Source organism: Desulfonatronum thiosulfatophilum (assembly GCF_900104215.1).
Taxonomy (GTDB): domain Bacteria; phylum Desulfobacterota; class Desulfovibrionia; order Desulfovibrionales; family Desulfonatronaceae; genus Desulfonatronum; species Desulfonatronum thiosulfatophilum.
The window spans coordinates 115,344-171,525 of the sequence record NZ_FMXO01000010.1; the positions used below are offsets into that span (position 1 = coordinate 115,344).

General features: G+C 55.7%; 57 protein-coding genes (1 of these 57 running past the window's edge). 32 read left to right on the plus strand and 25 right to left on the minus strand.

Annotated elements, in window-relative coordinates:
• The 6 genes from BLP93_RS09835 to BLP93_RS09860 all read right to left on the minus strand — a co-directional run.
• Positions 1–1,412 carry the 5' portion of an SLC13 family permease gene (locus tag BLP93_RS09835; protein WP_092120743.1) on the minus strand. It extends 55 nt beyond the left edge of the window, so the window shows 1,412 of its 1,467 coding nt (coding positions 1–1,412); the start codon lies at positions 1,410–1,412; its stop codon lies off the left edge, out of view.
• A gap of 77 nt (positions 1,413–1,489) precedes the next feature.
• Positions 1,490–2,053: a hypothetical protein gene (locus tag BLP93_RS09840; RefSeq protein WP_092120746.1), complete on the minus strand. Its 564-nt coding sequence runs from the start codon at positions 2,051–2,053 to the stop codon at positions 1,490–1,492.
• 53 nt (positions 2,054–2,106) lie between these two features.
• Complete coding sequence (locus BLP93_RS09845) at positions 2,107–2,466, minus strand: response regulator (RefSeq protein ID WP_161946278.1); 360 nt, start codon at positions 2,464–2,466, stop codon at positions 2,107–2,109.
• Between the two features lie 215 nt (positions 2,467–2,681).
• Positions 2,682–3,053: a NifB/NifX family molybdenum-iron cluster-binding protein gene (locus tag BLP93_RS09850; RefSeq protein ID WP_092120751.1), complete on the minus strand. Its 372-nt coding sequence runs from the start codon at positions 3,051–3,053 to the stop codon at positions 2,682–2,684.
• 168 nt (positions 3,054–3,221) lie between these two features.
• On the minus strand, positions 3,222–3,653 hold the full coding sequence (locus tag BLP93_RS09855; RefSeq protein WP_092120754.1) for a response regulator: 432 nt from the start codon (positions 3,651–3,653) through the stop codon (positions 3,222–3,224).
• 132 nt (positions 3,654–3,785) lie between these two features.
• Positions 3,786–4,799, minus strand: a complete 1,014-nt coding sequence (locus BLP93_RS09860) for a sensor histidine kinase (protein ID WP_244148707.1) — start codon at positions 4,797–4,799, stop codon at positions 3,786–3,788.
• Positions 4,800–4,907: 108 nt separating this feature from the next.
• Between BLP93_RS09860 and BLP93_RS09865 the strand changes: the two genes are divergently transcribed.
• Together BLP93_RS09865 and BLP93_RS09870 are read left to right on the plus strand one after the other, a co-directional pair.
• Positions 4,908–6,344: a sigma-54 interaction domain-containing protein gene (locus BLP93_RS09865; RefSeq protein ID WP_244148708.1), complete on the plus strand. Its 1,437-nt coding sequence runs from the start codon at positions 4,908–4,910 to the stop codon at positions 6,342–6,344.
• 68 nt (positions 6,345–6,412) lie between these two features.
• Entirely contained in the window at positions 6,413–6,802 is a 390-nt protein-coding gene (locus tag BLP93_RS09870) for a response regulator (protein ID WP_092120759.1), read from the plus strand.
• Positions 6,803–6,959: 157 nt separating this feature from the next.
• On the opposite strand, the gene BLP93_RS09875 is transcribed toward BLP93_RS09870, so the two are convergent.
• The 7 genes from BLP93_RS09875 to BLP93_RS09905 all read right to left on the minus strand — a co-directional run bounded on the left by BLP93_RS09875 (position 6,960) and on the right by BLP93_RS09905 (position 18,723).
• Entirely contained in the window at positions 6,960–7,322 is a 363-nt protein-coding gene (locus BLP93_RS09875) for a TusE/DsrC/DsvC family sulfur relay protein (protein ID WP_092120761.1), read from the minus strand.
• Positions 7,323–7,597: 275 nt separating this feature from the next.
• Positions 7,598–9,124, minus strand: coding sequence for a DEAD/DEAH box helicase (locus BLP93_RS09880; protein WP_244148709.1), 1,527 nt, complete (start codon positions 9,122–9,124; stop codon positions 7,598–7,600).
• A gap of 151 nt (positions 9,125–9,275) precedes the next feature.
• Entirely contained in the window at positions 9,276–12,272 is a 2,997-nt protein-coding gene (locus tag BLP93_RS09885) for an AIR synthase-related protein (protein WP_092120763.1), read from the minus strand.
• A gap of 366 nt (positions 12,273–12,638) precedes the next feature.
• Complete coding sequence (locus BLP93_RS09890; protein ID WP_092120765.1) at positions 12,639–15,077, minus strand: sensor domain-containing diguanylate cyclase; 2,439 nt, start codon at positions 15,075–15,077, stop codon at positions 12,639–12,641.
• A gap of 27 nt (positions 15,078–15,104) precedes the next feature.
• Positions 15,105–16,148: a polyprenyl synthetase family protein gene (locus BLP93_RS09895; protein WP_244148710.1), complete on the minus strand. Its 1,044-nt coding sequence runs from the start codon at positions 16,146–16,148 to the stop codon at positions 15,105–15,107.
• Positions 16,149–16,223: 75 nt separating this feature from the next.
• Positions 16,224–17,342, minus strand: coding sequence for a nicotinate-nucleotide--dimethylbenzimidazole phosphoribosyltransferase (cobT, locus tag BLP93_RS09900; protein WP_092120768.1), 1,119 nt, complete (start codon positions 17,340–17,342; stop codon positions 16,224–16,226).
• 19 nt (positions 17,343–17,361) lie between these two features.
• Positions 17,362–18,723 carry an ATP-dependent 6-phosphofructokinase gene (locus tag BLP93_RS09905; RefSeq protein ID WP_092120770.1) on the minus strand — a complete coding sequence of 454 codons (1,362 nt, stop codon included), beginning with the start codon at positions 18,721–18,723 and terminating at the stop codon, positions 17,362–17,364.
• A 427-nt stretch (positions 18,724–19,150) separates the two neighbouring features.
• Here BLP93_RS09905 and BLP93_RS09910 point away from each other — a divergent pair, with 427 nt between their 5' ends.
• The 7 genes from BLP93_RS09910 to BLP93_RS09940 all read left to right on the plus strand — a co-directional run bounded on the left by BLP93_RS09910 (position 19,151) and on the right by BLP93_RS09940 (position 25,578).
• On the plus strand, positions 19,151–19,795 hold the full coding sequence (locus BLP93_RS09910; RefSeq protein ID WP_092120772.1) for an RsbRD N-terminal domain-containing protein: 645 nt from the start codon (positions 19,151–19,153) through the stop codon (positions 19,793–19,795).
• A gap of 59 nt (positions 19,796–19,854) precedes the next feature.
• Positions 19,855–20,847, plus strand: a complete 993-nt coding sequence (dsrM, locus tag BLP93_RS09915) for a sulfate reduction electron transfer complex DsrMKJOP subunit DsrM (RefSeq protein ID WP_092120774.1) — start codon at positions 19,855–19,857, stop codon at positions 20,845–20,847.
• Positions 20,848–20,900: 53 nt separating this feature from the next.
• Complete coding sequence (dsrK, locus tag BLP93_RS09920) at positions 20,901–22,511, plus strand: sulfate reduction electron transfer complex DsrMKJOP subunit DsrK (RefSeq protein ID WP_092120777.1); 1,611 nt, start codon at positions 20,901–20,903, stop codon at positions 22,509–22,511.
• Positions 22,511–22,900 (plus strand): sulfate reduction electron transfer complex DsrMKJOP subunit DsrJ, encoded by a 390-nt coding sequence (dsrJ, locus tag BLP93_RS09925; protein WP_092120780.1) that lies wholly within the window; start codon positions 22,511–22,513, stop codon positions 22,898–22,900. The genes dsrK and dsrJ overlap by 1 nt, the downstream gene beginning before the upstream one ends.
• 2 nt (positions 22,901–22,902) lie before the next feature.
• Positions 22,903–23,688 carry a sulfate reduction electron transfer complex DsrMKJOP subunit DsrO gene (gene dsrO, locus BLP93_RS09930; RefSeq protein ID WP_092120783.1) on the plus strand — a complete coding sequence of 262 codons (786 nt, stop codon included), beginning with the start codon at positions 22,903–22,905 and terminating at the stop codon, positions 23,686–23,688.
• Positions 23,689–23,699: 11 nt separating this feature from the next.
• Positions 23,700–24,854, plus strand: coding sequence for a sulfate reduction electron transfer complex DsrMKJOP subunit DsrP (dsrP, locus tag BLP93_RS09935; RefSeq protein ID WP_092120786.1), 1,155 nt, complete (start codon positions 23,700–23,702; stop codon positions 24,852–24,854).
• A 535-nt stretch (positions 24,855–25,389) separates the two neighbouring features.
• Positions 25,390–25,578: a ferredoxin gene (locus tag BLP93_RS09940; protein WP_092120790.1), complete on the plus strand. Its 189-nt coding sequence runs from the start codon at positions 25,390–25,392 to the stop codon at positions 25,576–25,578.
• Positions 25,579–25,580: 2 nt separating this feature from the next.
• On the opposite strand, the gene BLP93_RS17390 is transcribed toward BLP93_RS09940, so the two are convergent.
• The gene (locus tag BLP93_RS17390) at positions 25,581–25,832 is read right to left on the minus strand and encodes a hypothetical protein (protein ID WP_244148715.1); all 252 of its coding nucleotides are present in this window, start codon (positions 25,830–25,832) and stop codon (positions 25,581–25,583) included.
• On the opposite strand from BLP93_RS17390, the gene BLP93_RS09945 reads away from it, so the two are divergent.
• From BLP93_RS09945 to BLP93_RS09960, 4 genes are read left to right on the plus strand one after another with little or no spacing between them, the layout of a single operon-like run.
• The gene (locus BLP93_RS09945) at positions 25,782–26,408 is read left to right on the plus strand and encodes a YkgJ family cysteine cluster protein (RefSeq protein ID WP_244148714.1); all 627 of its coding nucleotides are present in this window, start codon (positions 25,782–25,784) and stop codon (positions 26,406–26,408) included. The genes BLP93_RS17390 and BLP93_RS09945 overlap by 51 nt on opposite strands.
• A complete protein-coding gene (locus BLP93_RS09950) occupies positions 26,396–26,764 on the plus strand; it encodes a hypothetical protein (protein ID WP_092120795.1) in 369 nt (122 codons plus the stop codon). The genes BLP93_RS09945 and BLP93_RS09950 overlap by 13 nt, the downstream gene beginning before the upstream one ends.
• A gap of 28 nt (positions 26,765–26,792) precedes the next feature.
• Positions 26,793–27,413 (plus strand): tetratricopeptide repeat protein, encoded by a 621-nt coding sequence (locus BLP93_RS09955; RefSeq protein ID WP_092120798.1) that lies wholly within the window; start codon positions 26,793–26,795, stop codon positions 27,411–27,413.
• Between the two features lie 26 nt (positions 27,414–27,439).
• Complete coding sequence (locus BLP93_RS09960) at positions 27,440–28,141, plus strand: DVU0298 family protein (RefSeq protein ID WP_092120800.1); 702 nt, start codon at positions 27,440–27,442, stop codon at positions 28,139–28,141.
• A 149-nt stretch (positions 28,142–28,290) separates the two neighbouring features.
• Here the strand turns inward: BLP93_RS09960 and BLP93_RS09965 are convergent, their stop codons facing one another.
• The 6 genes from BLP93_RS09965 to BLP93_RS09990 all read right to left on the minus strand — a co-directional run bounded on the left by BLP93_RS09965 (position 28,291) and on the right by BLP93_RS09990 (position 34,675).
• Positions 28,291–29,760 (minus strand): cobyrinic acid a,c-diamide synthase CobB, encoded by a 1,470-nt coding sequence (locus tag BLP93_RS09965; RefSeq protein ID WP_092120803.1) that lies wholly within the window; start codon positions 29,758–29,760, stop codon positions 28,291–28,293.
• A gap of 217 nt (positions 29,761–29,977) precedes the next feature.
• A complete protein-coding gene (locus BLP93_RS17395) occupies positions 29,978–30,214 on the minus strand; it encodes a dissimilatory sulfite reductase D family protein (protein ID WP_092120806.1) in 237 nt (78 codons plus the stop codon).
• Between the two features lie 54 nt (positions 30,215–30,268).
• Positions 30,269–31,420 (minus strand): dissimilatory-type sulfite reductase subunit beta, encoded by a 1,152-nt coding sequence (gene dsrB / locus BLP93_RS09975; protein WP_092120809.1) that lies wholly within the window; start codon positions 31,418–31,420, stop codon positions 30,269–30,271.
• 21 nt (positions 31,421–31,441) lie between these two features.
• Entirely contained in the window at positions 31,442–32,755 is a 1,314-nt protein-coding gene (gene dsrA, locus BLP93_RS09980; protein ID WP_092120812.1) for a dissimilatory-type sulfite reductase subunit alpha, read from the minus strand.
• 304 nt (positions 32,756–33,059) lie between these two features.
• Positions 33,060–33,623 (minus strand): hypothetical protein, encoded by a 564-nt coding sequence (locus BLP93_RS09985; protein ID WP_092120815.1) that lies wholly within the window; start codon positions 33,621–33,623, stop codon positions 33,060–33,062.
• On the minus strand, positions 33,620–34,675 hold the full coding sequence (locus BLP93_RS09990; protein WP_092120818.1) for an AAA family ATPase: 1,056 nt from the start codon (positions 34,673–34,675) through the stop codon (positions 33,620–33,622). The genes BLP93_RS09985 and BLP93_RS09990 overlap by 4 nt, the downstream gene beginning before the upstream one ends.
• A gap of 205 nt (positions 34,676–34,880) precedes the next feature.
• Here BLP93_RS09990 and asnS point away from each other — a divergent pair, with 205 nt between their 5' ends.
• Positions 34,881–36,260 carry an asparagine--tRNA ligase gene (asnS, locus tag BLP93_RS09995; protein WP_092120821.1) on the plus strand — a complete coding sequence of 460 codons (1,380 nt, stop codon included), beginning with the start codon at positions 34,881–34,883 and terminating at the stop codon, positions 36,258–36,260.
• A gap of 33 nt (positions 36,261–36,293) precedes the next feature.
• Here the strand turns inward: asnS and BLP93_RS10000 are convergent, their stop codons facing one another.
• Positions 36,294–38,237: a molybdopterin biosynthesis protein gene (locus BLP93_RS10000; RefSeq protein WP_092120824.1), complete on the minus strand. Its 1,944-nt coding sequence runs from the start codon at positions 38,235–38,237 to the stop codon at positions 36,294–36,296.
• Between the two features lie 230 nt (positions 38,238–38,467).
• Here BLP93_RS10000 and BLP93_RS10005 point away from each other — a divergent pair, with 230 nt between their 5' ends.
• The 9 genes from BLP93_RS10005 to BLP93_RS10045 all read left to right on the plus strand — a co-directional run bounded on the left by BLP93_RS10005 (position 38,468) and on the right by BLP93_RS10045 (position 46,621).
• Entirely contained in the window at positions 38,468–39,394 is a 927-nt protein-coding gene (locus BLP93_RS10005) for a helix-turn-helix transcriptional regulator (RefSeq protein WP_092120827.1), read from the plus strand.
• A 217-nt stretch (positions 39,395–39,611) separates the two neighbouring features.
• Positions 39,612–40,457: an ABC transporter substrate-binding protein gene (locus BLP93_RS10010; protein WP_092120830.1), complete on the plus strand. Its 846-nt coding sequence runs from the start codon at positions 39,612–39,614 to the stop codon at positions 40,455–40,457.
• Between the two features lie 237 nt (positions 40,458–40,694).
• Positions 40,695–41,396 (plus strand): ABC transporter permease, encoded by a 702-nt coding sequence (locus BLP93_RS10015; RefSeq protein WP_092120833.1) that lies wholly within the window; start codon positions 40,695–40,697, stop codon positions 41,394–41,396.
• Positions 41,393–42,418, plus strand: coding sequence for an ABC transporter ATP-binding protein (locus tag BLP93_RS10020; protein ID WP_092120836.1), 1,026 nt, complete (start codon positions 41,393–41,395; stop codon positions 42,416–42,418). The genes BLP93_RS10015 and BLP93_RS10020 overlap by 4 nt, the downstream gene beginning before the upstream one ends.
• 127 nt (positions 42,419–42,545) lie before the next feature.
• Positions 42,546–43,373: a lysophospholipid acyltransferase family protein gene (locus tag BLP93_RS10025; RefSeq protein ID WP_092120839.1), complete on the plus strand. Its 828-nt coding sequence runs from the start codon at positions 42,546–42,548 to the stop codon at positions 43,371–43,373.
• A gap of 66 nt (positions 43,374–43,439) precedes the next feature.
• Positions 43,440–43,679: a CopG family transcriptional regulator gene (locus BLP93_RS10030; protein WP_092120842.1), complete on the plus strand. Its 240-nt coding sequence runs from the start codon at positions 43,440–43,442 to the stop codon at positions 43,677–43,679.
• Positions 43,648–43,947 carry a type II toxin-antitoxin system RelE family toxin gene (locus BLP93_RS10035; protein WP_092120845.1) on the plus strand — a complete coding sequence of 100 codons (300 nt, stop codon included), beginning with the start codon at positions 43,648–43,650 and terminating at the stop codon, positions 43,945–43,947. Before BLP93_RS10030 ends, BLP93_RS10035 begins: the two co-directional genes overlap by 32 nt.
• Before the next feature lie 279 nt (positions 43,948–44,226).
• The gene (locus BLP93_RS10040; RefSeq protein WP_161946279.1) at positions 44,227–46,002 is read left to right on the plus strand and encodes an ABC transporter substrate-binding protein; all 1,776 of its coding nucleotides are present in this window, start codon (positions 44,227–44,229) and stop codon (positions 46,000–46,002) included.
• A gap of 202 nt (positions 46,003–46,204) precedes the next feature.
• Positions 46,205–46,621 (plus strand): VOC family protein, encoded by a 417-nt coding sequence (locus BLP93_RS10045; RefSeq protein ID WP_092120851.1) that lies wholly within the window; start codon positions 46,205–46,207, stop codon positions 46,619–46,621.
• A gap of 206 nt (positions 46,622–46,827) precedes the next feature.
• Here BLP93_RS10045 and BLP93_RS10050 read toward each other — a convergent pair whose 3' ends face one another.
• Positions 46,828–47,199 (minus strand): hypothetical protein, encoded by a 372-nt coding sequence (locus tag BLP93_RS10050; protein ID WP_092120854.1) that lies wholly within the window; start codon positions 47,197–47,199, stop codon positions 46,828–46,830.
• Positions 47,200–47,661: 462 nt separating this feature from the next.
• On the opposite strand from BLP93_RS10050, the gene BLP93_RS10055 reads away from it, so the two are divergent.
• The gene (locus tag BLP93_RS10055) at positions 47,662–47,934 is read left to right on the plus strand and encodes a hypothetical protein (RefSeq protein ID WP_092120857.1); all 273 of its coding nucleotides are present in this window, start codon (positions 47,662–47,664) and stop codon (positions 47,932–47,934) included.
• Positions 47,935–47,951: 17 nt separating this feature from the next.
• Positions 47,952–48,104 (plus strand): hypothetical protein, encoded by a 153-nt coding sequence (locus BLP93_RS17600; protein ID WP_208596613.1) that lies wholly within the window; start codon positions 47,952–47,954, stop codon positions 48,102–48,104.
• Positions 48,105–48,192: 88 nt separating this feature from the next.
• On the opposite strand, the gene BLP93_RS17605 is transcribed toward BLP93_RS17600, so the two are convergent.
• A complete protein-coding gene (locus BLP93_RS17605; protein ID WP_208596614.1) occupies positions 48,193–48,360 on the minus strand; it encodes a hypothetical protein in 168 nt (55 codons plus the stop codon).
• A 129-nt stretch (positions 48,361–48,489) separates the two neighbouring features.
• On the opposite strand from BLP93_RS17605, the gene BLP93_RS10065 reads away from it, so the two are divergent.
• Entirely contained in the window at positions 48,490–49,518 is a 1,029-nt protein-coding gene (locus tag BLP93_RS10065; RefSeq protein WP_244148711.1) for an aminotransferase class I/II-fold pyridoxal phosphate-dependent enzyme, read from the plus strand.
• Here BLP93_RS10065 and BLP93_RS10070 read toward each other — a convergent pair.
• The gene (locus BLP93_RS10070; RefSeq protein ID WP_092120863.1) at positions 49,515–49,853 is read right to left on the minus strand and encodes a P-II family nitrogen regulator; all 339 of its coding nucleotides are present in this window, start codon (positions 49,851–49,853) and stop codon (positions 49,515–49,517) included. The two genes, BLP93_RS10065 and BLP93_RS10070, sit on opposite strands and share 4 nt — an antisense overlap.
• Before the next feature lie 108 nt (positions 49,854–49,961).
• Positions 49,962–51,131: a D-alanyl-D-alanine carboxypeptidase family protein gene (locus tag BLP93_RS10075; RefSeq protein ID WP_092120866.1), complete on the minus strand. Its 1,170-nt coding sequence runs from the start codon at positions 51,129–51,131 to the stop codon at positions 49,962–49,964.
• A 41-nt stretch (positions 51,132–51,172) separates the two neighbouring features.
• On the opposite strand from BLP93_RS10075, the gene BLP93_RS10080 reads away from it, so the two are divergent.
• From BLP93_RS10080 to BLP93_RS10105, 6 genes are all read left to right on the plus strand, one after another.
• Positions 51,173–51,430: a hypothetical protein gene (locus BLP93_RS10080; RefSeq protein WP_139162973.1), complete on the plus strand. Its 258-nt coding sequence runs from the start codon at positions 51,173–51,175 to the stop codon at positions 51,428–51,430.
• Positions 51,431–51,444: 14 nt separating this feature from the next.
• Positions 51,445–51,759 (plus strand): FeoA family protein, encoded by a 315-nt coding sequence (locus BLP93_RS10085; RefSeq protein WP_092120872.1) that lies wholly within the window; start codon positions 51,445–51,447, stop codon positions 51,757–51,759.
• A gap of 117 nt (positions 51,760–51,876) precedes the next feature.
• Positions 51,877–54,414 carry a ferrous iron transport protein B gene (feoB, locus tag BLP93_RS10090; RefSeq protein WP_092120875.1) on the plus strand — a complete coding sequence of 846 codons (2,538 nt, stop codon included), beginning with the start codon at positions 51,877–51,879 and terminating at the stop codon, positions 54,412–54,414.
• A 2-nt stretch (positions 54,415–54,416) separates the two neighbouring features.
• Complete coding sequence (locus tag BLP93_RS10095) at positions 54,417–54,590, plus strand: FeoB-associated Cys-rich membrane protein (protein WP_092120878.1); 174 nt, start codon at positions 54,417–54,419, stop codon at positions 54,588–54,590.
• Between the two features lie 286 nt (positions 54,591–54,876).
• Positions 54,877–55,197 carry a hypothetical protein gene (locus BLP93_RS10100; protein WP_092120881.1) on the plus strand — a complete coding sequence of 107 codons (321 nt, stop codon included), beginning with the start codon at positions 54,877–54,879 and terminating at the stop codon, positions 55,195–55,197.
• Positions 55,198–55,298: 101 nt separating this feature from the next.
• On the plus strand, positions 55,299–56,123 hold the full coding sequence (locus tag BLP93_RS10105) for a DUF4198 domain-containing protein (RefSeq protein ID WP_092120905.1): 825 nt from the start codon (positions 55,299–55,301) through the stop codon (positions 56,121–56,123).
• Positions 56,124–56,182 lie beyond the last annotated feature (59 nt).

Genomic DNA, 56,182 nt, shown 5'->3' on the forward strand with positions numbered 1-56,182 from the left:
CCCACGACGGCCATGAGCAGGATGCTGGCCGGAATGCCGGCGGCGAAGAACTCGCCGCTGGTGAACTGCTTGGAGTTGTAGGCTATGGCGTTGGGCGCCGCGCCCACCAGAAGCAGGAATGGCATGCCAGCGGTAACTAGGCATGCGAATACTACGACTTCCGGGGCCATGCCCAGATAGGGCGCAACCACCAGGGCCACGGGCAAAGAAATGGCGATGGCGGCCACGTTCATGATGAAGTTGGTCATGACCATCACGAAGAAGGCCATGGCCAGGATAAAGACGAACCAGTGCGCGTTCTGGAAAAAGCTCAGCCAGTTGATGGCCAGCCATTCCGCGGCTCCGGTCTGCCAGAGGCAGAAGCCCATGCTCATGGCGCCGGAGAAGAGCAGGACGATGTTCCAGGGGATGTCCTCCAGGTCCTTGATGTCCAGGATCTTCAGGATAAAGAAGATGATTGTGGAAACCAGCAGCACAGCGGCCTTGTTGAACTGAGCCAGGGCCGGGATAAAGGACTGCAGGGAAAGGAAGACGATGACCGAGAGGATGATTCCGCCGGCAATGTATTCATTTCGCGAGATGGGGCCCATGTCCAGACTGAGTTGTCTGGCCTTCTCCCGCAGGCCGTCAATGTTCGCCTTTTCCGGCCTGAATAGGATCATCATCAAACCCCACAGTAGGAAGACCATCAACCAGCCCACGGGGGCCATGTAGTAGCTGAGTTCCAGGAAGGTGATTTCGTTGCCGGTGATCTCGTTGTAGAAACCAAGGGCCACGATGCCCCGGGCCGCGCCGAGCAAGGAGATGATACTGCCCGCGCCGGCGATGAAGGCCATGCCGATGAACAATCCCTTGCCGAACTTGGTTGGCTTGTCGCCTTCACCATACAGAGCATAAATGGACAACAGCAGGGGATACATTGTGGCGGCCACCGCGGTGTGCGCCATGACGTGGGTGAGCAGCGCCGTGACCACGAAACAACCCAGGTAGATCATGGAGGTGCGCTCACCGACAATGGAGAGCATCTTGTAGGCCATGCGCTTGGTGATGCCCACCTTGGTGAAGACCATGCCGATGACCAGGGAGCCGAAGATGAAGAGCACCGACGGGTCCATGAAATCCTTGAACGCGGCGCTGGCCGGACGGATGAAGAAGAGAGCCTGGACTACGCCGATGGTCAATCCCGTGATGCCGATGGGCAAGACCTCGAAGACCCACCAGGTGCCGGCCAGCAGGAACAGGGCTATTGCCGCCTTGCCTTCTCTGGACAGGACGAAGGCCTTTCCCATGGGGTCCAAGGCGTCTGGCCAGGGCGGGGCGTAGTAGACGATGGTGAACAAAAACAGGCCGAGGAAAAGAAAAAACAGCCTCTTGAAGTCTATTCTGGATGGGGTTGCTTGAATTGCGCTCACGCCATTTCTCCTTCAGTAGTGGTTGAGGTAGGTTTTTTGTTCATTTGGATCAAGTTTGGTCCAAGTCGCCATCATATCTAGCGTGACTTAAGATCACATGCCTGGACGACTTCAGTGAGGGCCGAATAGACATCGGAAAAACGCAGCAAGCCGACGATGGCCTCGCCGTCCATCACAAACAAGGAGTTGTGACAGGTAGCGACAAAAAGATGGAGCGCGTTATCCATGCGTTCATCTATGCCCACCGCCTGATTTGGTTCCGGAGTATTCATGAAGCTTTCCACCTTGACTTCAGCGGCCTTGCGGCACAAATCGTCCAGGGGCTCCTGCCAAAGCCGCAGATCTTCCTTCATGGACCGCACGACCTGTGGTACGCCGTAACGGAGATCGTCGGCTAAGCTGTCAATTTTGTCGTACTTGGGCTCCAACCCTCGCATCACGTCCATGGGCGTCACCTTGCCCAGAATGTTACTGGTCCTGTCCTCCACCAGAAGAATTCTTTGCCTGATCCGGCCGGCGGTAAATTCCTCGTTGGCTTTTTGCAGGGCAATCATGGCCTCATGAAAAAAAGCTTGTGAAGATATCCGTGGAAAATCAGCCACGGGTCGCATCAGTTTCCGAACAGTCAAATATGAATCCACAGATGCCTCCTGTTGCATTCCGGTTTTTGCATTCCGAAATGGTTAGATTGTTGTCACTTATGAGCTATTGCCTGTCTGATTTTCGAACAGAGCAGGTCAACGTCACAGGGGACGAGAACATCATCAAATGAGCCAATCTTCATCCCGTCGATGGAATATTGCAGGCAATCCGGGTTGGTCATCAGGATGACCTTGGTCTTCGGGCTGACATCGAGAATCAGTCGCAGCATCTCGAGGCCTTCCCTCCGCAACCCGTCCAGGCCCAGAAGAGCAACGTCGATTTGCTCCTCGTTAAGCAACTGAATCAGTTCCTGCCGATCTTCAGCAATACAGACATTGAAGCAGCGTTGCCGCAGGTGGTGGACCAGGTTGTCGCGAAAGAGATGATCAGGCTCAACGACCAATAGGCGCATGGATGCTCCACTCCAGGGACAAGAAGTTGCGCAAAAGTGCACTTGCCCGGATATATGAGCCATAGGCAATTCATGTGCCAAATGTAACGATTAATTAAAACAGATAGTTGTGGATTGTGGTAGGCGTGAAGAATTCATTTTGAAACAAAATGAATCAAATTTTGCGTTTCAATTTGAAACACAATGAGGCGGGTAGTTCACAGGTGAAGGGGATGCTAAACGGGGCGCTGGATGTCCCCGGAGGAGAGGCGCGAATCGGCGAAGCGCCGCAGCGCCCAATGATAATCGCCGATGACCGAATCGATGATTTTAATATGCTTCCAGGTCAGATAGTCGTAGTATTCTTGTTCTATGCCGCCGCAGATCATGACGGTGATTTTCTCCGTTAGAAGCAATCGGCATAGATTTTCAGCGGATGACTGCGGCAAAACGAGTGTTCTTTCATTGGAGATTGCGCCATCAGCGGATACCTCGGCGAGAAAAAGGCCTAATGCGAGGTCGAATCGGGGAGCGACGTCATCCTCGTGCAGGACGATCAGTATCTTTCCGCTGGAAGAAGGCGTTATTTGATGATCTGTTTTTTTCATTTACTGCCTGAGAAGCAACCTTAGTTGCTTTCTGGGGATTGGATTATCCGTGAGTAGCATGAAACAGAGATAATCCGTCTTATCGAGCAGAGCTTGGTCAGGTACGCCAACCTCGCTCTGCCCGTTGTCCCTAGAATGCTCTACACCGATAATGTCGGCGTACGTCAATCAACCTCGACGCGATGTGATTTCCCTGGCTTCGGCCTCGCGAATTTTTTCTTCACGGTCGCGTTTTATTTTTTCCGCTTGTTTGACTTTCTCCACCAGATCTTCGATTTCCGCGGGCTTCATCAGATAATCGAAGGCCCCAAGCTTCATGCCGTCGATGGCTGATTCGACGGTGGCATGGGCCGTGAGCATGATGACCTCGATCAGGGGGAAACGGTTCTTGATTTCCTTCAGTGTCGCGATTCCGTCCATGCCTGGCATTTTCACGTCCAGAACGACAATGTCAATGTCGTGATGCTGGTCAAGTTGGTCCAGAGCCTCTTGACCGCTGTTGGCCGTAAAAATTTCAAAATCGCGTTTGGAGAGACGTTTGACCATTGTCTCGATGAATGGGACTTCGTCGTCGACAAGAAGAACTTTTGCCAGTGACATATCAGCCTCCGGGTTGATGTTTGATATCATAAGATATTTGCATAGGGCCATAGTCAATTACCCCCTAAAGGGGTAAATAAATGGGTGAACCTGCATGTTCTTCGGGCAACGTCCTTTGCATGCGTCACCTGCTCAAGACAAATTCTGCTTTTGTTCGACATTGGTCAAGGGCAGGCGGACGACGAAGAGGGAGCCGGCGTCGACTTGGCTTATTACCTTAATTTCGCCGCCCATGTTGTTGATGATGGTGTAGCAGATGGACAATCCGAGGCCTGTTCCCTTGCCGACGGCCTTCGTCGTAAAAAAAGGGTCGAAAATGCGGGAGAGGTTGGCCTTGGGGATGCCCACGCCGGTATCCGCGAAATGTACCTCGGCGATGTTGTTAATCTGGCTGGAGGTTGAGGTTATGGTAAGGATTCCGCCTTTCTCCTCCATGGCGTCAAGAGCGTTGTTGATCAGGTTGAGGCAAACTTGTTGCATTTCCGAGGTTGAGGCGGGTATGGCCGGGAGGTTCTGGTCAAGGTTCAGTTCAATCCGGCAATTGGCGTAGAGAGCTCTTTTTTCGGACAACGCAGACACTTCTTCAATCAAGGAATTCAAATGAACGTCTTCCACCCGCAAATTCGATTTACGGGCAAAGCTGAGCATCTTGTGGGTAATGTCCCGGCAGCGGGAGCCCTGGTTGCGGATCTGGGCCAAGGCACGGAGCAATTCCTCGAAATTTGAGGATTTCGCCAGTTCTTTGTCTTCCTGGAGCAGATCCTCCATCCAGCCGGCTTCCTCGACCATGATGGCAACGGGGTTGTTGATCTCATGAGCGATGCCCGCGGCCATCTCGCCAATGGAAGCCATTTTTCCCGTCTCGATGACTTGCTCGTTGATGTTCTGCATGGCCAGGAGGTCGCGCAGGTGCTCCCCGGCCAGTGCTCTGTGCAGCAAGAATGCCGCTGTTCCAATTCCCGCGAACCCCAGAGTGACCAGTCCGGCCATGAGGATGTGCGGCGAGATTCCGCCATACGTCGTCACGGATTCACTGGAGCCCAGGGATAGCCAGAAAAGCGCCATGGCACCTAAGTAGGACAACAATACAAGACCTAGGGAGACGAACAAGGTTGTGTTGCTGTGCCGTGACGGTTGGGCGGACATGAATATTTCCTGGTAATATTTTTCTTGCAGGCAAGGTATCATTGCTTTTATCCTTGAGTGGTTGTTTATTCAAGTGTCTACATGCTGAACTTATAATGGAGTGCTGTCTTGTCGGAAGTTCATGGACTGTTTTCAAGTGCTGTTTCGTTTCAGAAAATTTTGGATGAAATTCCCATGGGCGCCATGCTGCTGGACTCGGACCGGAGGATTGTCGCCGTGAACCGGGCCCTGGAAGCCATGACCGGATTTGTCCGCGGGGATGCGTGCGGGATTCGTTGCGCGAACATTTTACGCAATGCCGTCTGTATCGAAAATTGTCCGGTGGAGAAGGGTCATTTCGACCTGGAATCGGAACCATGCTGCCTGGACGGCAACATCATCAACAGGGATCGACAGAAGGTGCCGGTGCGGATCACCGTGGCGCCGGTGACGGATGTGCAGGGAGCTTGTTGCGGCTATTTGGAAACAGTGGAAAATCTGCAGCAGGTCGAAGGGTGGGCCTGGAAAGCCGAGAATGCTTACCGTTTTGGACATCTCATTGGCAACAGCCCGCAAATGTCCAAAATATTTCAGGCCATGCCCATGATCGGGCTGACCGATTCGACTGTCTTGATTACCGGCGAAACGGGAACCGGGAAGGATATTATCGCCGAGGCGATCCATTTGGCCTCGGATCGTTCCAAAGGGCCGTTCATCAAGGTCAATTGTGGAGCATTGCCGGAAACGCTTTTGGAATCCGAACTGTTCGGCCACCAGAAAGGCGCTTTTACTGGAGCTGGAGAAAACAAGCCCGGTCGGTTCAAGCTGGCGCACAACGGCACCTTGTTCCTTACGGAAATCGGCGATCTGCCCCTGGGGCTGCAAACCAAGCTGCTGATGTTTCTGGACGACAAGACCGTCTTCCCCCTGGGCAGCACTCAGGGGATCAAGGTCAACGTGCGGGTCATTGCCGCCACCTTGCGCGATCTGGAAACCATGGTTCAGGTTGGACAGTTTCGCAGCGATCTGCTTTTCCGGCTGAACGTGATCCGCATCCACCTCCCGCCATTGCGGGACAGGACAGGAGACGTCCTTCTTCTGCTGGATCAACTGCTGCGCACACTCTCGGAGCATGCCCACAAGAAAATCACAGGCTATTCCCCTGAAGCCCTGGAGCTTCTGCTGGAATACAGCTATCCCGGCAACGTTCGGGAACTGAAGAATATTGTTGAATATGCCGTAACATTTTGCGGAGCCGGAAAGGTGCAGCTTGCGCACCTGCCGGACTATCTGCGCCTGGAGCATGCTCGCGGTATAGGTAACACATCATCGCCTCTTCAGGAGTTTACGCCCGCTAAACAGGCTGAAAATCCGGAACGAGTCCTCCCGCATATTGTCTCAGAGGTCCCCTTGTCTTCCGGGACGACCTGGAAGGACATGGAGAAGCAGATGATTTTGGACGCCTTGAAGCAGGCCAAGGGCAAGCGCAGTCAGGCCGCGGACGCCTTGGGCTGGGGAAGAAGCACGTTGTGGCGCAAGATGAAGGCCCTTGGGTTGGACACATAAGTCTATGTTCGGGACTCGTATATGCAGGCTTTAAGATTGCATTTAAAGGGGGCGAAGTGGCGGAGAAGATGAGGATTCTGTTTGTCGATGATGAAGTCGCGTATTTGTCGACCATCATCAAGCGCCTGAAGAGCAGGGGATACCAGGTTCATGGGGCCGCAAGCGGTGCCGAGGCTTTGGAATATTTGCATCTGCATGACGTGGACGTGGTTGTCATGGATGTGAAAATGCCCGGCATGGACGGATTGAGCGTACTGCGGGAGATGAAACGGAGTTGGCCTCTGATGGAGGTCATCATGCTCACGGGACATGCCTCGGTCGAATCAGGCATTCAGGGCATGGAAATGGGCGCCTTCGACTACGTGATGAAGCCAGCCCGCTTGGAAGAACTGCTGCAGAAGCTGCAACAGGCGTACGAACGCCGCTCCTTGGCAATCGCACAATCCGTGGCATTGTGAACGTTTCGCCAATCCGGCTCGCGTTCTCATGAACTTGTGGTTCTCTTTATGAAAAGAACAAAGCCGGCCTCGCCATTTAGTAGAGGCCGGCTTTTGCGTTGAGCGGCTCAGGCATTCAAATTCCAATTGAGCCTTTGGTTCCCGGAGGAATCAACGGTTATTGCATTGAGATAAGCCGATAGAATTCGTGATTGCGGTCGTCCGCCTCGGAGACGACATTTTCAGGCTTTGGAAGGCCGGCGGCTTTCCATGCCAACAACGGATCCAGAAATTCCTCTCGAACGCATTCCTTGGGCTGGTTCAATTTCTTGCAGACAGCATGAAGAATCGGGAAGGAATTGAATTTCTTGTAATGCTCACGCATGAACTGGAGTATGGACAGGGTCTGCTCGTTGAGCTCCGGCCCGTTGTGATGCTTGAGAATCGCCCGAGCGACATCCTCGTTCCAGCACTCCGGGTCCAGCAAAAAACCATCCTGATCCACTTCACAACTTTTTCCACCAAAATCAAGCTGGGTCATACGCGTCTCCTTGTCGTCTTCATGTTGGTTGGCTTTCTTCCTATACTTAATAGAAGATTAAAACCAGGTGAAAAGGCGTCAAGCGGGTAACTGCTCAGTAAATTGCGGCAAGCATTCCTGGATGCCCGCCTCCGCGAGCATGACGTGCCTGGTAAAGCGTTCTCGTTGAAGTCATTCCCGCGAAGGCGGGAATCCAGTTGCAAGTTAAGTCGCTGGTTATGCCTGAGCTTTTGAGCAATTATTTAAGCGGGATTATGTTTTGATTGGCATGCGCGTCAAACATCTCCGGTTGACGAATCTCCCTGATCATCTTTTTTCGGTTTGCGGCGGCGGCGTTTTTTCTTTGGTTGTGATTCCGTTGTCGAAGTCTCGGCGGACATTGCCGTTGCTTTTGGGGCCGGTTTTTCCTCCGGCTTGGGCGGGGGGACATTCATGGTCTGCTGGTAGAGTTCGTCAAGGAGGATGGCCAGCAGGGCGGAGGTGTCCTCGTTATGTGCAAACCTGGGAATGGTCGGAACAAACCGCGCGGTACGCTCCTTCTGCGCCAGGGTCATGGTGCGGCGCTTGTTTTCCAGCATCACGGTGATGCGGTCCTCGAGAACCGCGGTGACGTCTTCCTCTTCCGGCGTCTTGCGCTCCAGCATGTTGATGTTGAACCGGGCGGCGATGCGACCCAGCTCGATTTTTTCCATGATGTCCACCAGGGTGATGACCCGGCCCGTGGCTCCGGCCCGGCCGGTGCGCCCGGCGCGATGGATATAGGATTCCGGGTCCTCCGGCGCCTCGTACAGGAAGACATGGGACAGGCCCGGGATGTCAATGCCCCGTCCGGCCACGTCCGTGGCCACCAGGAAACGCAGCTTTCCGCCGCGGATGCGGGCCAGCACACGTTCACGTTGAACCTGGGAAAGATTGGAGGAGATGTCCTCGGCGTCGAAACCGTATTGCTTCAGGATTGCCGCAACGTATTCCACATTGTTCTTGGTATTGCAAAAAATGATGGCGGAACTCGGGTTTTCCATCTCCAAAAGGCGGATCAGGACCCGGTCGCGGCTCATGCGGGGAACGACGCAGTAAACATGCTCGATTTCCGCGATATGGACCTGGTCCCCGGAGAGGCCAAGAAAAATCGGTTTGTTCAGGAACTCCTCGCCCAGGCGAATCACGCTCTCCGGATACGTGGCAGAGAACATGAAGGCGGCGTAGCCGCCACGCGGCAGGTAGCGCTGCAGTTCGCGCATGTCCGGGTAGAAGCCCACGGAAAGCATCCGGTCGGCCTCATCGAAGATGAGCACCCGGATATGGTCAAGGTTCAGGTTGCGACTGAGGAGATGGTCCAGGATTCGGCCCGGCGTGCCGACCACAAGGTGCGCGCCCTGGCGAAAAGCGTCGATCTGGGATTGGTAGCCGGTGCCGCCATAAACCGGAACCACGTTCAATCCCGTATCTCCCGCCAAGACACTGGCTTCCTCGCTGACCTGGCGGGCCAGTTCACGGGTTGGAACCAGAACCAGAGCCTGGCATTCGGCCTTCTTTGGATCAATTCGTTCCAGCAGGGGCAGGATGAAAGCTCCGGTCTTGCCGCTTCCGGTGCGGGCCTGGGCCATGATGTCCCGGCCGGCAAGCACATGGGGAATGGCTTTTTTCTGGACCGGGGTCAGCTCGGACCAGCCGGCCCGGGCGCAGGCCTGCCGCAGGACTTCAGGCAGCTCGCCCAGAGTTGTTTCAGGGTGCAAGTCATCATCCGGGACAGGGGCCTCTGGTTGTTCCTGGAGCGGATGGTCAATATTTTCGTCAGTCAATTGGTACTCCTTGCGTCTTTGGGTCAGCAACTTCTTTTGTCAGAATGGAACCGGATCGGCTTGCGTGATGTTATGCGAATACGCAAAAGCAAGGCAAGCGAACCGCTTGAAGATTTCTTGTAGTCATGTCCGCATATTGGCATGCCCGGTTCTACCAGTTCATGGTGGCCTTCCAGGCCGCGGTCAGTTCTTCGACGGCAGCGGCGATGATTGTGGATGGGCCGTGGTTGACGCGCAGGAAGGGCTCCGGGATGACCCGGCCGATGCGGCCCAGGATTTGGCCCCTGAAATGTTCTTCGAATGCCTGGGTCTGTTCCGGCGCGACGCAGACCAGAAGTCGTCCGGCGGATTCGCTGTAGAGCAGGATTTCCGAAGCGAGTTCGCCGGGACAGGCCGGAACGAGGGCCAGGTCGATCTCTGCTCCGAGACGTCCGGCAATGGCCATTTCCGCCACGGCGACACCCAGTCCGCCGTCGGAGAGGTCATGGGCCGCTCGAACAAGTCCGGCTCGAATGGTTGCATGCAGGGTCTGGTAACGGCGGCGGTTGGCCAGAGCGTCCACCTGGGGGACATGGCCGGAGGCAAGCCCGAGTTCAGAGGCAAATTCGCTGCCGCCCAGCTCGTTGCGCGTCGTGCCGAGCAGATAGATCGCGTCGCCGGGCTGTTTGAAGTCCGACGTGACGCAGGTCCGGACATCTTCCACCATGCCGACCAGGCTGAAGAGCACCGTGGGCGGCACGGATATTTTCACCCCGCCCACGGAGTAGTCGTTCTTCATGGAATCCTTGCCGGAAACGCAGGGCACGCCGTAGGCGAGGCAATAATGGGCCAGGGCCTGGTTGGCCCGGACCAGCTGCGCCAGCTTGTAGCGTCCATCCGGCGTCTTTTCGGACTGGACGGGATCGCACCAGCAAAAATTGTCCACCCCGGCCATGCGCGACGGATCCGCGCCCACGGCAACGGCGTTGCGCACGGCTTCGTCCACGGCGTTGGCGGTCATCCAGTAGGTGTCCAGGTCGCTGAACTTGGGGCAGATGCCATGGGACACCACCAGTCCGGTGTCGGAATCCAGCAGCGGTCTGAGCACCGCGGCGTCCGTGGGACCGTCGTTTTGGGGGCCCATCAGCGGCTTGATCACGCTGCCGCCCTGGACCTCGTGGTCGTACTGGCGGATCACGTACTCCTTGCTGCATACGTTGAGCCGGCCGAGAATGCGCTTGAGCAGGTCGCCGTGGTCCCTGGTCGGGGAGATCTCCACGTCGGCTTGCGTCGGCGGGATCCACTCGGCCTCGAGCTGCATCTGGGGCGTGCCCTCGTGCAGAAAGGCCATTTCCAGGCAGCCCACGGTTTTCTGGCCAAAGCGGATATGAAAGAGCCCGCTGTCCGTGAAATGGCCAAGGGCAGTCGCTTCCACGTCCATCTGTTCGGCCAGCGCCAGAAAAGCTTCCAGATCCTGGGGGGCCACGGCCGCGGTCATCCGTTCCTGGGCCTCGGACAACAGGATTTCCCAGGGCATCAGCCCGTCGTACTTCAGGGGAGCCAGATGCAGATCCAGGTCGCAGCCGCCGCTGTCCTGGGCCATTTCACCCACCGAGGAACTTAAGCCGCCGGCTCCGTTGTCCGTGATGGCCTGATAGAGGCCGCGGTCCCGGGCCACCATCAGGAAGTCGTACATCTTGCGCTGGGTGATGGGATCGCCGATCTGCACCGCCGTGGCCGGGGAGTCCTCGTGCAACTCCTCCGACGAGAAGGTGGCCCCATGGATGCCGTCCTTGCCGATCCGCCCGCCGACCATCACGATGACGTCGCCGGGGCGGGCTTTCTTGATGTGGCTGGGACGGTCCCCGATCATGGCCGGCATGATGCCGATGGTGCCGCAGAAGATCAGCGGCTTTCCCAGGAAGCGCTCATGAAAGACCAGCGAGCCGTTGACCGTGGGAATGCCGGACTTGTTCCCGCCGTGCTCCACGCCCTCGCGCACGCCCTCCAGGACCCGCCGGGGATGGAGCAGCCGCGGGGGCAGGGGCTGATCGTAAAACGGCGAGCCCAGGCAGAAGACATCGGTGTTGCAGAGCAGGTTCGCGCCCAGGCCGGTACCCATGGGGTCGCGGTTCACGCCCACGATCCCGGTCAGCGCCCCGCCGTAGGGGTCCAGGGCCGAAGGGCTGTTGTGGGTTTCCACCTTAATGCAGATGTTGTGGTTCTCGGCAAAGCGGATCACCCCGGCGTTGTCCTTGAACACCGAAAGACAGATGTCGTCTTTGCCCATCCGCCGACGCAGAGTTGCTGTGGGGTTCTGAATGAACGTCTTGTAGAGGCTGTTGACGGTTTCAGTGCGTCCGGCGTCGCGGTTGCGATAGGTGATCCGGGCGCAGAAGATCTTGTGTTTGCAGTGCTCGGACCAGGTTTGGGCCAGGGCTTCCAGCTCCACGTCCGTGGGGTGTTCCGGCAGGCCTTGCGCTTCGCGGGCCGAACGGATTTCAGGGCGTTCATAGTAGCCGCGAATGGCCTGCATCTCGTCCAGACTGAGGGCCAGAACCCCTTTGCGGCTGATCTCCATCAAATCCTTGTCGTTCAAGCCGGATAGGGGAATGGTCTGGACCGTGTCGCTGGGACGTCCGACCACTTGGGCGGCCCGGGCCGGGAAGCCGGAAGAAGCCTGCCAGTCGGAAAAACTCTTGATCTCGAAGCGCTGGATCAGTTCGTTGGCCAGCAGGTCCGCGGCAATGCGCCGGACATCGGCCTCGGTCAGGTTGCCGGAAAGCAGGTAACGGGTGGCGGTGTATACGGCAAAATCCCGCGGAAGGGGCTTGGGCAGCCCCAGGACCATGGCCACGCTTTGCGCCGCGGTGCGGCCTTCATTGTCCGTGACGCCCGGACGGAACCCCACTTCCAGGGTCCAGTCGAAACCATCGGGAGCGGGCAAGGGAGAAAGAGACGCCACGTGCAGAATGGGGTCGTCCAGGACATGGCGCTCCATAACAAGCTGGATCTGCTGCTCGTCAAGGCCGGCAACCGTGAATACCTTGACGGTCGACACCTTGTGCACGGCCATGCCCAGTTCCTGGTAAATTTTTTGGCCTACACGGTTGCCGAGGGTGTCGCTCACATGGTCCCTAGGGCCTACTTCCACTCGCCACAACGTCATATTCTTGCTCCTGTGTCCCAAAAAAAATCATAGAGGGGCTTCCATTCGGAAGCTTGTCTTGCTCTTGCGGATTGCAACGCCAACAATCCTTAGGCGTTGTCCAAGCAGTTCCTGTCTGCAACCAGTTGTTGCTGAAAAAACGGTAACGACTCAGTACAGTCGGGGTATGGCATCAATTCGGCAATGGATTCCCCCCCTTGCGGGAATGACTTTTTTTCAACAACGTCTCCGGGTCAGTCATACCCGCGAAGGCGGGTATCCAGTCCGCTTTTACTCGGATGGGCTGAGTCGTTACCGCTGTCCTTATGACAGGAAGGCAGACGTGAGATCTGTTCGATTGTTCGTTTTGCGGATAAGACGCCTAAGTTACGGTGCAGCCAAGGTTTCAGGTTTTTCCGTGACCACAATCGTGTTGCCGCCGCTCCGTTTGGCCGAATATGACGCTCGATCCGCTCGGCTGAGAAAACTCTCCGCTGATTCCCCCGCCAAATATTCGCTGATTCCGATGCTGAAACTGATTTCCGAGGCGAAGGTCTCAGCCACGCTTTTATTGATGCGGTCCGCCAGGTGAGCCAGTTGTTCGGCGGAGGATTCCGTTGCGAGGATGACAAACTCATCGCCGCCGTAACGGGCGGGAAAGTCCGCGCCCTTGCGGCAGGTATCGCGAAATATCTTGCCGACGTTGCGCAGCACCTCGTCGCCGGCCTGGTGCCCTTTGGTGTCGTTGATCAGTTTGAATCTGTCCATGTCGCAGAATATCAGGCTCAGTGCGTGCCTGTTGCGGAGAGCCCGGCTGATTTCCCGGCGCAGGATCTCGTGAAAATAGCGTTGGTTGAACAGCCCGGTCAAATCGTCAAGCATGGCTTGCTGCCGGAGTTTTTCTTCCAGACGGCGTATGGTGGTCAGGTCACGTCCAACGACTAGGTAATCGGCGGGTTCACCCGGCAAGGCGGGCAGGGGAGAGAAGATCAACTCCAGGGGGATGGCCGGTCCGCCTTCTATAAAAAGGACGGCTTCCTGGGGATCGCTCATGGTTTGCAGGAGATGCTCGTCCCAGACCTCGGCGAAAGCCCCGGCCGGAGTCGTGATGGAGAAAAGATTGCGGCCGACGAGTTCTGCCGGCAGCAGTTTCGAAGTGAAGGTGATGATGCCGCTGGGGGTTACGGTGAGTATCACGTCCCGCATGGCGTTGACCAAGCCCTTCAGGAAGTTTCGCTGCTTGTGCATGCTCAGCTGCAGTCCGGCAATATCCTGAATATCTTCCAGCAGCAGCAGAATTCCGGGCCGCTGCGCATCCGAGAACTTGTGAGCGGTGAAGTAGAGGCAGGGCGTGTTGATGTCCGGAGTCATGGAAGCGGGGCAGTTCAGGGAACTGATGGACCGGGTGCTTTCATCCCGGATGAACTCAGGCCATGCTGTTTCGGAATTGAGCAGTCCGATGGCCCGCAAGACAGAGGAGATGTCTCGGCCGTGGATGCTCTTCGTACGCAGGAGCCGAAGCAGGCTGGGATTGGCGGCAACGACCTCGCCGGATTCATTGAGTCGGGCCACGCCTACGGGAAGACCATCCAGCATGCCGGCCTTTTCTTCCAGGACCGCGGTTCGTTGCATGTACCGCTCCAGGGCCAATGCCGCGAAAATCGCGTATTGCCGCAACTGGACCAAGGTTTCATGGGGCAGATCCTTTTGATGGATGCGCAACTCGCCCCAGGTGGCGGGGCCGACCTGCATGGGAATGCCCAATCCCTTGAAGGTCCAGGCCAGCTCATGAAATGGTACAAAAGTCTGGACTTCGGAAACAGTCGAGCCCTGATGGCGCCGGAACAATGTCCAGCCCTGTCCTTGAGGCCAGGCAAGGCCAAGTTCCCAGTTCTGCAGATTCCATTGGTGAAAAAGATGCTTCTGAAAAATCCGGGCCAGAGTCTGCACTCCGCCGGTGGATTGGGACAGATCCAAGCTCAGGAAAAAAAGTCGTTGGGTCGTTTCCATGGACTGGGAATGCAGATGCAGGTCAGCCTCCTGGTCCGAGAGATTCAATAGTTCCGTCAGCGCCTTAAAGCGGCGCAGGATGGACTCGCGCAGCTGCTCGAAGCCTGAGTCGTGGCCTGGAGCGTCATGCAGCACCCCCTGGAGCAAATGCTTGAAACGGAGCAGTTCCAGTGGGTCGGTTTCTCTTTCCATTTCCAAATCGGACCACTGTGAACCAAGGATGACACATTGCTGAAAAGCCGAATGTTCTTTCAAGGAGTCCATGTCGTGGTGCCGGGATATGGCTTCCAGGATTTCCTCCGGCAGATCCCACTGGCGGAGCAGTTCCACGCTGAGAGCCGCATGGTCACGGTCATTGGGGAGGCGGGCCTGCAGCAGCCGGGAAATGTTCATCAGCAAAGCGCTGAGATAGGCGATGTCAGCCTTCTCCGGACAGAGGCGTTCGGCAAGACATTGAGCGACCAGAGCCGACCAGATGGTCTTTCGCCAGGTGTGAAAATTTTGCTGCTTGCATTTCGTGGAAAGAAAGATGGACTGGTACAGGGAGACACTGAGCGTGATTTTCAGAAGTTCCAGGGTCCCGAGGATGACCGCCGCCCGCTTCAGGTCCAGAACTTTCTGATTCAGGGCGTAAAAGGGAGAATTGACAAGAGCGAGGATATTCGTGGTCAGGACCGGATCTGACTTGATGAACTGAGCGATGCGGTTGAAATCCGGGAAGGGGCAAGCAATTTCCCGGACAAGCGCCACCAGGGCGGGCGCAAAAGTCTTGTTCAGACTTGCGGCAAGGGACTCAATGGAATTCGTGGTAGCCATTATTCCTGCGCGGCAGCGTTGGTACGCCTATTTTTCCCGGTGCAGAGTGTGGTGGAGAGCTTCCCGAAGAGCCGTGCATTCCCGGGTTTGTTCGAGATTGGAGAGGGCATTGTCGGCCAGGGAGACGAAATGGGCAGCCCGATCAAGGGTCTGTTGGACACAGCCGGTGGAGCGTACGGCCTGGATGATTTGATCATGGCGTGCACGGTTTTGATCGGAAAGAACGCCATGATCTGAGGTGGCGCCCAGGTCGCGGATCCAGGCCAGGGTTTCATGCCGCTGATGCTCGGCGATGGATTCCAGGTAGGATATCAACGGCAGTGTCAGTTTGCCTTCGCGCAAATCATTGCCCACTGGCTTCCCGGCCACTTCAGCCTTGGCTGAATAGTCCAGGGCGTCATCCGTGAGCTGGAAGGCGATGCCCAGATTGATGCCGAAGTCCAGGGCGGCTTGTTCCACTGCTGGTCCCGAGTTGGAGACGAGTGCGCCGCAGTGGCAGGAGGCCTGGATCAGGTAGGCGGTTTTTCCGGTGATGATTTCCAGATAGTGTTCCTGGGACAGGGTGGGGTTCTTGATCCATTCCAGTTCCTGGATTTCTCCGGAAGCCGTGCGCATGATGGCGTCGGCCACGCGCCAGCTCAGGCGGGTATCCCCGTACTCGGCAACCAGACGATTGCCCAGGGCCAGGAGAACATCGCCAGCCAGGATGGTTTCGGTTCTGCCGAAGATCAGGTGCGCCGTGGTCTGACCCCGGCGCAGGTCGCTGCCGTCCAGGATGTCGTCGTGCAGCAGGGTGGCTGAGTGCAGAAATTCCATGGCACAGGCCAGGGGATAGATATCACGCGATGCCGGAAGCGGGTCTGGTGATTTTTTTCCTGCCGAAAAGCATCGGGAGAAAAGAATGGTCAGCAGAGGGCGTAGGCGCTTGCCGCCCGCCCGGAGAACATGCTCGGCCACCGGACGAACCAGTTCCGGTAATTGTCGGGTTTCCCGGCCGAGATAATCATTAATGACCGGCAGTTCGTCTTTGAAAAATTGTTGGAGATGGTGCATCGAGTAGCTGTTATCCACTTCCCGTGTCTAAGGCAAGGAGTTGTGTTCGGCGTGGGTTTCTACGTGTGAATGGCAGTTGCCGGATCCGATACATCAGGCGGAGTCGTCGGAACCGCTGACGCCGGCATCGGCAAAGCTGGCCATATTGTTGTACATTGCCGCTGCAGCACGGAGAATGGGGATCGCCAACGCGACACCCGTACCCTCGCCCAGACGCATGCCCAGATCCAGGATGGGACGGACGCGGAGGTGGTGCAGGATGACGCTGTGCCCAGGTTCCGCTGAACCATGAGCGAAAAATGCGTAATCACCCACGGAAGGGTGGATCTTCCACGCCGCCACATAGGCTGCCGTGGAGATGAATCCGTCAATGACGACCGCAAGCTTGCGACGTGCGCAGCCCAGGATCAGCCCGCTCAAACATGCGATTTCCAGCCCGCCCAGAGCGGCCAGGGTCCGCATGGGGTCGGCGGGGGGCAATTCAACATGATTGGTCTGCAAGGCCCTGCCAACCACTCCAGCCTTGTGGCGGATTTCCTGCTCGTTCAAGCCGGTGCCCGGGCCGGTGATCGTTTCCGGAGGAAGATCCAGATACGCGCAGTACAGGGCCGTGGCCGCGGTGGTGTTCGCTATTCCCATTTCCCCCGTGCCCACCACGCGTATTCCTTCGTTCGCGGCCTGCTCGGCCAGCGAGATTCCCAGTTCCACGGCGCTGATGCACTCCTGGAGGCTCATGGCCGGCCCGGCGCTGATATCCGCGGTGCCCTGCGCGATCTTGCGGTTCAGGAGACCGGGCGTGTCCGCAAAATCGGCTCCCTTGACGCCCACGTCCACCACGCGCAGTTCCACATCCGAGGATCGGGTGAAAACATTGACGGCCGCGCCGCCGTTCAGGAAGTTGAACACCATTTGGCGGGTCACTTCCTGGGGAAATTTGCTTACCCCCCTGGCGGCCACGCCATGATCCGCGGCGCAGGTGTAGATCCGGGCCGGATCGGCCTGAGGAAGGTTGCCGCGACCGGCGGCCATGCTGATCAGGGTCAGTCGCAGGGCCAGGTCTTCCAGCCTGCCGAGGCTGCCCCTGGGTTTCGTCAGGTTGTCCAGTCTGGCTTGAATGTCCGGCGTGGCGGACTTGTTCAGCGCACTGATGGCCGCTGTGCATTCCTGGAGAATTGTTCCTGTTGATCCGGAAGAAATGGAGGAGAGGGACATGGTCATGTCCTGGAGGCGGTTAGATTTTGCATGTCGTTCCCTGAGGGTATTGGTCAAGATTCGTCTTCATGTGCACGGGTTGACCGGTGGACTGCAACACGGCTTGCCAATAGTTGCTGACGGTGCTGATGGATTTGCGTTTTCCGGCAACCAGGCTCAGGGGGAGGTGAATGTAGTGTCCGTGTAATTTGCTCACGACCATTCCTGTCTTGCCGGCCATAGCGGCATGTACGGCATTCTGCCCCAGAAATCCGCAGTAGACGCGATCATTGGCATTGGCGGGAATCGAGCGGATGATGTAGCTGGGATCGATGAATTTAAGCGTGTACTCGGTGTTCTTGGACTTGAAGTAAATGTCGATTTCGCGGCGCAGCAATCCGCAGATGTCGCGCAGGACCGGATTGCCGGAGGCGTCGGTTTCACTGGAGGCGGCGAGCAGGTCCTGGCCCGCGCCTTCGGCCACCACGACCACGGCATGGCCCCGGCGGCGGATACGATCATCCAGGGCTTGTAGAAAACCGTTCTGGCCGTGAATCTCGAAGGGATCTTCGGGAATCAGGACGAAATTGACATCCTTCAAGGCCAGGGTGGCCTGAGCGGCAATAAATCCTGCCTCTCTGCCCATGAGTTTGACCATTCCGATGCCGTTGGGAGCGCCCAGGGCCTCGGTATGCGCGCAACGGATCGCTTCAGTGGCCTTTTCCACCGCTGTATCGAAGCCGAAGGAACGGGGGACGAAATTGATGTCGTTGTCGATGGTTTTGGGAATCCCGATCACGGACAGCTTCAGCTTGCGTTTCGCGACTTCCTCCTGGATTTTCAGGGACGCCTGCATGGTGCCGTCTCCGCCGATCAGGAACAAAACGCTGACGTTCATTCGCTCCAGGGCGTCGACAATATCTTCAGGTGACTGCGGCCCCCGGGAGGAGGAAAGGATGGTTCCGCCGAATTCATGAATATTTGCGACTTTGTCCGGAGTCAGTTCCATGAGGTGGTGGCCGAACTCAGGGATGAAACCCTGCAGGCCGTAGCGGATTCCCAAAATGCCGGCCACGCCGTAACTGTGGTGCGCGGTCATGACCAGGGCGCGAATGACGTCGTTGATGCCGGGGCAGAGGCCGCCGCAGGTGACGATGGCGCATTTCGTTTTGGGAGGGTCGAAATAGAGGCTTGAACGAGGTCCCGCGGGTTCGAAGTCATAGGTCTGCATGGACATGGAGCCGGACTCGCCTTCCTCGTTGGCGACAAAAAGCTGGACACGCTGATCGTCCTTAATGAACAAGGCGCATTCCATGTGTGAACGGATTTTCGCAGGACCCAGATCAGGAATTTTCGTGGAAACCTTATCTGGTCTGCTGACGTCGGATGTTGCTTCTTTCATTCTAAACCCCCGGATTTTAAGTAACGCTCAACGGCCGGGCACGCCGCCAACATTAAAGACGGATTGAATCCCCGGTTCTTGAGCGGTTACCAATAAGATGTCAGATATTTGTATTTTGTGGAACGCACAAAAACTCAAGTATGAAGAAAAGAGTTGGGGAAGGCAAATCCTCGGCAGCGTTCGGATCCCCCAATGAAGGTTTCGTCCAGGCATGACCATCCCGTTGTCAATCCGTACCCGCGATCGCGACTTGAGTTTTCGTGACAGATTGGCATTGTATGTCCTGAGAACCAGCCTTGACACAAATTTCCCAATCGGATAGTCGACTTTCTCAATTGAGAATAGAGACAGATAGTCGCGTGACGCAACGCCTAAGCTGTCAACTCAACCGGGGTCGAAAGGGCCCGATTCTTTTTCCAGAGGGTGAATGGAGTTGCTCTGTCATGAACATTTCAAGGACATTGCGTATTCATCCCACTGCTCATCTCATTTCCACGGTATTACACCTTTTATACACCAGCCGGATTCACGGCATTTGCTGATTTTTATGACAAACGACATTATTACTCTGCTCAAAGACAACAAGGTCATGCTTGTCGACCGTTGGACCAAGCTCACGCTACAGACGTATCCCGCTGAAAGTGCTCATTTTTACACCAGGGAAAAGGATCAATTTTCCAATCCTGTCGGCCATGCCATGAACAAAGGGCTGGCCGAAATTTTTGGCGCCATGCTGGACGGTCTCGACGTGCAGCAGGTTACTTCGATTTTGGACAGCATGATCAGGATCCGGGCTGTACAGGGATTTGTTCCTTCGAAGTCTCTCGCGTTCCTTCTCTTTATCAAGAAGATCATCCGGGAAGAACTGGGTTCGGAAATTAAAGCAAAGGGAATGGAAGAACAGCTCGTGGTTTTTGAAGAGCGCATCGACGGGGTGTTGCTCGTTGCTTTTGACATTTATTCCCAATGCCGTTCGACCTTGACTGAATTGAAAAGCAACGAGTTTATCAACCGTCACGCCCGTCTCCTGAAACGGGCAAATCTGATGAGTGAGGAAACCCGTCTATCCTGACGGGGTGGACAACCATTTAACGCAACCAGTGGAGCATCAACGCAAAGCGAGGTAGGGAAATGGCAGCGTGGTATTCTTTGTTAATAGTTTTGGGAATGTCTCTTTTCGTGTACCTGGGAGCCGGTCTTCTCGGTTTACAGGCCATTTTCGGAATCGTGATTCCGTATGCTGCGATTCTGGTCTTCCTGATCGGGTTCACGGTCCGAATCGTGGATTGGGCCAGATCACCGGTGCCATTCAGGATTCCGACCACGGCCGGACAGCAGAAAACTCTGGACTGGATCAAGCCCTCCAAGATTGACAGCCCCTACACCACCTGGGGCGTTGTGGGCAGAATGGCCTTGGAGGTTCTCTTTTTCCGGTCTCTGTTCCGAAACACGAAGATGAGCCTGACCGAAGGCAAGCTGGTCTATGGTTCGGAAAAGTGGCTGTGGCTGGGAGGAATCGTGTTCCACTATTCCTTTCTGCTCATCGTTATCCGCCATCTTCGTTTCTTTACCGAGCCGGTTCCGTTTTTTGTACAGGCACTGGAAAATGTTGATGGAATGCTCCAGATCGGTTCCCCCGCTCTGTACATGACGGACATCTTTCTGGTTGCCGCTCTGTTGTTTCTTCTCCTGCGCCGCTTTTACGATTCTCAGATGCGATACATCTCCCAGGCGGCCGATTATTTTCCATTATTCTTGATACTGGGCATCGCTTTGTCCGGAATCCTGATGCGCTACTTCACCAAGGTCGACCTGATGGGCGTGAAGGTTTTGGCCATGGGACTGGCCACCTTCAATCCAACGGTGCCGGATGGACTCGGGGCCATGTTCTATATCCATCTGTTCCTGTTCTGCGCCCTGCTGGCCTACTTTCCTTTCAGCAAGCTGATGCACCTTGGCGGCGTATTTCTCAGCCCGAGCCGGAACCTCCCCAATGACAGCCGGATGGTTCGCCATGTCAACCCCTGGAATGCTCCGGTAAAGGTTCATTCATACGACCATTATGAGGATGACTTCCGCGAGAAGATGATTGAAGCGGACATCCCCGTGGAAAAGCAGCCGTAGGCTGCCTTGTCGAAGCAACAGGCAGCCATAGGCAATCAAGATAAGGAGTTATTATGTCACAAGCACCAAAACCTGAAGAATTGCTTCAGGTATCGCATGTCGCTCCAAAGAAGAGCTGGGTTGATCCAAAAGTGGATCTCGTTCCCGGTACCTGGGGCTATCCGGGGCAGCCGAAGAACCTGGAGATCCTGGGCATGCCCAACCCGAGGATCTGGAAACCAACGGACGACGACTGGCAGCTTCCCCCGAATTGGCAGGAAATCATTCATGAGGGTCTGAAAGAGCGTCTCGGGCAGTACCGATCGCTGAAGATCTTTCTTGACATTTGCGTCCGTTGCGGCGCCTGCGCGGACAAGTGTCACTTTTTTATCGGCACGGGCGACCCCAAGAACATGCCGGTCCTGCGGGCGGAACTGCTGCGGTCCATCTATCGCAAGGACTTCACCACGGTGGGACGCATCCTGGGCGCCTTTGCCGGCGGACGGGAATTGACCCAGGAAGTGATCAAGGAATGGTTCTACTATTTTCACCAGTGTACCGAGTGCCGGCGCTGTTCGCTGTTTTGTCCCTACGGCATCGATACGGCGGAAATCACCATTGTCGCCCGCGAACTGCTGAACCTGATCGGCGTCAACATCGATTGGGTCGTGGGCGCTGCTGCCAACTGTTACCGCACGGGAAACCATCTGGGTCTTGAGCCGCAAGCCTTCAAGGGAAATATCGACTTTCTCGTCGACGACGTCGAGGAATATGTCGGTGTACGCCTCAATCCGACCTTCAATCGCAAAGGCGCTGAGATTCTCTTTGTCGCACCTTCCGGCGACGTCTTCGCCGATCCGGGCATCTACACCTACATGGGTTACATGATGCTTTTCGAGCATATCGGCCTGGACTACACCATCAGCACCTACGCATCCGAAGGTGGAAACTTCGGCTTGTTCACCAACCATGAGACGATGAAGCGTCTGAACTCCAAGATCTACGCGGAAGCCAAACGCCTGGGCGTCAAATGGATCATCGGCGGCGAATGCGGGCACATGTGGCGGGTTTTGCACCAGTACATGGACACCATGAACGGCCCCGCGGATTTCATGGAGGTGCCCAAGTCCCCGATTACCGGAACGGTATTCGAGAACTCCAAAACAACGAAGATGATCCACATAGTCGAGTTCATGGCGGATCTCATTCACCACGGCAAGCTGAAGTTGAATCCGAAACGCAACGACCACCTGATCACCACATGGCACGACTCATGTAATCCGGCACGAGGCATGGGAATGTTCGAGGAACCGCGCTATGTTCTTAAAAGCGTCTGCAACAACTTCTTCGACATGCCAGAGAATACCATCCGTGAGGCCACCTTCTGCTGCGGCGGCGGTACAGGACTTAATGCCGGCGAATTCGAATATCTGCGGATGATGGGCGGCATGCCCCGGGCATTCGCCGTCAAGCACGTCCACGAAAAGCATGGCGTGAATCGTTTGGTGAACATGTGCGCCCTGGACAGAGCTATATTGCCGCCCCTGATGGATTATTGGGTTCCCGACGTTTCTGTTTCCGGACTGACGGAACTGGTAGCCAATGCCCTGATCATGGACGGCGAGCACGAGCGGACCGTGGATTTGCGGGGCGAGGACATTCCAGGCATGGAGGGTGACGAATAATGTATAACGCCAGTAAAATTATCCCCGGTTTGATCATTTTCCTCATTCTGATGACGTTCCCGTTCTGGTCGAATATCGGCCGGGCCGCATATGAGCGGCCGGAATTGAAACTGCCGGAATTTGAAAAGGAGTGCATCGAAGATGGTGTATGGATGCGCCTCCAACACATGACACTTCTTGATGACTGGCGCGATCTCGCCGTGCGGGATGGTGTCCGTCTGTACACCAATCAGGCTGGCAAGCAGTTTGACATGAGCTTGACCATGACCTGCATGTCGAGCCAGTGCCATGCGAACAAGGATGAATTCTGTGACCAGTGTCACGACGCTTTGGCTGTTTCGCCATATTGCTGGGATTGCCACGTCGTACCGTCAGTTGGGGGGGAATAACCATGGCGATCAATCGTAGAACATTTTTGAAAGCCGCCGGACTGACCACCTTGGCCGGGATCGGCGGGCATGCGGCAATGGAACTTTTCGCCCCCGGCTCCTTGGGAGCATCCGGGCCCGCCCGAGTCACGGCGTATCCGGAAGCCCTGCACGGTGAGCGCTGGGCCATGGCTATTGATATGGAGCGTTTCACCTCCGCGCGGTTGTATCAACAATGCATCGATGCCTGCCACCAACGCCATAACGTTCCCCATATTTCCGGAAAAGACGCGATCAAGTGGATTTGGACGGGCAGTTATAAGGAAACCTTTACTGATCAACAGAGCATCATTGTTCCGGAAGAAGTGAAGAATCAGCCTTTCCTGATGCTTTGCAACCACTGCGACAATCCGCCTTGTGTGCGAGTCTGCCCCACGAGAGCTACTTTTCGAAGGGAAGACGGTGTGGTGACCATGGACATGCACCGTTGTATCGGCTGTCGCTACTGCATGGCAGGTTGCCCCTACGGTGCACGGAGTTTCAACTACCGTGATCCCAGACCCTTCATCCGGAATATGGATTCGACATACCCCACGCGAACCAAAGGCGTGGTCGAAAAATGCACTTTCTGCGATGATCGACTGGACAGAGGCCTGTTTCCTGCTTGCGTGGAAGCTTCTGAAGGGGCTTTGGTCTTCGGCGATCTGGACAACCCGGATTCCGATGTGCGCCGGGTGCTGAAGGAACGGTACAGCATGGTCCGCAAGCCCTCCCTGGGCACTAAGCCCCACGTCTTCTATCTGATATGAGGTGAGCAAATATGTTGGAAAAAGCGCTTCAGGGCAATAAGGCTTACTGGGGGTGGATTACGACGCTCCTGGTGTTCATCGGCATCGGGTTCGGTTTTTACATCTATCAGCTGCAGCACGGGCTTACGGTCACGGGTCTGAGCCGCGACGTCTCCTGGGGACTGTACATCGGACAGTTGACGTACATGGTCGGCATCGCCGCCTCTGCCGTCATGCTGGTCTTGCCCTACTATCTGCACAACTACAAAGCTTACAGTCAGCTCGTCATCTTCGGCGAGTTTTTGGCCGTATCAGCGGTTATCGTCTGTCTTCTGTTCGTCGTGGTGGACCTTGGTCAGCCGCAACGGCTGATGAATGTGGTCCGTTTTCCCACTCCCAACTCCATTCTTTTCTGGGACATGGTCGTGTTGAACGGCTACCTCTTCCTGAATCTGGTCATCGGCTGGTCCGTACTGCAGGCGATGAAGAAAGGCATTCGTCCGGCGGGTTGGGTCAAGTTCCTGATTTACGTGTCCATTCCCTGGGCCGTGAGCATTCATACCGTCACGGCATTCTTGTACGCCGGTCTGCCAGGACGGTATTTCTGGTTTGATTCCTTAATGGCTGCCAGCTTCCTGGCCTCGGCTTTCGCAGCCGGACCGGCTCTGCTTCTGTTGCTGCTATTCATTGTCCGCCGTGTAGCCGGTTTGGTCATTCCTCAGGAAGCCATACAAACCATGGCCAAGGTTATCGCATACGCTTGGGCCATCAACCTGTTCATGCTTCTGCTTAAGGTGTTTTCCGCATACTACAGTCAGTACCCGGGCAAGATGCTGACCTTCGACTACCTTTACGGCGGAGTCGGCGGCCAGCTGTTGATGCCCTGGATGTGGAATTTTGTCTTCCTTGCCGTGGTGGCGTTGGCTCTGTTGATCATTCCCGCCACCCGGAAAAATCAGACCACGTTGACCATAGCCTTGATCATGGTCTTTGTGGCCGGCTGGATCGACAAGGGACTTGCCCTGATCATCGGCGGCTTTGTCCCCAACCCGTTCAAGACCTATACTGAGTATTGGCCGACCATACCTGAGTTCTTTATTACCGTCGGCATTTATGCCATCGGTTTGCTGATCCTCACGGTTCTTTACAAGGTAGCTTTGTCGGTCCAGCGCGAAGCCGCATCATAGAGACGAAACCGTGACCCGTTAACTCCTGCCCGTCGCGACCTCCGGTTGCGGCGGGCAGTTTTTTAAACCCGGAAAGTCAGACTGCCTTGAAAAGCACCTCACGACTCTGTGTCTGAAACAGGATCCCTCTTCTCAATAGGACAGTTAACGTATCCTGCCATTGATCTTCGAGTTGTCCTGAATCTCTCTTACTCAAAGCTTTCGCGAGTGGAACCCGTCTAATATTTCAGGGAGATGGAGTTGGACATGTGCTCTGGTAAAGCACTTTTATTCTGCTTCTGAAAATTGCATTCCATACTCTTGACATACGGACTTAAACATCTAAAGAATGTCTGGTCGGTCAGGCTAAAGGACGAGTGCTAGGGCCAGCGTTCAACATGCTCGCCCGGCAATAAATTTCCTTTATTTTCTCTGAGGATGGGCATCTTGGTTTATAACTACCACAATCATGCCCGTGGAACGGAGCTAAACTCCGCACAACAACCTGCTCTGACAAGGTGGCTGGAGCAGATTTCATTCAAACTGGAGGTAGAAAATGGGTTGGAAGATTACCGTCGATGTCGACAAATGTACCGGAGACGGCGAATGTGTCGATGTTTGTCCTACTGAAGTTTATGAACTTCAAGACGGCAAAGCAGTAGCAGTGAACGAGGAAGAGTGTCTTGGTTGCGAGTCCTGCATTGAAGTCTGTGAGACAAATGCACTTACTGTAGAAGAAGTCTAGTTTTATTCTTTTTTTCCTGCGCCAAAAGGAGGATTTTCCTCCTTTTGGCGTTTTAGGAGCACAACATGCCTCCAGATTTTTCCCCCTTTTTTCAAAAATATGAACAACTCCTGCAGAGCGTTGACAAAATTTTCGACGCAGTTAAGGAAAAATATCCCCAATGCGTAACATGCCAGCAGGGATGCAGCGATTGTTGCCACGCCATGTTCGACCTGCCTTTGATCGAGGCATTGTACCTGAATCATCATTTTCATGGCGTTTTGCCTAAGGAAACCAAAAACCAAATCCTTACCAAAGCCGATCAGGCTGATCGGGCCTCATACAAGCTGAAGTTTCAAGCGTACAAGAGCCAGCGAGACGGAGTGGAGACGGATGTCATCCTCGAGGACATGGCTCGCAAACGCGTGCGGTGCCCGCTACTGAACTCTCAGGACCGATGTGACCTCTATGCGTTTCGTCCCATCACCTGCCGGCTGTACGGCATTCCGCAGGAAATCAATTCCAAGGCCAGAACATGTACGCTCACCAAATTTGAAGCTGGGGTTCCCTATCCGTCCGTCCATATCGAAAAGATTCACCAGATGCTTGCTGCGTTGAGTATGGAACTGGTGGCCAGCCTGAATACGAAATACTCTCAGATGGCGGACATACTCGTCCCGCCGTCCATGGCCCTGCTCACGGTGTATGACGATGAATACCTCGGACTCAAGAAATCCGGATGCGGCTCGGAATCTTGCGGTAATGGCGGGTGCGCTTCCACGACGGGTGGTTCCTGCGGGTGCAATTCCGAAAAAGATGCTTCTGGGAGTTGCGGAACATGTCCGAAATGAACGAACAGGAAGAGCAGAAAAAGGCTATTTTCGAGACCCTTTCGGGCCGGGCCAAAACCTATGTCGAGAAGATCGGCTATGAAAAATGGGATCCGTTTCAAAAGCCTAATGATCCCCTTGATCTGCGTAAGTTCACTACCGACAAGACCGCCCGGGCCATGGCCATGCAATTCCTGCAGCAACGCGAGGAAGAGCATTACTCCAATGTCTACGCCAAGGCCGTGCTGGACATGTGCATGGGGCTGATGGACAATGATGAAAGGTACCTGGCCATGTACGAATTCGCCAGGTGGTATCAGAGCCAGACGCAACACCACGTCGATGTCCAGGATCAGCGGACATTTCGGCGTGATTAAGGATCACCTGCTGTCATATGGAGGGACTATGACCGAAACCGATAAGACGGAAGCCTATATTCAGAAGAAGAAGGAATTGCTCGCCCAGAATGCAGATTGCGGCAATTCGCATTATAACCTGGGAGTTGCCTATCTGTCACAGCGGAAGTGGCAGGAAGCCGAAGATGAGTTTTTTGCCGCGGTGGAGTCTTCACCTTCCCTGGCTGAAGCGTATGTACAGCTTGGCGGAATCCGGATGCATCAGGGTGATCTGGAAGGGTGTTTGTTTTTTAACAAGAAAGCGACGGAGACTCGCCCCAAATTCCCGATCCCTTATGGCAACATCGGATTCGTTTATCTCCAGCTCGGTGAGCCCGAGAAAGCGTTGGAACCGCTCCTCCAGGCCCTGTCCCTGCAGCCGAAGTTCGTGCAGGCGCATACGACCCTGGCCAGCGCATACTTCGCGCTGGAACAGCATGACAAGTGCATTGACCATTGTGAGCGCGCCCTGAAAATTGAGCCCAAATTTGCACCCGCATATAACAATCTGGCACTTTGCTATCATGAGCAGGGCAAGCATAAACTGGCCTTGGAAAACATGGACAAGGCGATCCAGTTCGGGTTCGAAGTTAATTCCGATTTTCAAAAAATGCTGGAGGCGCATCGCTGATAAGTGCTGAAAAAGGAGGCTTCTTCATGACCGATTTCAAGACGCTGAAGAAGGAGTTCTCTTCCTTTTTAGTGCAGGATGATTGGCTGGAGAAGCTGAGTCCGTATCTTGGACTTTCCCAGCGCAAGCTTCTGGGCCCCTTGTTTTCCCTGCTCCTTGCGCCGGAGCCGCTGTTGAAGTGGCGGGCCGTTTCGGCATTCGGTGTCGTCACGGCACATCTTGCTGAGCAGGATATGGAATCGGCGAGAGTCGTCATGCGCCGGTTGATGTGGAATCTGAACGAGGAATCCGGGGCGATCGGCTGGGGCGCTCCCGAATCCATGGGTGAGACCATGGCCCGCAGCCCCGGCCTTGCCCGTGAATTCCACCGGGTATTGATTTCCTATGGCCAGGAGCCGGTTTCCGGTGACGGCAATTACCTGGACCATGCCCCCCTGCGGTGGGGAGCCTACTGGGGGATGGCCCGCTTGGCCGAGGTTCAGCCGGAACTTATGAAACATGCCGTTCCAACCATTGCAGAACTCATTGCCGAGGATGATCCATTGGACCGGGCTGTCGGCGTTTGGGGGCTGGGCAGCTTGGGAGATGCCCAATATCTGGGCGCTTTGGAGATCTTGATTGATGACCGGAGCCAAACCTCGCTGTACCGTGACGATACACTGCAATCCTGTCGAATCGGCGATCTGGCGCTGGAGGCCATTTCCAGGATTCAATCTGAAAAAGCCTGAAACGATGCACCCCGCCAAAAAAAAACTGACTGGCCGCCTTCGCGAGGGTCAACTGCTTGGCCTGAGGGCCGGCTTAGCTTGATATTGCTGCCCAGCAAATTTTAGTTTTTTTCGGTATCAGCGAATGAGCTGGAACAGCACGGGAAGGTTTACGCCTCAAGATTCATCTTGAGGTTTTCTCGTTGATAGGACCGTGCGGCGGCGACAAAACTCCTTGCCCAGGTGGGAACACCGAGGGCGTGCAAATGGGTATAGCACGCAAAGGTGTTTTTGTAGGTAAGACCGTCTCGGTTCTGGTCCATGCCGCATCCTCGTTTCATTTCCAAGGCAAACTGCATGTCACCGCGTAGCGGGGTGACACACTTCGAATAGTGAAATTCATGGCCGGTGAACTCCAGGCCCACAGGATGGAACGGGTTGGGGTGGATCACCCGGGCCACGGTGTAGCCAAGTCCCTGGGGTTTCGCGCAAAGCATTGTCTGCAGTGGAAAAACTCCGGCCATGGGATAGACGGAGTCACGACACACCAGGCTTTCGCCAAGATACATGAAACCACCGCATTCCGCATAGATGGGGAGCCCCTTGTGGGCCAGGCGGGCGACATCGTCGCGTACAGAGGTGTTTTGCGACAACTGAGCTGCTTGGGTTTCCGGAAAACCCCCACCGAGATAAAGACCGTGGATTTCAGGCCATGGATTAGCCGAAAGCAGGCTGAGTTCCACGAGTTCAGCACCTTGGGTTCGCAGTTCTTCAAGATTTTCCCTGTAATAAAACCAGAGAGCGGCGTCCCTGATCACACCAATCCGCACGGTTTGCGTGAACTCCTGATGCGTTGGCCGAAAGCCTGAATTTGCATCTTCGGGGGCCAGAGATGGGTTCGTGAAGGATTTTGTGGTGATCGTGAGAGGTTGAGGAAGGTCAAGAGGCGGTACGTTGGTGGCTAGGTTCCGGATGGCGTCAAGATCAATGCAATCCCGCGCAATATTCGCCAGAAGGTCCAGCGTGGTTTCAGCTTCCGAACACTCCTGATTGGAAACAAGCCCCATATGCCGTTCCGGAATGGGATCGGGATCGATTTTCGGCAGTATGCCGACCACAGGCACGTCCGTATACTGCTCGATGCATTGTCTCAGTATGGTCTTGTGTCGTTTTCCCGCGGTTCGGTTCAGTATCACGCCGGCAAGGTGCAGATTCGGCTCAAAGGCGCGACATCCAAGAATCATTGCGACCACGGTTCGGGTCATCTTGGTGCAATTCACGATGAGCACCACAGGGGCCTGCAGCAGCTTTGCCAATTCGGCCGTGGAATAGGATCCGTTGACGTCCTTGCCGTCAAAAAGCCCCCGGTTGCCCTCGACCAGAGCCATGTCCACACCGGCGGCTCCGCGTGAATAAAGATCAAGCAGGGCAGTCGTGGGCATCATGAAGGGATCAAGGTTGGATGCTTCCCGCCGGGCTGCCAGGCCGAGCCATGCAGCATCGATGTAGTCCGGGCCTTTCTTGAAGGGTTTGACCCGCAGGCCCTTGTCGACCAGGCTGCGGCATAATCCAAGGGATATGATGGTCTTGCCTGCTCCTCCACTGAGACCGGCTAAAATCAGGCGAGGAGTTGTGCTCACGGGTGAATTTCGAAATGTGGAAAAGTGTAGAAGGAAATTGTCGAGGAGGGTGGAGCAGTCAGAAAGAAAGGGGGCACCCCATAATAATGTGTCTTCCGTGGATCAGGCGGCGTGAATTGTCAAATAACTGGACTATTCATGCCCAAATACGCATATTCAATAATTCAATTCGCAATCCAGGGCTGACTTGGTATTAAGGGAACCCCCGAAAGGAGCTCTATTCGCCTTCACCGGCTTGCTGCTTGCCGGCACCCTTAAGGCCGTAAAACGTTGTGCTACCGCTGGACCAATATTCAAGGATTTCTTCGTTGACCATTTGGCCAAGAAGCTTTTTGGTCTGCAAGGTTTTCATCTCCGGAACCATGGCGGTCAAATCCTTGAAATAAAACTTGGATTTGCCCTTTTTGGACTTCATGCCCTCAACTATGGCCTGTCTTGCGGCTGCTTCATCCATGTGAGACTCCTTAAATTTGCTGCCCGGGTCGCCCCGGGCAGCAAGATAGGTTGATTAGAACTTGAAGTTCGTTGTCTGACGCCAGGTTTCGTAGGCAGGATCACGGAAGTCGTCGATCAAGTGCCAGGTGAACTCCAGATCGCAAACTTCGAAGAATCGTTCCCACCCGATGCGCTCGGCCCATTCACCAAGACGCTCGTACTTGCGTGCGCCCGAGGAGTAGGCTTCCACGATCTGGTGGACCTTCTTGACCAACGTGGGCCAGCGGGGCGGCTCATTGGGCACGAAGTCCACAACGACCTTGGAGAACTTGGGATTGCTGCGGCGGTTGGAAACCTTGCCGCCGACCATGATGATCAAGCCGTCGCCGCCTTTACCGTCAGAGAGGGGCAGGGCGGGACACATGGTATAGCAGTTGCCGCAGAACATGCAGCGCTCGTTTTTGATCGCGACGGAGTTGACTTTGGTTCCGTCAGGGAGGTCCACTTTGGTCGGGCGGATAGCCGCGGTGGGGCAGGCGGCAACGGCCAGCGGCACTTCGCAGATGTTGTCCAGGGTGAAGTGGTCAACAATCGGGGGCTTACGGTGATATCCTACAAAGCCGATGTCCGAGCAGTGCACGGCGCCGCACATGTTGACGCAGCAGGCCATGGACAAGCGCAAAGGAGCGGGCAGGCGCATGCTTGTGAACTCTTCGAAGAGATCGTCCATCACGGCCTTGACTGTTCCGGAAGCATCCGAGGCAGCAGTGTGACAGTGGACCCAGCCCTGGGTGTGGATGATGTTGGTCACGCCGGCACCGGTTCCGCCAATAGGGAATTTGTAGCTGCCGGCATCATGCTTGCGGCTGAGCAGGTCTTCTTTCAGTGGACCGACTTTGTCCTTGTTGTCCACCATGAATTCGACATTATGGCGGGTTGTCCAACGGACATGTCCACCACAGTGCTTGTCGGCAATTTCGCAGATTTCGCGAATTGTCTGCACGCCCATCAGCCGGGGAGAACCGACGCGGATGGTGTAGACTTCGTCGCCGCTTTCGGCCTTGTGCATCAATATGCCGGGCTCAAGGATTTCATGGTAAAGCCATTTACCGTAATTGTTTTTGAGTACCGGCGGCAAAAAATCTTTGAAGTGCTTGGGGCCGATATCCGTGATCCGATTCTTCATCGGCTGTTTCGGATCATATCCTGAGGAAATGAATGCCATTTTCTATACCTCCTGGGCTCGTTACATTTTGTGTCGGCTTCTGTAGTCTTCGATCTGCCTGTCCCAGCCACCCGGCACTTCTTCTTCCTTCCAGAAGATGTAGGGGTTGGTCCGAGGTTCCTGAACAACTCGCGCGTCAACTTCAAGTTCCATGACCTGCAGGATCTTGTACAGACCGACGCGTTTCATGGTTTCGCCGACTCGCTCACGGTTCTTGCCTTCTTCCATCCAGAACTCGAAGAGCTTCTCGATCAGGTCTTTGATCTCGGTGTACGGAGCTTCGCACTTGATGAAGGGGACGATCAGCGTTCCCATCTGTGCGCCATCCAGAATCGGAGCCTTGGCGCCCAGAAGCATGGCGCAACCGGTTTCTTCGCCGATTCTCAATGCGCGGGGCAGGGCATTGATGCAGTGCATGCAATGGTTGCACTCTTTGTCGTTGATCTTCAATGTGTTGCCTTCCATCCACATGCAGTTGGTAGGACAAAGATCAATGACTTCCTTATTGATGTCGAACTTACCCCAGTCGCGTCCGGAGTGGGCTCCGGCATTGGGCTTGATTTCGCCGCCGATGTAGGCCTTGACCGCTTCCTGGTCAATGCGGATGTTGTCCTTCCAGAGTCCGATGAAGGAAAGGTCGGAACGGGCGATGGAGGCGACGCAGCCGTTGGGACAGCCGTCAACCTTGAACTTGAACTTGTACGGGAAGGCGGGACGGTGCAGGAAGTCCTGGTATTCAATGGTCAGGTCGTGGCACAGGTCCTGGGCGTCAATACAGGAGTACTGACAGCGGGACATGCCAAGACAGCTGGCGGGGGTACGCAGATTGGATCCGGAACCGCCAAGGTCGGTGTCCAGCTTGTGCGTCAGTTCGTAAAAGATTTCCTCCAGCTGCGGAGTGGTGGTGCCAAGCCAGACGATGTCGCCGGTCGAGCCGTGCATGTTGGTCAGACCGCTGCCGCGGAATTCCCACAGATCGCAGAGCTGCTTCAGGAAGTCTGTGGAGTAGTAAAACCCTGAAGGTTGGTTGACGCGGACGGTGTGGAAGTGCGCAACGCCGGGAAACTGCTCCGGCTGGTCACAGTACCGGCCGATAACGCCGCCGCCGTACCCGAAAACGCCTACTATTCCGCCATGTTTCCAGTGGGTCTCTCCGTCTGTGTAGGAGAGTTCCAGCACGCCGAGCAGATCTTCACAGACATCCACGGGGATTTGGTACTCAACGTTGTTAGCGTTTTTCGTCCTGGACTCCGCTTCCCGTTTGATGTCGGAAACAAAGCTGGGCCATGGTCCCTTTTCCAGCTCGTCCAACAACGGGGTCTTGTGTTTCGCCATTGTTCTGCCTCCTCGAAGGTTTTAAGGTGGTTCATTCACAATAAGAAGGGAACCGTCAGCCGGTTCCGTCCGACCAGGCACGAAAATCCGGCCGGAATGGCCCCCCTAGCTATGCTCACATGAATCCAAAGCCTGGAAGCTCTTGAAAAACATGCTTCGTGAAATTTGTTACAACCGAAAAGCCTCTACTGTCAAGACAGATCCGGCTTGAGTGATTGAGGCATGAGTATTGCGTCGGCATAACGGGTTGCATGAAGGTTATTTTTGCTCATTTTCTCGAATTTGAAGGATTTGCTCGCCTATTCTATTCGTGGTGCGGGGATGCGCGGCGCACGCCCTTCCAGCCGTAACTGCTGGGCAGGGTCTTGCTGTTGTAGATTTTGCATTCAGCCCGAAACGGGCGCAACCTATTGTTCAGCAATTGAATTTGGTCCGCAAGTCGACGTTTATACGGAAAAAGCAGCGAGGCGCTTTTACGCTCCTCCAGGAAAAGAACGACCTCAATACGTAAAGGGTTGGTATTCTGAAAAAGTGCGCTTGCAAAGGGACGAAGTTCCTGGACATCCCATCGCCAAGCGGCAAAGAGTCCCGAAATGGTGTCCCGGACCTTTTGGGCGACTTCAGATGCAAGGCGTCCAGACAACAGGCGTTCCCGGTTGCGGGATTCATGGCCGCTCAAGTCCTTGACCTCGATGAACACGACGTCCCCAGGAAGGCCCGAACCCGGACGGATGAGGATAAAGTCCACGGCCTTGCTTCCCTCGACGCGGAGCATGGTGCCTCGATAAAATTTGGTCTCGTCGTATTTGCATACGGTAATGTCTTTGGAGAACCGAAAGAGCATGTCTCCTTCGGCGAACTCGATCATGTAGCGGACTCCAGGTGTTGCTCCAGGTATCGATCGCTTTGTTCCAATTCCTCATCCAGGGCTGTAATATTGGGAAGCCCTTCAAGTTCATCTGCCTGATGAGCAACGGCTCCGCTATTGTTACATTCCAGGCCGGTAAACAGGGGCGAGATGGAAAAGTCCTTGCGCAGAAGGGCCAATTCCCGGAGCAGGAAAAGGTTGTGCGTGGCAATGACGATCTGGATTCCGGACTGGGCCGTGACCATCAGGGCCTTGGCCACCTTGCGGATAAGCTTCGGGTTAAGGTTGGCGTCGGGTTCGTCCCAGAAGAGAGTACTGCCCTTGCTCAAGGCGCCGTTCAGCAGAAGGTAAGCCAGCTGGGCGATTTTGCGCAATCCCTCAGCCAGCAGGCCGACCTCCAGTCGGCCCTTGTCCCGGGTATGAACATAAAAACGACCGTGTTCAAGAATGATTTTTCCCTGCAGAATAGACTCAAGTTCATCAATCAGGTTGACGATGCCCGCAAGTTTGGCGGATTGAAGCGGGCCAGCCAGAAATTTTCGGCTCAAATCGTAATACGTCTCATCCAGAAAGAGTTCCCGACGATCATGGATAACGCTCAGGCTTGGGAAGATAGTCAGGATTTCCTTTGGCGGCATCATCACCGGTTCCTTGAAAGATCTGGAAGCCTTGTGCGTTTCCAAGGAGACCTTCTTGCGGCTGTTCGGAGCAAAGCTGAAGCCGAGGCTGCTTTCCAGGGCGCCATGTTCCATGAAGTGGGACTCAACCTTGCAGCGCGAGCGAACGGATGAACGGTTCACCAGCCCGCCGAGAAAGTCAGGTCGAAAAACAGCCACAAGCTTTTCCGCGATTCGTTCGTCCAGGTGGTAATGGATCGCCGGAACAGACGTCTCGGAACTCTCACTTTGAATGGCGCACAAAACATAGGCCAGCTTGAGGAGGTGACTCTTGCCCGTACTGTTTTCCCCGACGATAATGTTCAGATTGCCGGTGAAGCGTAGTTGAAGCTCTTGGAAGATGGAAAAATTTGAGACGGCAAGGGATGTCAGCATGGTGGAATACTCCGTTCGAACTGGCGGTTGCTGTGGCGCCGATTTTCAAGAACACTTGCATGAGATGAATGCCCCGTCAATGATGAATGTGAATGCGGCTCCTTGACTTCACCAATGAGAAACACGAATTGGTTGAGATCAATCTTTGACGAGACGACTCCATGTTCAAATTATTCATATTTGGAAGCATAACAGAGGAACGATGATGCCGCGAACATTCGTTATTCAAGCCTTGACCACTGAAAAAGCGCTGGGGGAAATTCTTCTGCAGGGGTGGGTGCGCACCCGTCGGGATGCGAAGGGGTTTTCCTTCCTAGAGATCAATGATGGTTCCTGCCTGAAAAATATTCAGGTGGTCATGGATCATGCCGCTGCGGATCATTTGTTCAGGGACGTGAACAACGGCGCGTCCGTGGAGATTCACGGCAGGCACGTGGCATCGCCGGCCGCGGGACAGAATTGGGAAGTGCAGGCGACAAAGGTGTTGCTGATCGGCCTGGCCGACCAGGAAACATATCCTTTGCAAAAGAAGCGTCATTCCGATGAATTTTTGCGGACCATCGCCCATCTGCGTCCCCGAACCAACAAGTACGGGGCCATGGCCCGGATTCGTTCCGAAGCGGCTTTTGCCGTGCACGCGTTCTTTCGCGAACGCGGATTCTGGCATCTGCACACGCCGATCATCACTGGTTCGGATTGCGAAGGCGCGGGGGAGATGTTTCGCGTGACGAGCCTACCGCTGGACCACAAGTCGCTGCCCGGGTCCGACCCTTGTGCCGATGATTTTTTCGGCAGACAGGCCAACCTGACCGTTTCCGGACAACTGGAAGCGGAACTCTACGCCTGCGCTTTAGGCAAGGTCTATACTTTCGGTCCGACCTTCCGGGCGGAGAATTCGAACACGCCCCGCCACGCCGCCGAATTCTGGATGATCGAGCCGGAGTTCACCTTTGGCGATCTTGTGGGAAACATGGATCTGGCGGAGGAACTGACCAAATCCATGGTTCGGCACGTCATGGAGCATTGCACGGACGACCTGGAGTTGTTCGGCAAGTTCGTGGACAAGGCCCTGCTTGCCGATCTGGACATCCTTCTGGCCAAGCCCTTTGCCCGGATATCCTATGCCCAGGCCATCGAGATTCTCGAGGAGAGCCGGCGCGATTTTGAATACCAGGTGATTTTCGGATCAGACCTGCAGACCGAGCACGAACGCTTCCTGGCCGAGGAGCACTTCAAGCAGCCGGTCATCGTGCATGGCTATCCGCGGACCATCAAGCCGTTTTACATGCGCCTGAACGACGACGGCGAAACCGTGGCCGCCATGGATCTGCTGGTGCCCCGGGTGGGCGAGCTGGTGGGCGGAAGCCAGCGCGAGGAACGGCTGAACATCCTGACGGATCGCATGGACGAGCAGGGGCTGAGCCGGGACGCCTACTGGTGGTATCTGGATACCCGCCGCTTCGGCACCGTGCCCCACGCCGGTTTCGGCATGGGCTTCGAGCGCTTTCTGATGATGGCCACCGGTGCGACCAACATCCGCGACGTGATTGCCTTCCCCCGCACGCCGGGGCATTTGGAGTTCTAGTTCGGGGCAGGCTTGGCTGCCCCCCCTCTCTGTTCAGGCTCGTCCCAATCCCATTCTCGGCGACATCTCCTTGCCGGTCAAATCCGTGTCATATCCTCCCAATGCCCTGATTCTGGCCTGCAATCCCTCTGAACGGATCAGATCCAGCACCGTGGTGATTTTCGAGTCATCGGCCCATTGCGCTGGAATAATCAGGTCGTATCGTTCCCGGGCCAGGGGCACGAAGTCCAGGTTCAGGGCCCGGGCCGCGGCAAAGATGCCCAGACCGCAGTCCGCCGCGCCGCTGAGCACGTTCACGGCCACGGCCATGTGCGTGTATTCCTCCTTCTCATATCCGTTGACCGTGTCCGAGGCGATGCCGGCCTGCTTGAGGTGGTGGTCCAGGAGGATGCGGGTGCCGGCGCCGCGCTGGCGGTTGATGAAGGTCAGGTCGGGCCTGGCCAAGTCCTCGACGCCTCGGATGTTTTTGGGATTGCCTTTGGCCACGATCAGCCCCTGGTGACGGATGGCCAGGTTGATCACCAGCAGGTCCAGGCCGGGGAGGTATTTGGCCAGAAAGGGAAAGTTGTAGTCGTCGGTTTCCGGATCGAACAAGTGGCAGCCGGCGAAATGAGCCGCGCCGTTGCGCAGGGCGGTCAGGCCGCCCATGCTGCCGACATGGGTTGAGGCCAGTCGGTACGGCTCGGCAAGGCCCATGAGTTCGTTGGTCAGCAGATCCAATGTATTGTCGTGGCTTCCCACGGAAACGATGGTCCGTTCCAGCTCGGCTTCCGGCGCCAGTAGTTCGGCCTCGACCATGGCTCCGGCCTCCACGCCTTCGCTGTGCATGGGGATCCGGGCGATGCCCTGGGCTTTGGTCAGGGTGGTGATCATCCCGGCTCCGCGGGCCAGGGGAGTGGCCACCCATTTCTCGCCCACACGCCCGATGGCCAGACGCATGAACTCCTGGACTCCCAGCTTTGAGGGTGCCTTGCGCGTCAATTCCACCTTTATTCTGGTTCGCGATCCGGGATCGCGGCGGCCCAGCCAGGAAGCCAGGGGCCGGACCAGTTCCTCGAAACAAATCACCGCGCTGACCGGATATCCGGGTGCGCCCACCAGAAGCCTGCCCCTGGCTTCGCCCAGCAGGGAAGGCTTGCCGGGCATGGCCGCGATGCCGTGCACCAGGACACTGCCGGCGTGCTCCATGACCGTGCGCGTGAAATCCTTGGAGCCCGCGGATGATCCGGCACCGATGACCACGATATGCGCATCGTCCAGGGCCTCGTCCACAGCGGATGCCAGCGCGTCCAGCTCGTCGCGCACCGGCGGAACGCGCTGGACCACGCATCCCCAGGACTCGGCCAGGGCCTTGAAGACCTGGGAGTTGCTTTCCACTACCTGGCCCGGACGGGGTTCCGGCCTGGTCGTGAAATCCAGGACTTCGTCCCCGGTGGGGATGATGGCGATCCGGATCTTTTCCCAGACTTCGATTTCCCACATTCCGGCACTGAGCAGGGCCCCGACGTCGTAGGGCGTGATCTGGTGGTTCTGCGGCAGCAGGAGTTCCGTGGCCACGATGTCCTCGCCGATGCGCCGGACATGCTGCCAGGGGAAAGCCGGAGCCTCGATGGTAATGGTTTGTTCGTCCACCTGAACCACCTGCTCGATCATAATCACGGCATTGGTCCCCTCGGGCATGGCATGACCGGTGTTCACCGGTCGGTACTCCGTGTCCAGCTTCAGCTCCAGGGGCCGTCCCTCCCGGGCCGTGAAGGTGGTTTCCGCGTTCACGGCCACGCCGTCCATGGCCGCGCTATGATGGGTCGGGCTGGAATACCGGGAATAGACCGGCGCCGCGGTCACCCGACCCACGGCCTCATGCGACGGGATGGTCTCCCTGAGGACCAGGGCGTCGCGGTCCAGAGCCTGCCTGGCCTTGGCCACGGCCTCGGGAATGGGAATGGTGGTCAGATAGATGGAGCGTTGGAAGGACATGAAAACTCCTTGGGAGTACAAGGTTCAAATAAGGGTATTTTATTGTCGGCAGAACACTTGGGTAGTGCAAGTTCGTTGTTTTCTCAAGAAAAAATTGAATGTTGTTTTTTTGAGTTATTTTAAGTCATTTTTGGTTTAAATATTTTTTTATAATTTTATTGTTGACGATAAACAACCTAAATGGCTATGCACGACCATCGATAGTTTGAAAGGTCAGGAGGTGATTTGGTGTGAAGAATTTGTTGTCGACCAAAGAAGTGGCGCAACTGCTCGATGTGAACGAGAAGATGGTCTACGGCCTGGTTGCCGAAAAAGGCCTTCCGGCCACGAAGGTTACCGGCAAATGGCTGTTTCCAAAGCATCTCGTGGAACAGTGGATTGAAAATTCCACCCAGAACTTTCCTGCTCCGGCATCTCCCTTGCCGCCGTATCACGGGCTGTTGATCGTGGCCGGCAGTGATGATCCGCTGCTGGAGCGGACCTTGAACCTGTTCAACAAGACGTTCCCGAAGCATCTTGCGGTCTACGGCAACGTGGGCAGTTTCGGAGGGCTCAAGGCCCTGCGCAACAATCTGTGTCACATGGCGTCGAGCCACTTGATTCAGGCGGAAGACGGGGATTTCAATTTTCAGTTCGCCTCGGAGGAACTGGCAACGCCTCCGGCGGTGATCAACTTCTCCTACAGGGAGCAGGGCCTGATCCTGGCCAAGGGCAATCCCCTGAACATTCAGTCCGTAGCCGATTTGGGCCGCAAGGAGATCCGGGTGGTCAATCGGCCTCTGACCACGGGCACGCGCCTGCTGTTCGATCAGCACCTGGAAAGAGCGAACGTGGCCGCGGAAACCATGGTCGGCTACGGCGCCGAGGTTCATCGCCATCTGGATGTCGGGCTGGAGGTGCTGGCCGGGCGGGCGGATGTAGGCCCGGGCATCAGGGCCGTGGCCGGCATCCTGGAACTGGATTTTCTTCCCCTGGGCCGGGAGCGCTTCGATTTGCTGATTTCCCGGGAGCGGTTCTTCGACAAGGGGATTCAGCAGTTCCTGGGACTGCTCCATGACCCGGCGTTCCAGCGACTGGCCGGGGAACTGGACGGCTACGATATTTCCCAGGCGGGAAGGACGATTTTTCCCCAAGAGCAGGATGATGATGCGCAGTAGTTGTACTTTTTCGGTATCTATCAGTTCATCAGAGTATAAGCGAACTGGATACCTGCCATCGCGGGGACGACTGAATCGGAGACGGCATGGAAAACAAGTCATTCCCGCGAAGGCGGGAATCCAGGAGCGGATTCAGGTGATCAATAAAGTGGATTGAATCTCACAGTGGAGATGCGACATTGTCTTTCATCAACATTAACCAGACAAGAGGGGCATCATGAAGAAAACCGTATTGACGTTGATCTGCGCGTTCATTTTGCTGGCCGCCATCCCGGCACTGGCCCAGGACAAGGTGATCACCATGAGCACCACCACCAGCACCGAAGCCTCCGGACTTCTGGACTACCTGCTCCCCGAATTCCAGAAGGACACCGGGATCACCGTGCGTGTCATGTCCAAGGGAACCGGAGCGGCTTTGCGGGACGGGATGGACGGCAACGCTGACGTGGTTTTCGTGCACGACGTGGCCCGGGAAGAACAGTTTGTGGCCGAAGGATACGGCACAAAGCGCTATTATGTGATGTACAATGACTTCATCATCGTCGGGCCGGAGAGCGACCCGGCCGGAATCAAGGACGCGCCGAACTCCGCCGAAGCCATGAAACGCATTGCCGCGGCCAAAGCGCCTTTTGTGTCCCGAGGGGACGACAGTGGGACGCATTCCCGGGAAAGGCAGCTTTGGGAAGCAACGGGGTTGGCTCTGACAGATGCCAAATCTCCCCAGGACAGCGGCGGTTGGTACTTTTCCATCGGCCAAGGCATGGGCGAGGCCTTGATTTTCGCCGAGGAAAAGGAAGGGTACGTCCTCGCGGATCGAGGCACATATTTGCAGTACAAGTACGGTCGCAGTCAGCCCTTCGACTTGGGGGTCGTTTACGAAGGCGACGACATGCTTAAGAATCCCTACGGCGTTATCCCGGTCAACCCGGAAAAGCATCCCCACGTGAAGTTCGATCTGGCCGATACCTTCGCCCAGTGGCTGGTCTCCGAGCGCGGCCAGCAGATCATCGGCAGCTACCAGCTCCACGACCAACCGCTGTTCTTTTCGGATGCGAAAGAATGATGTTCAGCGACAAGTAGGGGCGCACCTGCGTGTGCGCCCAATACGAATTTGCCCAACAAATTGCATGGACGGAATGCCACGGATGGACGGCCAGCCACAGTATAAGACATATGAAACCGTGATGATCGCTCACCTGCAAGGGCGGACACACAGGTCCGCCCCTACACCGCCCCTGTGATTTGCTCCTGACTTTTGACCTTCGACTTTTAACGTCTGTCATCTGACTTCTGAACTCCCATGGATTTTCTCACTCAAAGCATCATCGAAGCCTTCCGGATGATCTGGTCCCTGGATCCGGAGATGTATTTCATCGTCTACGTCTCCTTGTACGTCAGCTTTTTCTCCACGATTATCGCCTCGATTCTGGGCGTGCCGCTGGGGTTTCTGATCGCGGTGAAACAGTTCCGTGGCAAGCGGGCCGTGATCACCATCCTGAATACCATGCTGGCTCTGCCCACTGTTGTCATCGGATTGTTCGTCTACGCCTTCCTGTCCCGGCGGGGCATGCTCGGGCACCTTGGCCTGCTTTACACGCCCAAGGCCATTATCATCGGGCAGGTAATCCTGATTCTGCCCTGGGTGGCTACCTTCACCATGGCCGCGGTCAGCCGGATCGACGAGCGCTATCGGCGCACGGCCCTGACCCTGGGCGCGAACGCCCTGCAAGCGGCCCTGGCCGTGGCTCGGGAAGCCCGGTTCGGCATTCTGGCCGCCATCATCGCCGCCTTTGGCCGGGTCATCGCGGAAATCGGCATCGCCATGATGCTCGGCGGAAACATCAAGGGCTTCACCCGGACCATGACCACGGCCATGGCCCTGGAACACAACAAGGGAGAATTCGTCCTGGCCGTCGCCCTGGGCATCGTCCTGTTGACCGTGAGTCTGATCATGAACGTGGCTTTGCAAATGGTGCAGGGCAAGTACGGGAGCAACCGGTGAGCCTGTATTCCTTGCAAGAAGTTCGACAGGTTTTCGAAGACCGGACCGTTCTGGATATCGACAACCTTGAAATGACAGCCGGGGGCAGTTACGCCCTGTTGGGACCCAACGGGTCGGGCAAAACCACGTTGCTGCACGTTCTGGCTTTTTTACGGCCGCCCTCCAGTGGCGTCATTTATTTTCAGGGTCAGAAGGTGGAGTGGCGGGACAGCGTTCTGACCGGCTTGCGCCGCAAGGTGGTGCTGGTGGATCAGCATCCGATCATGTTTTCCACCACGGTGCTCAAGAACGTGGAATACGGCCCCAGGATGCGCGGCGTATCCGCCCGTGAGCGGCGCAAGGCCGCCGAGGAATGCCTGGAACGCGTGGGCATGTCCGCCTTCGCCCATCGTCCGGCTCATTTGCTGTCCGGCGGCGAAACCCAGCGCGTGGCCATTGCCCGGGCCATGGCCTGCCGCCCCGAGGTGATGCTCTTCGACGAGCCCACGGCCAGCGTGGACGTGGAAAACCAGGCCGTGATCGACGGGGTGATTCGTCAACTCCGGAAGGACAAAGGCGTGAATGGGCGCATTTCCATCATCTTTTCAACGCACAAGCCCCTGGAAGCGTCTAGGCTGGCCCAGGAAAGGATATTCCTGTTCGAAGGCCGACTCACGGGACCGGGCGGCGAAAATCTACTTTCCTGCGACATTGTCCAAGGCGGAGGGGGAGCGGTCTGCGTTGTCGGAGACAACGTCGCCCTGCCCGTGCAAACGTCGCGCTCCGGCCCGGGGCGGGTATTCATTAAACCCGAACTGATCGGGCTCTTCCCCCTGGATGCGGCTCATGAAGAGACGACCGAGCAGGGGCATGTCGGCGAAATATTGCAGATGACGGCGGAAGGTCCGAACATCAAGGTGCTCCTGGATATCGGCGTTCCCCTCCGGACTTTGCTGAGCAAGGATGAAGCCAGGCATCTCGACGCCATGGTCGGGGAAAAAGTGCGGGTGCGTATTGATCCGGAAGCGATAGAGCTGGCTTGATGACCAGATTATCGATATATCGCCCGAATCAGGTTTGGTGCCCTGACGAAGTTGCCATTTTTTCGATTCCCGGTAAATTCTTTCCGAAATCAGTTGCACGTCATGATTAAAAAAAAGGAATCCCGGCATGTTCGATGCTCTTCCGACGGAAGATTACACCTCTCCGCACCGCAGTCTCTCCTGGTTCACCAAAACTTTTCCCAGCGCGATCTTCTACCCCAAGATGATCAGGGTTATCTTTCGGGCCTCGAACAAGGCCAGGCGGTCGATGTATGACGGCCGGGCCTGGATCGAAAGCAGCCGGACCATCTGTTCTGTCCTGGAAAGCATCGGCGTCCGCCTTCAGATCGAGAACGTTTCCCCTCTGGCGAAGCTCGACTCCCCATGCGTTTTCGTGGGCAATCACATGAGCACCCTGGAAACGTTTGTCCTGCCGTCGATCATCCAGCCGCACCGGCCGGTCACCTTCGTGGTCAAGCGCAGCCTGGTGGAGTATCCCGTGTTCAAACATGTGATGATCTCCCGCGATCCGGTCGTGGTTGAGCGCCAAAACCCGCGGGACGACTTCAAGACCGTCATGGAGGAAGGCTGCAGACGGCTGGAGAAGGATATCTCGATTGTGGTCTTTCCCCAATCAACCCGGGAACCGGAGTTCGATCCCCAGAAATTCAACTCCATGGGAGTAAAGCTGGCCAAGCGGGCCGGGGTCCAGGTGGTTCCTTTCGCATTGAAGACCGATGCGTGGGGCAATGGAAAACTTCTCAAGGATTTTGGAAAGATAGACCCGAAGAGAACCGTCCATTTCCACTTCCATGAACCCATGACGGTCACCGGGGCGGGGAAGGATGAGCACGCGCACATCGTGGAGTTCATTCAAGGGAAATTGGAGCAATGGAACAGGCGGAGTATGGGGAAGGTTCATATTGGTTCATATGATAATAACACCGATGCGTGATAGCGATTGACGCCCTCTGTATTTAATCGTATTCTATTGTCCTCATTTAGAATCATCGGAGGGTCCATGACTAAGACAGTGACATTGCGACTGGACGAGCCGGTCTATCGGCTTTTCAAGGAAGTGGCGGAGCGGGAGAACAGGCCGCTCTCGAATTTCATTGAGACGGCGGCCATGCGGTTTGTGCGTGAGCACGAAACCGTGGACGAATTCGAGATGGCCGAGATTCGGAGCAACGCCGAACTCAACCAGAGTCTGCAACAGGGACATCAGGATGCCCAGCAGCGCCACGGTACGTTTGTCTGAGTTCAGGGTTTTCGAGACTGAAGAATTCAAGAAGGCGTTGGTCCGGCTTGGCCCGCCGCGTTTTCTGCCCGGGAAGCTCCAAACGTACGTCTATCCCCAGTTGCGCCAAGGGCCGTTCTTCGGCCCGAACATCCGAAAACTCCGGGGGTATACACCCGCCACCTGGCGCTACAGGATCGGTCCTTTTCGCATCTTCTACTCCGTGGACGAGAGCGAGAGGATCGTGTTTATGCTGACGGTGGATGATCGAAAAGACGCGTACGGATGATCGGCCACCCAGGAAATGTTGCCTACTCCGCTCCGCTACGAGGCAGATTTGCGATGTTTAGCTATGTCATACGTCACCGAGGCCCTTCTCCCATCCTTCCCCATGGCCCTGCCCACCGCGAGAATGCCTATTAATGCCAGGCAGTGAATTTATTTGCACCACGCAAAGGTATGATCTTTTGTCATACCGGAGGTGAGGATCATGAGCACGGCAAAAGTCGCCATTCCAACAAATTCAGAATAAGAAACAAAGGAATAATGAATGTTTGGACGGTTTTTCATGATAGTTATGAGTGTGCTGTTTGTTCTGGTTGCGCTTTCAAGCAGTGTTTCCTTTGCACAGGATTCAGCAACGGAATACGACAAACCAGTTATCGGGGTAATTCTTCCTTTTTCCTCAGCCTTTGAAGACATCGCTATTGAGCAGCAACGAGCCATCAATCTGGCTCTTTCAAAGTCGGATGTTCCTGTAGAGATTATCTTCAAGGATGGAGGAGCGGACAAGGAAAGCGCTGTGCAGGCATTTCATGAGCTTGCGGGGCTTGAGGATCGTCCCCTGGCGGTCATCAGCTGCTCCAGTTGGGCTTCTGACGCGATACATCCCCTTGCTGCCGAGAATGGGATATTTCATATCGCCATCGGCAGCGCAGCATTGAATCGCACCCATTCAGGAAATACAGTCAGGTTCACTCTGGACGCGGAGGATGAGCAACAGCAGTTGGCTGAGTATCTGTCCTCCTTCGAGAAAATCGCAATAATGGCCATGGACAACGACCTGGGCAACAGCTGGATTTCCCACATACGGCACAGTTTTCCTGATCAGGTTGCAGCGGCGCATGTGTATGATCCTCAAAAAATGGACATCCACGAAAAACTTGCGGAAATACAGGCCATTGATCCGGACGTCCTGGTGCTGATCAGTGCGGGGGAGGCTGCCGGGATTGCCCGGCAGGCCCGAAAAATTGGAATAACCGCGCAATTCGTAGGCACGCGGCCCATTGAGCGTGCGGAACTTCTGGCTGAGCCGGAATACGCCAACGGTCTTGTCTATACATACCCTTCCTACAATACAAAGCATGAATTTTCTGGCATGTACCGGGGGAAATACGGAAGCGATCCCGGATTTTTCGGGGTCGAAGCTTTTGATGCAGTGACCACGCTTTTGCAGTTTCTGGACAAAGGATTTGTGCGGCCGGCTGATTTGTTTCAGAGCTACGCGGGGCGCAAATTTGTGGGTGCGCTGGGGGAGATTTATTTCAACAGCCATGGAGACGCCAGGTATCCATATCTGTTTAAGCAGATAGTGGACGGCCGGTTTCAGGTTGCCGAATTTCAATTTCCCATGCTTCTTGAAAAGACCGCGCAACAGCTTGAAGACATATTCCGGGAAATGGATCAGGACATTGCACTGACTGCCCGGAAGCTTTCCAAAACAGGACTTGCCGGAGAGCCTGCCGCTTTAATACTCCAGGAGCTTTACGCAAAAAATCTCCATGCCTACAACTGCGTTACCGTGGATGCTGAAGGGATAATCGTCAATGTGGCCCCGGCCGGGTACCTGGATGTCATTGGCGAGGACATCAGCCATCAGGAACAGATCGTCCGGCTGCATTCCACGCGCCAGCCGGTCCTCAGTCAAGCCGTGAAGATGGTTGAGGGATTTGTGGGTATTGACCTGGAACACCCTGTATTCAGTCCTGAAAATCAGTTTATAGGATCAGTCAGCATTTTGGCCAAACCTGATTTTTTCGGAAGCATTATTTCCCAGAAGGTCTCCAATTTTCCCGTGGAAATGTTTGTGATCCAGAAGGATGGGGTCATGGTCTATGATATTAATGAACAGGAAATCGGCAAAAATGTTTTTCTTGATCCGTTATATCAAACATATCCTTCCCTGCTTGCGGTTGCTCGCAGGATAGCTGCCGAGCCGGATGGTCGGGGGCGATACCGTTTTCTGGACAAGAACATGCGTGAGGAGGTGGTCAAAAATATTCTCTGGACCACGGTGGGACTGCACGGAACCGAGTACCGACTGGCTCTGGCCTTTGAAGAGTAAGAATCAGAAGTGTCAGTTAGTGTTGGTGAGCATTAGGATTACCACGATGTTGAAAATACTCGCTGGCTGCGTTGCGGCTCCCGCACCGAATTGGGTTGTTATACCTTGTTGTTAAACGGTTGGCGTCCCAAGTCGGTGCGGGATTGTGGAATTCATTATCTTTCTGTTCTCGTCTCCAAAATCGCACAACCAGGAGCGGCCTATGACCATCAATTCAGCCAGCGTAACCTTCGTCACCCCAAAACTCGAGGAGACCCGACGGTTCTACGAGCTGCATTTCGGCGCACGCCCGGTTTTCGACTGCGGCTGGTATGTCGTGCTTCGTCTTGCGGAATCCGGTTCCGGAGCGGAGGTCTGCCTCATGGAACCGCGTGAAGGCACGGCGCCCTTTTCCGGAGGCGCGGTCCTGAACCTTCATGTTTCCGATGCCGATGGAATGTACGACCGGCTGGTGAACAAGGCCGGTCTGACCGTCCTGATCCCTCTTGAAGACCATCCATGGGGAGACAGAGGGTTCGGCTTGCAGGATCCTTCCGGCGTGACCGTCTATTGCTACCACCCCATTGCCCCTGCCCGGGAATTTCGTAAGTACTTCATCGAGGACGATCAGGATCAGTAAAAACATCGGGAGCAGCGAGCCGAGCCGCGGCCTGCCCCCTTTTCGCGCAAGCTTGTCGGTGCAGCCGAACCAGCGACGAACTTTACGGCTCATGCGCGGGGTTCGGGTCAGCGAGGCCCGCGCTTCGGCATCATCCTTTGCCAGGAGAACGGTCATTCCCGCAAGGGTGCCAGGTGGTCGACGTTCATACGCGTTGGTCGTGATGATTACCGCCAGCCCTGCGGGTCCGTACAAATGGGGTCGCGGCAGAGCAGGGCGCAGAAGCCCTGGTGATCGTCCATGCTGATAGAGTAATTGATCTGGAATGGTCCGTAATTATCCTGGCATAGCCCGTTGATGCACGTATACGACTTGAACTGGCACCCGATGAGATGACCCTTTACGAGGTTTCCTGCCTCTACCCTGGTGACGGCATATGGATGGACCGTGCATCGCTTCGAAAAATAGTCTGAGTTGTTATTGCAGAATAGGGTTCTGGCGGAGAGGCTGCCAGCCATGAGGAGCGTTGCGGCGATGGTCAGGATTACGGCCGTCCCTGCGCGGACAACAATTGTGCGAAGCGAGTTGGATGTTTGCATTGGGATGTCTCCTTGTTTGTGCATTACGCGGGTTGTTTCGGTTTGATGCCGAAGCTGAATGCTTGATCAGATCGTTGTAGTCAACAGTGGTAACCAGGATGCAGGTGAACTCCTGGCTGTTGTTCTCACAAAAGCAATACCCACGCCAAGCAAAAATATGTTGAAATTATAAGCAGATCACGAAAATTACAAGATTGTATGCGGCTTCTGGGCCGCCAAAAGCCTTGGCGATGCGCCAACAATATTGGCGTTGTTCACGGCTTGGTAGAAACGACATTGCCGGAATTTATGGATGATGCTAAAATCATGGCGCGCAATTCCTACAAAAATGAATCGAATGTACCTACCAAATTGTTCCATTTTCTGTCTTCGTCATCTTTTACGGCAAATTAAATAAATAATTTCAACATGCTGCTTTCGTGGCATGAACCCTGCTTTGTTTCCTCCCAGGAGGAGATAATCATGGAGGTCATTTTGTTGATTGGCGCGGCCTTGGTGGTGATCGTGGCTTGCGAGAGCGGGCTGGGGTGGTGCACCGCGGTGCATGCTGAAGGAACCGTTGCTGAGGAGAGCTGTCGACCAATACGTATCTCGTCATGGCAGGCACTGGTCATGATCGGGCCGTTGTTCCTGGCGGGAAGCGGTTTGCCCTTGCTTTTCGTCTATCCCGTGCAGGCTGTTATTTGCCTAGGAATTGCCGCTTTGTTGCTGGGGCTGCGGAAAATCTGCCGTTGATGACCAGGAACCTCAAAATGGACATTTCGTTCTGGTATCCCCTGCAACTCACCCTGCGGGTGGCTTCCCTGGCTACGCTCTTCGCTCTGGTGTTCGAGGTGCTGCTGGCCTGTGTCATTCACCGGTTCCGATTTCCGGGCCGGGACGTACTGGATGCCGTGCTTACCTAGCCCATGGTCCTGCCCCCCAAGGTGTTGGGCTACTATCTGATCGTGTTGATGGGTGCATGGGGTGATCAGCCATTTGCTGGAGTCGACCTTAGGCATCACCCTGATGTTCACTTGGCAGGGGGCGGTGATTTCCGCGGCTGTGGTGGCTTTCCGTGGTCTTCAAGTCGGCCCGGGCCGGCCTGGAAGGGGTGGGCAAAAGTACGAGAATGCAGCCCGCACCCTGGGCTGTGGAGAATGTTGCAACATCTTGCGCCAAACATACATTCTTTTCATAAATCGAAATTGAAGGTTTCAAATGCAACTTGAACCGTTCAGGCTCGAACGCTACTTTTCGCAGCATGAATTTTCAGCTCCGTATCTGCTCTGTACCTCGGACTGCGAGAGCATGGAACTGCGGGATTTGCTGGCGCTGGAACCCGATGCTGGCGAGCGGTTCCTCTCGCTTTGGCTGGGCTACACGGAATCCCTCGGAAATCCAGAGCTGCGGCAAGTGATTGCCGCGATGTATGAGCGGGTCGCGGCCGACCAGGTGCTGGTGCACGCCGGGGCGGAAGAGGCGATCTTCAATTTCATGAACGTGGCTCTTCGTTCCGGCGACCATGTCATCGTGCACGCTCCCTATTACCAGTCCCTGGGCGAAGTGGCTCGCAGCATCGGCGCCGAGGTGTCGGAATGGCGGGGTGATCCGGCGCAGGCTTGGGAACTCGACCTTGAAGTATTCAAGGCTGCTCTTACACCGCGCACCAAGGCGGCAGTGATCAATTTCCCTCACAACCCCACCGGATTTCTGCCACGAATTGAGTTTGTCCGCGCACTCTCGGAACTTTCTGAACAGCACGGATTCATCATCTTTTCTGATGAAGTCTACCGGGGGCTGGAACTCGATCCGTCCCATCGCCTGCCGGCTTTTGCGGATTTGAACCACCGCGCCGTCTCTCTGGGAGTCATGTCCAAGACTTATGGACTTGCCGGGCTCAGGATTGGCTGGATCGCCACGCGCAACGAGCTTCTGTTTAACGAAATGGCTGCATTCAAGGATTACACGACCATCTGCAACAGCGCCCCAAGCGAGTTTCTGGCGGCCCTTGCATTGCGGAACGCCAAGTCGATTGTTGAACGGAACCTCGGGATAATCCGCAAGAACCTCGACCATCTGGATGCGTTTTTCGCACACCGTCCGGATCTGTTCACCTGGAATCGCCCGAAAGCGGGGTCGCTCGCCTTCCCCGCGCTGCTGAAGGGAGATGTCGAGAGGTTCTGCGCTGATCTGGTCGAGAAGGCAGGAATTCTGCTGCTGCCGGGAACGCTCTACGGCTCAGGAACAAATTGTTTCCGCATTGGTTTCGGACGCAAAAATGTTCCGCACGTTCTCCAGAGATTTGATGAGTATCTGAAGAAAGTGCCGAGCACCTAAATCGCCTCAATGCCCGTTTCCCCAGTGCGGATGCGGATCACGTCCTCCACGGGGAGGACAAAGATCTTGCCGTCTCCGATTTTACCGGTCTTCGCCGTTTCCTGAACAATCTGAATAACATCATTGGTCATGGAGTCGTCCACCACCACCTCGATCTTGATCTTGGCGGTGAATTCCACTTGGTACTCAGCTCCGCGGTAGACTTCCTTGTGGCCGTGCTGGCGGCCGAATCCCCTGACTTCGGTGATGGTCATGCCCTTGATGCCCAAGCCGGTGAGAGCCGACTTCACTTCTTCCAGCTTGTGAGGCCTGGTGATGATCTCGATCTTTTTCATTCCGGACTCCTTGGCTGGCTGCATGGAAAACAAGCTTCAGCATTTTGTGATTGAGCCGTCAGTGTATGCGCCAGGCAGTTGCCTGGCGCAGGTGTTTTCGGTGTGCGCTCAGTGGAACATGCGCAACACTCTATCGGTCAGATGTCGAAAGATGTTGCCTTCATCAATGGTGCGCATCGCGACGAGCGGGTGAGTGGCGACGGGTTCATCGCCGAGGAAAAGCTGCAGTTCTCCCACCGTGTCGCCAATATTGACCGGAGCTTGAATATGTTCCGATACAACCATTTCAAGGCGAAGGTTATCCTGGCTGCCCCTGGGGATGGATGCGAAGAAGTCCGTGGCGACGCCTACGGGCAATCGCGTTTCTGAACCAAACCAGATCCGGGGGTCAACAATCGTCTGGCCGGAACTTCGGACAAGTACGGTTTCAAACTGGCGGAACCCCCAGTTCAGGAGAGCCTGGGATTGATCGGCACGGGCCAGGCCGCCCTGGCGGGTGTTGGGTGCGTCAATGCCCATAACCACGGCGACAAGGCGCATGTCGTCGCGCTTGGCGGAAGTCACCAGATTGTATCCGGCGGCCGATGTCCACCCGGTTTTGACGCCGTCCACCGATGGGTCACGTCCAAGAAGGAGATTGCGATTGTATTGCCTGATATTGTTGAAGGTGAATTCACGCTCGGAGTAGAAGCTGTAATATTCTGGAAAGTTAATGATCAGTTTCCTGGCCAGGGTGACGATGTCCCTGGCTGTTGTGTATTGCTCCTGTGTACTGGGCAGGCCGTGGCTGTTCTGGAACTGGGTGTTGGTCAGACCCAACTCCAGCGCCTGCGCGTTCATCAGGTCGACAAAAGCCGCTTCGGTTCCGGCAATTCGTTCGGCCAGGGCAACGCACGCATCGTTGCCGGACTGGACGATCATGCCCCGGATCAGATCTTCCACTGTAACCAAACTGCCCACGTCGATGTACATCCGGGAAGCTCCGGTCATTCCCGTGCGCCAAGCCTGCTCGCTGACGTGGACGAGTTCATCCATGGCCAGATTCCCGTTTTGCAATTGGCGGAAGACGAGATAAGCAGTCATGATTTTTGTCAAACTGGCCGGTTCGACCCGTTCATCGGCGTCTTTACCAGCCAAGGTCGCGCCGCTGTCGGCGTCCATCAGAAAAAAGTTGCGGGCGGTGAGACCGGAAGGCGGATCGACCAGCAGGCGAGCCTGGGCCGATGCCGCAAACAAAAGAAACAGCAGAAAGAAAATCAATGTTCGTTGTAATCGCATACCCTTAGCCTTGAATAAAAAGAGATGATTATTGAGGGACCTTGAAGACGATGAATTCGGGATTGTCCGGCGGGCTGCGCCGTCCCGAATCCCCAGAATACGGCAGCTCGCGCGTCAAAGCAACACATGGCGAAAGCTGGCGACACACGGCAGCACTTGTGCAAATGCCGTTCGTGGTGGCGCTTGAAAATGATTTTCGAAATTCCTTGACATTGATATTTGTTATCAGTACTTACCTTCTTCCCGGTTTCATCCATGTGATCATGGAGTTCAGTCTATTGAGCTGCAAAAATAATTAGCTGGAGGGGGCGTGATGTTTCAGAGATTTCGTAAACAGAAGCGCAAATTTGGTGCGGGTTGTTCGGATTGCTCGTCCGAAACGCAAGGCGTCAGGGGAAGCGATCAAATCCTGACGCAGGTTGGCAATGGATGCCGCTGCCGAATTCGTCGACATCGAGCTGTTGGGGCCATCCGCCAGCGGCTGCTTGATCTCGGTTTTGTACCCAATGCGGAAGTTGAAATGATCCGGTGCGCCACTCTGGGTGATCCACTGGAAATGCGCGTGGGCGACTACTACGTCACATTGCGCAAGCGCGAAGCGGATCTGATCGACGTAAAAACCGCTTAATAATGTTTATAGGCGCGAGCCGACTTCCGGTGCGGAAACGTACGCTTTTCTTTTGATGTTGAAAATCATTTGCTTTCTGTTGTTAACTTGCCGGCATCTGTGAAAGTTGAAGGATCTATGTCCGATATCAAGAAGAACATCATTACCGGGTTGGCCGGCCAGCAAAATGCGGGCAAATCGACCATCTTCAACATGCTTACCGGGGCGAACCAGCATATTGCCAACTACCCCGGCGTGACCGTGGATAAAAAGGTCGGCAGTTATCGCGACGAGTTGGGGAAGGTGGAAGTGGTCGACCTTCCGGGAACCTATAGCCTGACCTCCTTTTCCCTGGAAGAGCGGGTGGCTCGGGACTTTTTGCTCCGGGAAAAACCGGGTGCGATCATCAACGTCATCGATGCTTCCAGCCTACGGCGCGGCCTGTACTTCACCTTTCAGATTCTGGAAATGTCCTTTCCCGTGGTCATGGCCCTGAACATGGTGGACGTGGCCGAGTCCAACGGCCGGCGGGTGAACCACGAGAAGTTGGCCCAATTGCTGGGGATCGAGGTCGTCCCGACAGTGGGGCGCAAGGGGAAGGGCAAGACCGAACTGCGTCAGGCCGTGCGCCGAACGGCTCAGGAACGGCGAAACAGCGACGAAGAGTCGTGGGATCGCCACGCTCTGAGGATCAACTACGAAGAACTTGAGGGAGATATCGTCGAGATCCATGAGCGGCTCATGGAATCGAAAAGTATGGGCAAGGTCGTTCCGTTGCGATGGATGGCCGTCAAGCTTCTGGAGGGCGACGCCGAGGCCCAGAAGATTCTTCGGATGCATCATCAAGACGCCGAGGAGATCCTGGACGCCGTTTCCTTGGCTTCCAGCTCTTTTCAGCAACGAATGGACATTACCACCGGCGACTACATTGTCACTTGCCGGGACCGGCTGGCCGCCTCCATCGTCGAACAGTGCGTGGAGACGACCAGGGAAGAGACGGTCCGTCTTTCCGAAAAGATCGACCGGGTGCTGTTGAACCGGGCCTTTGCTCCGGTATTCCTGGTCTTCACTGTCTACCTGATTTATGAACTATCCATTGTCCAGGGGTACAAGCTAACGTTCCTGACCTGGCCGGCCCTGGCCTGGGTCCGGACCGTGGTGGCCGGACTGCTGCCCGATCCCGGTCTGCTTCAGGACACCCTGATTCGATCCATGTCCCTGTGGATGGTGGACAGCGTGAATACCCTGCTGAACTACGTGCCCATCTTCCTGATCCTCTTTGCCCTGATCGCGATTCTGGAGGATTCAGGCTACATGGCCCGGATCGCTTTTATCCTGGACCGGGTTTTTCAGAGTTTCGGGCTGCACGGCCAGTCCACGCTGCCCTTCATTCTCGGCGGGGTTTTCACCGGCGGTTGCGCCGTACCCGGGATCATGGCCACCAAGGGCATTCCGGACGAGCGCTCGCGCCTGGCCACGATCCTGACCGTGCCGTACATGAACTGTTTGGCAAAGATACCGCTCTATACGCTGCTGGTGAGCATCTATTTCGCGGCCTACAAGTCCTATCTGATGCTTTTTATCTCCACGATTACGATTATCATGGCCATGATCATCGCCAAGCTGCTCACTTCAACCATCCTGCGCAGCCGGGAGACGGCTCCCTTCGTCATGGAGATGCCCAACTACCACCTGCCGACACTCTTCGGGGTGCTGCGGCGGGCCTTTGACCGGACCTGGGTCTATATCAAGAAGGTGGGAACCATTGTCGTGGCAGTGGCCATTGTGGTTTACGTTTTGTTGCAGTTCCCCGGCCTGCCGGACGAGCGCATGGCCTACTTCGAGGCCCGGATGGACGATGCCATTGCCGAGTTCCGCGCGGACATCCAGGACACGGTTTATGCCGATCTGCTGGCGAATGACGATGCCGTGCTCAGGCTCTTGAACATCGCCAATGCCTACCGCGAGGCCAAGCTGGCCGCCACGACCCAGGAGGCGTCCACAGCCGTGGACGTCCGCTATGAGGCCATGCACCCGGAATTGTTTGACCTGCTCCGTCCCCGTGATCCCGAAGCACGTTCGGCAAACCGCTCGTTACGCAATCTCACCACGGAACGTTCGTCCCTGCGGACTGCCATCCGCGAGGAAACCATCGTCTACAGCTATTTCGGCACACTGGGCCGGGCTTTGGAACCGGTGACCAGGTATGCGGGCTTTGACTGGAAGGTCAACGTGGCCTTGATCAGTTCCTTTGCCGCCCGGGAGTCCAGCGTCGCCACTCTCGGCGTGCTGTTCCAGGAGGGCGCCGACGAGAGCATGAGCCTGGAAGAGCGCATGGGGCAGGCTGGGGCGGCCTCGGGATTTACTTCCTTGCATGCCTTTGCATTGATCCTCTTTTTCGCTCTGTACCCGCCCTGTCTGGCCACCACGATCATGGTCAAGGTCCAGACGGGTTCCTACAAATGGATGCTCTTTTCCATCATCTTTCCCACGGTGTTCGGACTGGTCGTGGCCAGCAGCGTCTTCACCGTCAGTTCCATGCTCGGCTTGAGCGGAATCCAGGCCATGGTCGGATTCTACATCCTGGCCCTGGCAACGGCCATCATCCTGTCCTTCCTGCCTGATCCGGCCTGGAAAGCATCCGGACCGGCCATTAGTCGCACCAAGGAGGCATAACCATGCTATGGGAATACCTGATTCTCGGAATTTTGCTGGCCTGGGCCGTGTTTTACATTTGGAAGAGCTTTTTCAAGAAAAAGGGCTGCTCCTGCGATTCCTGCCCCTCGGCCGCGAAGATACCGGGAATGGATGGGATCGGCGACTTGCGGAAGGACGAGAAAAAGCAGTTATGAACTGTTCAGCACAGCAACAATTGTTTGGCTGATTCATGCAGCGAAACTTGTACTGCTCAAAAAAATCGGCAATCAAAAGGTAAACCTGGGAGCGCCGCACCCCAGTGCGGCAGCGGTGTAACGCACTCAGAACCAATTTCCGGCTGGATCGCGACCCCAGTAGATGGATCACGAAACTCCCGCGTAGTTGGGTACCTGTGTACAGAAAACTTTATCGCTGACCTTTTTGAGCAGTAACGTAGATGAAAACGAAAATGAACAAAACACTCAATTGGAGGTACTGACCATGTTGCACCGTATATTCACCCTCTTTTTTCTGGCCGCCTTTCTGTTTCTGTCCGGAATCGCCGCCGCGCATACGCCCTTGTTCGCCTGCTTCGACAACGCTGATGGGACGGTATATTGCGAAGGCGGATTCTCCGACGGCTCCTCCGCGGCCGGAATTCCGATCATCGTCAAGGACGGTTCCGGAAACGTGATCCAAACCCTTGAACTGTCCCGGAACAGCGATGTGGAGTTCGACAAGCCCGAAGGCGAGTATTCCGTGCTCTTCGATGGGGGTGAGGGGCATGACATCCTGATTCCCGGTTCGCAGATTTTTGAATAGCGAGGTCTCCGTGCTTCGCCGGTTGCGGGGCACGGGTTATTGTTTGTCTTGATATGGAGTTTCATTTTCGATTTCAACAAATCATTTCTTTGGAGGATGACATGAAACGCAGATTGCTGCTTGCCGGATTGTTGACCCTGTTCCTAAGCGCTCCGGCCCTGGCCCATTTCCAAATGCTGTACACCCCGGAAAGCGCCTTGAATCAAGGCGGCGAGATGAACTTGAAGCTGGTCTTCACCCATCCCTTCGATGCCGACCACATCATGGACATGGAACCTGTTCAGGAGTTTTACGTGGTGCATCAGCGCGGCGAGGAGGGCGAGGCCCAGACCACCGACCTAAAGGAATACCTGAAGGAAATCACGTTTCGCGGCTTGGGTGATGCTGCCGGAAAAGCATTTGAAGCCAATCTTCCGGCCCGTGTTGTCCGTTCCATGGGCGACTATGTCTTCGTAGTGGTTCCGGCTCCATACTACGAAAAAGCCGACGAAGGCTACATTCAGCAGTTCACCAAGATGATCGTCAATGTCGGCGGCATGCCCGGCAACTGGCACGAGCCTTTGGGCCTGCCCGCGGAGATCGTTCCATTGAATAAGCCCTATGCCAATTGGACCGGCGGCGTGTTCACCGGAGTGGTCATGTCCAACGGAGATCCCGTGCCCAATGTTGAGGTGGATATCGAATATCTGAACGTAGAAGTGGACATGGCCGCCAACGCCTTTGTCGGTGAGCCCAGGATTGAAGCACCTCATCCGGCTTTTGAAACCATGACCGTTCTGGCCAACGATAAGGGCGAGTTCACCATCGGCCTGCCCAAGGCCGGCTGGTGGGGTATTGCCGTGCCGGACGTCGTCGAACTGGACCACAACGGCCAGGAACTGGTCCAGGAAGCAGTACTCTGGATCCAGGTAACCGATCTGCCGTAACGGCCATCTCAGAACCTGTCGCCGCTGTACGGAGTATCAGCGGAGTAGAGAGGCGTCGA

Excerpts from the sequence above, each read along its gene's own strand:
- BLP93_RS09845 (WP_161946278.1), bottom strand. The coding sequence starts at position 2,466 with ATGCGCCTATTGGTCGTTGAGCCTGATCATCTCTTTCGCGACAACCTG.
- BLP93_RS09850 (WP_092120751.1), bottom strand. The coding sequence starts at position 3,053 with ATGAAAAAAACAGATCATCAAATAACGCCTTCTTCCAGCGGAAAGATA.
- BLP93_RS09855 (WP_092120754.1), bottom strand. The coding sequence starts at position 3,653 with ATGTCACTGGCAAAAGTTCTTCTTGTCGACGACGAAGTCCCATTCATC.
- BLP93_RS09860 (WP_244148707.1), bottom strand. The coding sequence starts at position 4,799 with ATGTCCGCCCAACCGTCACGGCACAGCAACACAACCTTGTTCGTCTCC.
- BLP93_RS09870 (WP_092120759.1), top strand. The coding sequence starts at position 6,413 with ATGAGGATTCTGTTTGTCGATGATGAAGTCGCGTATTTGTCGACCATC.
- BLP93_RS09875 (WP_092120761.1), bottom strand. The coding sequence starts at position 7,322 with ATGACCCAGCTTGATTTTGGTGGAAAAAGTTGTGAAGTGGATCAGGAT.
- BLP93_RS09885 (WP_092120763.1), bottom strand. The coding sequence starts at position 12,272 with ATGACGTTGTGGCGAGTGGAAGTAGGCCCTAGGGACCATGTGAGCGAC.
- BLP93_RS09890 (WP_092120765.1), bottom strand. The coding sequence starts at position 15,077 with ATGGCTACCACGAATTCCATTGAGTCCCTTGCCGCAAGTCTGAACAAG.
- cobT (WP_092120768.1), bottom strand. The coding sequence starts at position 17,342 with ATGTCCCTCTCCTCCATTTCTTCCGGATCAACAGGAACAATTCTCCAG.
- BLP93_RS09905 (WP_092120770.1), bottom strand. The coding sequence starts at position 18,723 with ATGAAAGAAGCAACATCCGACGTCAGCAGACCAGATAAGGTTTCCACG.
- BLP93_RS09910 (WP_092120772.1), top strand. The coding sequence starts at position 19,151 with ATGGAGTTGCTCTGTCATGAACATTTCAAGGACATTGCGTATTCATCC.
- dsrM (WP_092120774.1), top strand. The coding sequence starts at position 19,855 with ATGGCAGCGTGGTATTCTTTGTTAATAGTTTTGGGAATGTCTCTTTTC.
- dsrK (WP_092120777.1), top strand. The coding sequence starts at position 20,901 with ATGTCACAAGCACCAAAACCTGAAGAATTGCTTCAGGTATCGCATGTC.
- dsrJ (WP_092120780.1), top strand. The coding sequence starts at position 22,511 with ATGTATAACGCCAGTAAAATTATCCCCGGTTTGATCATTTTCCTCATT.
- dsrO (WP_092120783.1), top strand. The coding sequence starts at position 22,903 with ATGGCGATCAATCGTAGAACATTTTTGAAAGCCGCCGGACTGACCACC.
- dsrP (WP_092120786.1), top strand. The coding sequence starts at position 23,700 with ATGTTGGAAAAAGCGCTTCAGGGCAATAAGGCTTACTGGGGGTGGATT.
- BLP93_RS09940 (WP_092120790.1), top strand. The coding sequence starts at position 25,390 with ATGGGTTGGAAGATTACCGTCGATGTCGACAAATGTACCGGAGACGGC.
- BLP93_RS09945 (WP_244148714.1), top strand. The coding sequence starts at position 25,782 with ATGTTCGACCTGCCTTTGATCGAGGCATTGTACCTGAATCATCATTTT.
- BLP93_RS17390 (WP_244148715.1), bottom strand. The coding sequence starts at position 25,832 with ATGAAAATGATGATTCAGGTACAATGCCTCGATCAAAGGCAGGTCGAA.
- BLP93_RS09950 (WP_092120795.1), top strand. The coding sequence starts at position 26,396 with ATGTCCGAAATGAACGAACAGGAAGAGCAGAAAAAGGCTATTTTCGAG.
- BLP93_RS09955 (WP_092120798.1), top strand. The coding sequence starts at position 26,793 with ATGACCGAAACCGATAAGACGGAAGCCTATATTCAGAAGAAGAAGGAA.
- BLP93_RS09960 (WP_092120800.1), top strand. The coding sequence starts at position 27,440 with ATGACCGATTTCAAGACGCTGAAGAAGGAGTTCTCTTCCTTTTTAGTG.
- BLP93_RS17395 (WP_092120806.1), bottom strand. The coding sequence starts at position 30,214 with ATGGATGAAGCAGCCGCAAGACAGGCCATAGTTGAGGGCATGAAGTCC.
- dsrB (WP_092120809.1), bottom strand. The coding sequence starts at position 31,420 with ATGGCATTCATTTCCTCAGGATATGATCCGAAACAGCCGATGAAGAAT.
- dsrA (WP_092120812.1), bottom strand. The coding sequence starts at position 32,755 with ATGGCGAAACACAAGACCCCGTTGTTGGACGAGCTGGAAAAGGGACCA.
- BLP93_RS09985 (WP_092120815.1), bottom strand. The coding sequence starts at position 33,623 with ATGATCGAGTTCGCCGAAGGAGACATGCTCTTTCGGTTCTCCAAAGAC.
- BLP93_RS09990 (WP_092120818.1), bottom strand. The coding sequence starts at position 34,675 with ATGCTGACATCCCTTGCCGTCTCAAATTTTTCCATCTTCCAAGAGCTT.
- asnS (WP_092120821.1), top strand. The coding sequence starts at position 34,881 with ATGCCGCGAACATTCGTTATTCAAGCCTTGACCACTGAAAAAGCGCTG.
- BLP93_RS10000 (WP_092120824.1), bottom strand. The coding sequence starts at position 38,237 with ATGTCCTTCCAACGCTCCATCTATCTGACCACCATTCCCATTCCCGAG.
- BLP93_RS10010 (WP_092120830.1), top strand. The coding sequence starts at position 39,612 with ATGAAGAAAACCGTATTGACGTTGATCTGCGCGTTCATTTTGCTGGCC.
- BLP93_RS10015 (WP_092120833.1), top strand. The coding sequence starts at position 40,695 with ATGGATTTTCTCACTCAAAGCATCATCGAAGCCTTCCGGATGATCTGG.
- BLP93_RS10025 (WP_092120839.1), top strand. The coding sequence starts at position 42,546 with ATGTTCGATGCTCTTCCGACGGAAGATTACACCTCTCCGCACCGCAGT.
- BLP93_RS10030 (WP_092120842.1), top strand. The coding sequence starts at position 43,440 with ATGACTAAGACAGTGACATTGCGACTGGACGAGCCGGTCTATCGGCTT.
- BLP93_RS10035 (WP_092120845.1), top strand. The coding sequence starts at position 43,648 with ATGCCCAGCAGCGCCACGGTACGTTTGTCTGAGTTCAGGGTTTTCGAG.
- BLP93_RS10040 (WP_161946279.1), top strand. The coding sequence starts at position 44,227 with ATGATAGTTATGAGTGTGCTGTTTGTTCTGGTTGCGCTTTCAAGCAGT.
- BLP93_RS10045 (WP_092120851.1), top strand. The coding sequence starts at position 46,205 with ATGACCATCAATTCAGCCAGCGTAACCTTCGTCACCCCAAAACTCGAG.
- BLP93_RS10050 (WP_092120854.1), bottom strand. The coding sequence starts at position 47,199 with ATGCAAACATCCAACTCGCTTCGCACAATTGTTGTCCGCGCAGGGACG.
- BLP93_RS10055 (WP_092120857.1), top strand. The coding sequence starts at position 47,662 with ATGGAGGTCATTTTGTTGATTGGCGCGGCCTTGGTGGTGATCGTGGCT.
- BLP93_RS17600 (WP_208596613.1), top strand. The coding sequence starts at position 47,952 with ATGGACATTTCGTTCTGGTATCCCCTGCAACTCACCCTGCGGGTGGCT.
- BLP93_RS10065 (WP_244148711.1), top strand. The coding sequence starts at position 48,490 with ATGGAACTGCGGGATTTGCTGGCGCTGGAACCCGATGCTGGCGAGCGG.
- BLP93_RS10070 (WP_092120863.1), bottom strand. The coding sequence starts at position 49,853 with ATGAAAAAGATCGAGATCATCACCAGGCCTCACAAGCTGGAAGAAGTG.
- BLP93_RS10075 (WP_092120866.1), bottom strand. The coding sequence starts at position 51,131 with ATGCGATTACAACGAACATTGATTTTCTTTCTGCTGTTTCTTTTGTTT.
- BLP93_RS10085 (WP_092120872.1), top strand. The coding sequence starts at position 51,445 with ATGTTTCAGAGATTTCGTAAACAGAAGCGCAAATTTGGTGCGGGTTGT.
- feoB (WP_092120875.1), top strand. The coding sequence starts at position 51,877 with ATGTCCGATATCAAGAAGAACATCATTACCGGGTTGGCCGGCCAGCAA.
- BLP93_RS10095 (WP_092120878.1), top strand. The coding sequence starts at position 54,417 with ATGCTATGGGAATACCTGATTCTCGGAATTTTGCTGGCCTGGGCCGTG.
- BLP93_RS10100 (WP_092120881.1), top strand. The coding sequence starts at position 54,877 with ATGTTGCACCGTATATTCACCCTCTTTTTTCTGGCCGCCTTTCTGTTT.
- BLP93_RS10105 (WP_092120905.1), top strand. The coding sequence starts at position 55,299 with ATGAAACGCAGATTGCTGCTTGCCGGATTGTTGACCCTGTTCCTAAGC.